The organism is Kitasatospora sp. NPDC001540, assembly GCF_042894345.1.
Classification (GTDB): domain Bacteria; phylum Actinomycetota; class Actinomycetes; order Streptomycetales; family Streptomycetaceae; genus Kitasatospora; species Kitasatospora phosalacinea_C.
This window is the reverse complement of record NZ_JBIAVO010000008.1, coordinates 1-55,537: the sequence shown is the minus strand read 5'-3', so window position 1 is coordinate 55,537 and position 55,537 is coordinate 1. Positions and strand designations below refer to the sequence as shown.

At 74.0% G+C, this 55,537-nt stretch carries 54 protein-coding genes and 3 tRNA genes (1 of these 57 cut by a window edge); 39 read left to right on the top strand and 18 right to left on the bottom strand.

Going from position 1 to position 55,537, the window contains the following annotated elements; all coding sequences use genetic code 11:
* A protein-coding gene (locus ACFY00_RS12625; RefSeq protein ID WP_388030341.1) for an acyl-CoA carboxylase subunit beta crosses the window boundary here: on the bottom strand, window positions 1-553 show its beginning. Its footprint begins 1,040 nt before the window's first position; the window shows 553 of its 1,593 coding nt (coding positions 1-553); the start codon lies at window positions 551-553; its stop codon lies beyond the left edge, outside the window.
* 441 nt (window positions 554-994) lie between these two features.
* Window positions 995-1,414 carry a PLD nuclease N-terminal domain-containing protein gene (locus ACFY00_RS12620; protein WP_388030339.1) on the bottom strand — a complete coding sequence of 140 codons (420 nt, stop codon included), beginning with the start codon at window positions 1,412-1,414 and terminating at the stop codon, window positions 995-997.
* Window positions 1,415-1,491: 77 nt separating this feature from the next.
* Between ACFY00_RS12620 and ACFY00_RS12615 the strand changes: the two genes are divergently transcribed.
* From ACFY00_RS12615 to ACFY00_RS12600, 4 genes are all read left to right on the top strand, one after another.
* Entirely contained in the window at window positions 1,492-2,949 is a 1,458-nt protein-coding gene (locus tag ACFY00_RS12615) for a menaquinone biosynthesis decarboxylase (protein WP_388030337.1), read from the top strand.
* Window positions 2,949-3,851, top strand: a complete 903-nt coding sequence (mqnP, locus tag ACFY00_RS12610; protein WP_388030335.1) for a menaquinone biosynthesis prenyltransferase MqnP — start codon at window positions 2,949-2,951, stop codon at window positions 3,849-3,851. The genes ACFY00_RS12615 and mqnP overlap by 1 nt, the downstream gene beginning before the upstream one ends.
* A 113-nt stretch (window positions 3,852-3,964) precedes the next feature.
* Window positions 3,965-5,659, top strand: coding sequence for an RNA ligase family protein (locus tag ACFY00_RS12605; protein WP_388030332.1), 1,695 nt, complete (start codon window positions 3,965-3,967; stop codon window positions 5,657-5,659).
* A complete protein-coding gene (locus ACFY00_RS12600) occupies window positions 5,659-8,334 on the top strand; it encodes a poly(A) polymerase (RefSeq protein WP_388030330.1) in 2,676 nt (891 codons plus the stop codon). Before ACFY00_RS12605 ends, ACFY00_RS12600 begins: the two co-directional genes overlap by 1 nt.
* Before the next feature lie 193 nt (window positions 8,335-8,527).
* On the opposite strand, the gene ACFY00_RS12595 is transcribed toward ACFY00_RS12600, so the two are convergent.
* From ACFY00_RS12595 to ACFY00_RS12570, 6 genes are read right to left on the bottom strand one after another with little or no spacing between them, the layout of a single operon-like run.
* Window positions 8,528-11,236 carry a fumarate reductase/succinate dehydrogenase flavoprotein subunit gene (locus tag ACFY00_RS12595; RefSeq protein WP_388030327.1) on the bottom strand — a complete coding sequence of 903 codons (2,709 nt, stop codon included), beginning with the start codon at window positions 11,234-11,236 and terminating at the stop codon, window positions 8,528-8,530.
* Window positions 11,237-11,261: 25 nt separating this feature from the next.
* Window positions 11,262-11,978, bottom strand: a complete 717-nt coding sequence (locus ACFY00_RS12590) for an ABC transporter ATP-binding protein (RefSeq protein WP_388030326.1) — start codon at window positions 11,976-11,978, stop codon at window positions 11,262-11,264.
* On the bottom strand, window positions 11,975-12,760 hold the full coding sequence (locus tag ACFY00_RS12585) for an ABC transporter permease (protein WP_388030325.1): 786 nt from the start codon (window positions 12,758-12,760) through the stop codon (window positions 11,975-11,977). Before ACFY00_RS12585 ends, ACFY00_RS12590 begins: the two co-directional genes overlap by 4 nt.
* Complete coding sequence (locus tag ACFY00_RS12580; RefSeq protein ID WP_388030323.1) at window positions 12,757-14,148, bottom strand: ABC transporter substrate-binding protein; 1,392 nt, start codon at window positions 14,146-14,148, stop codon at window positions 12,757-12,759. The genes ACFY00_RS12585 and ACFY00_RS12580 overlap by 4 nt, the downstream gene beginning before the upstream one ends.
* Before the next feature lie 11 nt (window positions 14,149-14,159).
* Window positions 14,160-14,387, bottom strand: a complete 228-nt coding sequence (locus tag ACFY00_RS12575; protein ID WP_033221703.1) for a ferredoxin family protein — start codon at window positions 14,385-14,387, stop codon at window positions 14,160-14,162.
* Between the two features lie 45 nt (window positions 14,388-14,432).
* Window positions 14,433-15,197 (bottom strand): GntR family transcriptional regulator, encoded by a 765-nt coding sequence (locus ACFY00_RS12570; protein ID WP_388030320.1) that lies wholly within the window; start codon window positions 15,195-15,197, stop codon window positions 14,433-14,435.
* 212 nt (window positions 15,198-15,409) lie between these two features.
* On the opposite strand from ACFY00_RS12570, the gene ACFY00_RS12565 reads away from it, so the two are divergent.
* Entirely contained in the window at window positions 15,410-15,787 is a 378-nt protein-coding gene (locus ACFY00_RS12565; RefSeq protein ID WP_388030317.1) for a VOC family protein, read from the top strand.
* A gap of 17 nt (window positions 15,788-15,804) precedes the next feature.
* Here the strand turns inward: ACFY00_RS12565 and ACFY00_RS12560 are convergent, their stop codons facing one another.
* Both ACFY00_RS12560 and ACFY00_RS12555 read right to left on the bottom strand, forming a co-directional pair.
* Entirely contained in the window at window positions 15,805-16,515 is a 711-nt protein-coding gene (locus ACFY00_RS12560) for an MOSC domain-containing protein (RefSeq protein WP_388030314.1), read from the bottom strand.
* 64 nt (window positions 16,516-16,579) lie between these two features.
* Entirely contained in the window at window positions 16,580-17,320 is a 741-nt protein-coding gene (locus tag ACFY00_RS12555) for a cyclase family protein (protein WP_388030312.1), read from the bottom strand.
* A 175-nt stretch (window positions 17,321-17,495) separates the two neighbouring features.
* On the opposite strand from ACFY00_RS12555, the gene ACFY00_RS12550 reads away from it, so the two are divergent.
* From ACFY00_RS12550 to ACFY00_RS12525, 6 genes are all read left to right on the top strand, one after another.
* Entirely contained in the window at window positions 17,496-18,173 is a 678-nt protein-coding gene (locus ACFY00_RS12550) for a UbiX family flavin prenyltransferase (RefSeq protein WP_388030309.1), read from the top strand.
* Window positions 18,174-18,291: 118 nt separating this feature from the next.
* A complete protein-coding gene (locus ACFY00_RS12545; RefSeq protein WP_033250846.1) occupies window positions 18,292-18,753 on the top strand; it encodes an Lrp/AsnC family transcriptional regulator in 462 nt (153 codons plus the stop codon).
* Window positions 18,754-18,788: 35 nt separating this feature from the next.
* Window positions 18,789-19,760: a threonine/serine dehydratase gene (locus tag ACFY00_RS12540; protein WP_388030307.1), complete on the top strand. Its 972-nt coding sequence runs from the start codon at window positions 18,789-18,791 to the stop codon at window positions 19,758-19,760.
* 53 nt (window positions 19,761-19,813) lie between these two features.
* Window positions 19,814-20,977, top strand: coding sequence for an aminofutalosine synthase MqnE (mqnE, locus tag ACFY00_RS12535; protein WP_380238797.1), 1,164 nt, complete (start codon window positions 19,814-19,816; stop codon window positions 20,975-20,977).
* A 200-nt stretch (window positions 20,978-21,177) separates the two neighbouring features.
* A complete protein-coding gene (locus tag ACFY00_RS12530; protein WP_388030304.1) occupies window positions 21,178-22,095 on the top strand; it encodes a L,D-transpeptidase family protein in 918 nt (305 codons plus the stop codon).
* 97 nt (window positions 22,096-22,192) lie between these two features.
* Entirely contained in the window at window positions 22,193-23,137 is a 945-nt protein-coding gene (locus ACFY00_RS12525; RefSeq protein WP_388030302.1) for a beta-ketoacyl-ACP synthase III, read from the top strand.
* A 190-nt stretch (window positions 23,138-23,327) separates the two neighbouring features.
* Here ACFY00_RS12525 and ACFY00_RS12520 read toward each other — a convergent pair whose 3' ends face one another.
* Complete coding sequence (locus tag ACFY00_RS12520; protein WP_285737018.1) at window positions 23,328-23,969, bottom strand: TetR family transcriptional regulator; 642 nt, start codon at window positions 23,967-23,969, stop codon at window positions 23,328-23,330.
* 326 nt (window positions 23,970-24,295) lie between these two features.
* On the opposite strand from ACFY00_RS12520, the gene ACFY00_RS12515 reads away from it, so the two are divergent.
* Complete coding sequence (locus ACFY00_RS12515) at window positions 24,296-26,608, top strand: PQQ-binding-like beta-propeller repeat protein (RefSeq protein WP_388030301.1); 2,313 nt, start codon at window positions 24,296-24,298, stop codon at window positions 26,606-26,608.
* A 53-nt stretch (window positions 26,609-26,661) separates the two neighbouring features.
* On the opposite strand, the gene galE is transcribed toward ACFY00_RS12515, so the two are convergent.
* Window positions 26,662-27,636 (bottom strand): UDP-glucose 4-epimerase GalE, encoded by a 975-nt coding sequence (gene galE / locus ACFY00_RS12510; protein WP_388030298.1) that lies wholly within the window; start codon window positions 27,634-27,636, stop codon window positions 26,662-26,664.
* Window positions 27,637-27,779: 143 nt separating this feature from the next.
* On the opposite strand from galE, the gene ACFY00_RS12505 reads away from it, so the two are divergent.
* The gene (locus ACFY00_RS12505; RefSeq protein WP_388030676.1) at window positions 27,780-28,865 is read left to right on the top strand and encodes a S1C family serine protease; all 1,086 of its coding nucleotides are present in this window, start codon (window positions 27,780-27,782) and stop codon (window positions 28,863-28,865) included.
* A gap of 117 nt (window positions 28,866-28,982) precedes the next feature.
* Here ACFY00_RS12505 and ACFY00_RS12500 read toward each other — a convergent pair whose 3' ends face one another.
* Window positions 28,983-30,137, bottom strand: coding sequence for a sensor histidine kinase (locus ACFY00_RS12500; protein ID WP_388030295.1), 1,155 nt, complete (start codon window positions 30,135-30,137; stop codon window positions 28,983-28,985).
* Between the two features lie 287 nt (window positions 30,138-30,424).
* Between ACFY00_RS12500 and ACFY00_RS12495 the strand changes: the two genes are divergently transcribed.
* From ACFY00_RS12495 to ACFY00_RS12425, 15 genes are all read left to right on the top strand, one after another.
* Entirely contained in the window at window positions 30,425-30,832 is a 408-nt protein-coding gene (locus ACFY00_RS12495) for an NADH-quinone oxidoreductase subunit A (protein WP_033250855.1), read from the top strand.
* Window positions 30,823-31,458, top strand: a complete 636-nt coding sequence (locus tag ACFY00_RS12490) for an NADH-quinone oxidoreductase subunit B (RefSeq protein WP_388030292.1) — start codon at window positions 30,823-30,825, stop codon at window positions 31,456-31,458. Before ACFY00_RS12495 ends, ACFY00_RS12490 begins: the two co-directional genes overlap by 10 nt.
* Entirely contained in the window at window positions 31,455-32,501 is a 1,047-nt protein-coding gene (locus ACFY00_RS12485) for an NADH-quinone oxidoreductase subunit C (protein ID WP_388030289.1), read from the top strand. The genes ACFY00_RS12490 and ACFY00_RS12485 overlap by 4 nt, the downstream gene beginning before the upstream one ends.
* Window positions 32,498-33,457 carry an NADH-quinone oxidoreductase subunit NuoH gene (gene nuoH, locus ACFY00_RS12480; protein ID WP_388030287.1) on the top strand — a complete coding sequence of 320 codons (960 nt, stop codon included), beginning with the start codon at window positions 32,498-32,500 and terminating at the stop codon, window positions 33,455-33,457. Before ACFY00_RS12485 ends, nuoH begins: the two co-directional genes overlap by 4 nt.
* Window positions 33,457-34,041 (top strand): NuoI/complex I 23 kDa subunit family protein, encoded by a 585-nt coding sequence (locus ACFY00_RS12475; RefSeq protein ID WP_388030286.1) that lies wholly within the window; start codon window positions 33,457-33,459, stop codon window positions 34,039-34,041. Before nuoH ends, ACFY00_RS12475 begins: the two co-directional genes overlap by 1 nt.
* Window positions 34,038-34,661 (top strand): NADH-quinone oxidoreductase subunit J, encoded by a 624-nt coding sequence (locus ACFY00_RS12470; protein WP_388030283.1) that lies wholly within the window; start codon window positions 34,038-34,040, stop codon window positions 34,659-34,661. Before ACFY00_RS12475 ends, ACFY00_RS12470 begins: the two co-directional genes overlap by 4 nt.
* 1 nt (window position 34,662) lies before the next feature.
* Entirely contained in the window at window positions 34,663-35,001 is a 339-nt protein-coding gene (nuoK, locus tag ACFY00_RS12465) for an NADH-quinone oxidoreductase subunit NuoK (RefSeq protein WP_388030282.1), read from the top strand.
* Window positions 34,998-36,947, top strand: a complete 1,950-nt coding sequence (locus ACFY00_RS12460) for an NADH-quinone oxidoreductase subunit L (RefSeq protein ID WP_388030280.1) — start codon at window positions 34,998-35,000, stop codon at window positions 36,945-36,947. The genes nuoK and ACFY00_RS12460 overlap by 4 nt, the downstream gene beginning before the upstream one ends.
* Before the next feature lie 43 nt (window positions 36,948-36,990).
* Entirely contained in the window at window positions 36,991-38,517 is a 1,527-nt protein-coding gene (locus tag ACFY00_RS12455) for a NuoM family protein (protein ID WP_388030277.1), read from the top strand.
* A gap of 32 nt (window positions 38,518-38,549) precedes the next feature.
* On the top strand, window positions 38,550-40,103 hold the full coding sequence (locus tag ACFY00_RS12450) for an NADH-quinone oxidoreductase subunit N (RefSeq protein ID WP_388030674.1): 1,554 nt from the start codon (window positions 38,550-38,552) through the stop codon (window positions 40,101-40,103).
* 106 nt (window positions 40,104-40,209) lie between these two features.
* Window positions 40,210-41,067, top strand: coding sequence for a zinc metalloprotease HtpX (gene htpX, locus ACFY00_RS12445; RefSeq protein WP_388030276.1), 858 nt, complete (start codon window positions 40,210-40,212; stop codon window positions 41,065-41,067).
* Between the two features lie 127 nt (window positions 41,068-41,194).
* The gene (ctaD, locus tag ACFY00_RS12440) at window positions 41,195-42,919 is read left to right on the top strand and encodes a cytochrome c oxidase subunit I (protein WP_388030673.1); all 1,725 of its coding nucleotides are present in this window, start codon (window positions 41,195-41,197) and stop codon (window positions 42,917-42,919) included.
* Between the two features lie 147 nt (window positions 42,920-43,066).
* A complete protein-coding gene (locus tag ACFY00_RS12435) occupies window positions 43,067-43,486 on the top strand; it encodes an SHOCT domain-containing protein (protein ID WP_388030273.1) in 420 nt (139 codons plus the stop codon).
* Between the two features lie 154 nt (window positions 43,487-43,640).
* On the top strand, window positions 43,641-44,042 hold the full coding sequence (locus tag ACFY00_RS12430) for a YccF domain-containing protein (RefSeq protein ID WP_388030271.1): 402 nt from the start codon (window positions 43,641-43,643) through the stop codon (window positions 44,040-44,042).
* Window positions 44,043-44,127: 85 nt separating this feature from the next.
* A complete protein-coding gene (locus ACFY00_RS12425) occupies window positions 44,128-44,913 on the top strand; it encodes a phosphotransferase (RefSeq protein ID WP_388030269.1) in 786 nt (261 codons plus the stop codon).
* A 65-nt stretch (window positions 44,914-44,978) separates the two neighbouring features.
* On the opposite strand, the gene mug is transcribed toward ACFY00_RS12425, so the two are convergent.
* A complete protein-coding gene (mug, locus tag ACFY00_RS12420; protein WP_388030267.1) occupies window positions 44,979-45,566 on the bottom strand; it encodes a G/U mismatch-specific DNA glycosylase in 588 nt (195 codons plus the stop codon).
* A gap of 190 nt (window positions 45,567-45,756) precedes the next feature.
* Here mug and ACFY00_RS12415 point away from each other — a divergent pair, with 190 nt between their 5' ends.
* Complete coding sequence (locus ACFY00_RS12415) at window positions 45,757-46,212, top strand: hypothetical protein (RefSeq protein WP_388030264.1); 456 nt, start codon at window positions 45,757-45,759, stop codon at window positions 46,210-46,212.
* A gap of 237 nt (window positions 46,213-46,449) precedes the next feature.
* Here the strand turns inward: ACFY00_RS12415 and ACFY00_RS12410 are convergent, their stop codons facing one another.
* Both ACFY00_RS12410 and ACFY00_RS12405 read right to left on the bottom strand, forming a co-directional pair.
* Window positions 46,450-47,049: a hypothetical protein gene (locus ACFY00_RS12410; protein WP_388030262.1), complete on the bottom strand. Its 600-nt coding sequence runs from the start codon at window positions 47,047-47,049 to the stop codon at window positions 46,450-46,452.
* Window positions 47,050-47,162: 113 nt separating this feature from the next.
* Window positions 47,163-47,651 carry a YajQ family cyclic di-GMP-binding protein gene (locus ACFY00_RS12405; RefSeq protein WP_388030259.1) on the bottom strand — a complete coding sequence of 163 codons (489 nt, stop codon included), beginning with the start codon at window positions 47,649-47,651 and terminating at the stop codon, window positions 47,163-47,165.
* 214 nt (window positions 47,652-47,865) lie between these two features.
* Here ACFY00_RS12405 and ACFY00_RS12400 point away from each other — a divergent pair.
* Window positions 47,866-47,946 (top strand) — tRNA-Tyr (locus tag ACFY00_RS12400).
* A gap of 80 nt (window positions 47,947-48,026) precedes the next feature.
* Here ACFY00_RS12400 and ACFY00_RS12395 read toward each other — a convergent pair.
* Together ACFY00_RS12395 and ACFY00_RS12390 are read right to left on the bottom strand one after the other, a co-directional pair.
* Window positions 48,027-48,428 carry a DUF4234 domain-containing protein gene (locus tag ACFY00_RS12395; RefSeq protein WP_388030257.1) on the bottom strand — a complete coding sequence of 134 codons (402 nt, stop codon included), beginning with the start codon at window positions 48,426-48,428 and terminating at the stop codon, window positions 48,027-48,029.
* Between the two features lie 245 nt (window positions 48,429-48,673).
* On the bottom strand, window positions 48,674-49,924 hold the full coding sequence (locus ACFY00_RS12390) for a hydrolase (protein ID WP_388030254.1): 1,251 nt from the start codon (window positions 49,922-49,924) through the stop codon (window positions 48,674-48,676).
* Window positions 49,925-50,239: 315 nt separating this feature from the next.
* Between ACFY00_RS12390 and ACFY00_RS12385 the strand changes: the two genes are divergently transcribed.
* From ACFY00_RS12385 to ACFY00_RS12345, 9 genes are all read left to right on the top strand, one after another.
* A tRNA-Thr gene (locus ACFY00_RS12385) sits at window positions 50,240-50,312 on the top strand.
* Between the two features lie 42 nt (window positions 50,313-50,354).
* Window positions 50,355-50,427 (top strand) — tRNA-Met (locus tag ACFY00_RS12380).
* An 83-nt stretch (window positions 50,428-50,510) separates the two neighbouring features.
* Window positions 50,511-50,675 (top strand): 50S ribosomal protein L33, encoded by a 165-nt coding sequence (gene rpmG, locus ACFY00_RS12375; RefSeq protein ID WP_006604855.1) that lies wholly within the window; start codon window positions 50,511-50,513, stop codon window positions 50,673-50,675.
* Window positions 50,676-50,769: 94 nt separating this feature from the next.
* Window positions 50,770-51,231: a MaoC family dehydratase N-terminal domain-containing protein gene (locus ACFY00_RS12370; RefSeq protein WP_285737040.1), complete on the top strand. Its 462-nt coding sequence runs from the start codon at window positions 50,770-50,772 to the stop codon at window positions 51,229-51,231.
* Window positions 51,228-51,656: a MaoC family dehydratase gene (locus ACFY00_RS12365; protein ID WP_388030251.1), complete on the top strand. Its 429-nt coding sequence runs from the start codon at window positions 51,228-51,230 to the stop codon at window positions 51,654-51,656. The genes ACFY00_RS12370 and ACFY00_RS12365 overlap by 4 nt, the downstream gene beginning before the upstream one ends.
* 117 nt (window positions 51,657-51,773) lie before the next feature.
* A complete protein-coding gene (locus ACFY00_RS12360) occupies window positions 51,774-52,343 on the top strand; it encodes a TetR/AcrR family transcriptional regulator (RefSeq protein WP_388030671.1) in 570 nt (189 codons plus the stop codon).
* A gap of 81 nt (window positions 52,344-52,424) precedes the next feature.
* Entirely contained in the window at window positions 52,425-53,858 is a 1,434-nt protein-coding gene (locus ACFY00_RS12355) for a DHA2 family efflux MFS transporter permease subunit (protein WP_388030249.1), read from the top strand.
* A 59-nt stretch (window positions 53,859-53,917) separates the two neighbouring features.
* Window positions 53,918-54,304 (top strand): antibiotic biosynthesis monooxygenase family protein, encoded by a 387-nt coding sequence (locus ACFY00_RS12350; protein ID WP_388030670.1) that lies wholly within the window; start codon window positions 53,918-53,920, stop codon window positions 54,302-54,304.
* A gap of 76 nt (window positions 54,305-54,380) precedes the next feature.
* Window positions 54,381-55,418, top strand: a complete 1,038-nt coding sequence (locus tag ACFY00_RS12345; protein ID WP_388030668.1) for a UDP-N-acetylmuramate dehydrogenase — start codon at window positions 54,381-54,383, stop codon at window positions 55,416-55,418.
* The last annotated feature ends 119 nt before the right edge of the window (window positions 55,419-55,537 follow it).

The window sequence follows — 55,537 nt, the reverse complement described above, 5'->3', positions numbered from 1 at the left end:
CCGCGCACGGGCCGAGCATCACCGAGATCTGCGGGATCACGCCGGAGGCCCGGGTGTTGCGCTGGAAGATGCCGCCGTAGCCGGCCAGCGCGGTCACGCCCTCCTGGATCCGGGCGCCCGCGCCGTCGTTCAGCGAGACCAGCGGCGCGCCCGCGGCGATGGCCATGTCCATGATCTTGTGGATCTTCTGCGCGTGGGCCTCGCCCAGCGCGCCGCCGAAGATCCGGAAGTCGTGCGCGTAGGTGAACACCGTCCGCCCGTGCACGGTGCCCCAGCCGACGACGACGCCGTCGGTGTGCGGCTTCTTCGCCTCCAGGCCGAAGCCCTGCGCGCGGTGCCGCCGCAGCGGCTCCACCTCGTGGAAGGAGCCCTCGTCCAGCAGCAGCTCGATCCGCTCCCGCGCGGTCAGCTTGCCCTTGGCGTGCTGCGCCTCGGTGGCCTGCTCGCTCGGTCCGCGGCGGACCTGCTCGCGCAGCTCGTGCAACTCGGCAACCCGGCTACGGGCATCGGCCGGAGCCTCGCCGCCGACCGGCGCATCGTGCAGGACCGTCATCTCGAACCACTCCAAGCTCGCGTGGGGCAGCGAACACCTCTACTGCTACGACAGTACGAGTCGGGGCGCCCCGCTCTCGGCGTCGAATCCGTACAAGGTCGGGAGCCGATCGCTGTACAGGCCCCACATAGGGGGGCGCACACCCCTACCGCCGGGTCGCTTCCGGCGGGGCAGGGGGTGCACCCCTGCCGGGGGGTGGGGGAGCGGCCGAATCGGCAGGTCAGCGGCGAGGTGGCGGGTGCGGGAAGGGGGGGGGGGCCCCCCCCCCCCCCCCCCGGCCCCGCCGGGGGGGGGGGGCCCGGGGGGGGGGGGGGGGGGCCGGGGGGGGGGGGGGGGGCGGGCGCGCGCGCCCCCCCCCGGGGGGGCCCCCCGGCCCCCCCACGGCCGGGTGTTCGAGAGCCGGATCAGGTCCGGATGGTAGGGATGCGCCAAAAGGCGGGATCAGCCCTTCGGGCGGTCGCCGTCCTCCGGGTGCTCGCCGCCGCGGCGCAGCTCCTCCTCGCGGCGGCGCAGGTCCGCCTCCCACTGCTTGAGCATGTCCTCGTGCTGCTCGTTGCCGCGCTTCAGCGAGGCGAGGAACTCCGGGTCGTCGTCCGGGGCCGGCGGACGCCGCGGGCGCTCGTACTCGGGGTACCCGGCGGTCGGGCCGGACGGCCAGGGCGCCCGGCCGCGGCGGGCGCCGGTGCGGTCGCGGCCGGCCACCAGCCAGGCGATCGAGCCGACCAGCGGGAAGAACAGCACGACGATCACCCAGACCACCTTCGGCAGGTGGCGGACCTCGTCCTCGGGGGTGGTCAGGCAGTCGATGAACGCCCACACCCACAGGGCCAGCAGCGCCACCACGGGCACGACTCTCAGCACGGCGCGGATTCTCCCGGGGAAGGTTCGAACAGGACCCTTGGCGGGCCCAGGGTAGCCCGTACCGGATACTGACAGGTATGGCATACGACGATCTCCGTTCCTTCCTCCGGGCACTGGAGCGGGAGGGCGACCTCAAACGGATCAAGGTCGAGGTCGACCCCTACCTGGAGGTCGGCGAGATCGTCGACCGGGTGCAGAAGGCCAAGGGCCCCGCGCTGCTGTTCGAGAACGTCAAGGGCTCGGCGATGCCGCTGGCCATGAACGTCTTCGGCACCGAGCGGCGGCTGTCCAAGGCCCTCGGCCTCAAGTCGCCCGACGACATCGCCGAGAAGATCGGCGGCCTGCTCAAGCCCGAACTGCCGCAGGGCTTCACCGGCTTCCGAGAGGCGTTCGGCAAGCTCGCCTCGATGGCGCACGTGCCGCCGCGGAACGTGAAGTCCGCCGACGCGCCCGTCCACGAGGTGGTGCTCACCGGCGAGGACGTCGACCTGGAGCAGCTGCCCGCGCTGTTCACCTGGCCGCTGGACGGCGGCTCCTTCTTCAACCTCGGGCTCACCCACACCAAGGACCCGGACTCCGGCGTCCGCAACCTCGGCCTGTACCGGCTGCAGCGGCACGACAGGCGCACCATCGGCATGCACTGGCAGATCCACAAGGACAGCCGCAACCACGCCGCGGTGGCCGCCAGGCGCGGCGAGAAGCTGCCCGTCGCGATCGCCTTCGGCTGCCCGCCCGCCGTCACCTACGCCGCCACCGCGCCGCTGCCCGGCGACATCGACGAGTACCTGTTCGCCGGGTTCGTCGCGGGGGAGCGGGTCCGGATGGTCGACTGCAAGACCGTCCCGCTGCAGGTCCCGGCGGACGCCGAGGTGGTGCTGGAGGGCTGGCTGGAGCCCGGCGAGCTGCTGCCCGAGGGGCCGTTCGGCGACCACACCGGCTTCTACACCCCGCAGGAGCCCTTCCCGGCGCTGACCATCGACTGCGTGACGATGCGCCGCCGCCCGCTGCTGCAGTCCATCGTGGTCGGCCGCCCGCCCACCGAGGACGGGCCGCTGGGCAAGTTCACCGAGCGCTTCTTCCTGCCGCTGCTCAAGGTGATCATCCCGGACATCGTCGACTACGACCTGCCCGAGGCCGGCGGCTTCCACAACTGCGTGATCGTCTCGATCGACAAGAAGTACCCCAAGCACGCGCAGAAGGTCATGCACGCCATCTGGGGCGCCCACATGATGTCGCTGACCAAGCTGATCGTCGTGGTGGACGCCGACTGCGACGTCCACGACTACCAGGAGGTCGCCTGGCGGGCCCTGGGCAACGTCGACTACAGCCGGGACCTCTCGGTCGTCGAGGGCCCGGTCGACCACCTCGACCACGCCTCCTACCAGCAGTTCTGGGGCGGCAAGGCGGGCATCGACGCCACCCGCAAGCTCCCCGAGGAGGGCTACACCCGCGACGGCGGCTGGCCCGAGATGGTCGCCTCCGACCCGGAGACCGCGGCCCGGGTCACCCGCCGCTGGAAGGAGTACGGCCTGTGATGACCACCGCCGACGCGTTCGAGGCGCCGCCGAGCCGGACCAGGGCCTTCCTGCGCCTGGTCGTGATCGAGCACTCGGTCTTCGCGCTGCCCTTCGCCTACACCGCCGCGCTGACCGCGATGTTCCTCGCCGACGGGACGGTGCACTGGCGCGAACTGCTGCTGGTCACCGTCTGCATGGTCGGCCTGCGCACCTTCGCGATGGCCGCCAACCGGATCATCGACCGCGAGATCGACGCCCGGAACCCGCGCACCGCGGGCCGCGAGCTCGTCACCGGCGCCGTCTCGCTGCGCACCGCGTACGTCGGCTCGGCGATCGCGCTGGTGGTCTTCCTCGGCTCGGCGGCGCTGCTCAACACGCTCTGCCTGCTGCTCGCGCCGGTGGCCGTCGTCCCGATGGTGGTCTACCCCTACGGCAAGCGGTTCACCGACTTCCCGCAGGCGATCCTGGGCCTGGCCCAGGCGATGGGGCCGATCGGCGCCTGGCTGGCCGTCACCGGCAGCTGGTCCTGGGACGCGGTGGTGCTGGGGCTGGCGGTCGGCATCTGGATCGGCGGCTTCGACCTGATCTACGCCTGCCAGGACGTCGCGGCCGACCGGGGCACGGGCGTGCGCTCCGTCCCGGCCCGGTTCGGGGTGCCCGCCGCGATCACCGGCGCCCGGGTCTGCCACGCGGTCACCACCGCGCTGCTCGCCTGGTACGCGGTGCTGACCGACGCGGGCGCGTTCTTCTGGTGCGGGCTCGCGGTGGTGGCCGGGGCGTTCGTCTACGAGCACACCATCGTCAAGCCGCACGACCTGTCGCGGCTGAACCGGGCGTTCTTCTCCACCAACGGGTTCGTGGGCATCTCGCTGTTCGCCTTCGCCCTGATCGACCTGATCAGCCGCGGCCTGACGGTCTGACGGTCTGGCCACCGGCCCACGACAGGGGCGTGCGGGACACTCCGCACGCCCCTGTCGGGCGTCCGCCCGAATTCGTTGGCCGAACGGACCGGGCCGTCCCTAGGGTGGTCCGCATGCGCGTTCACTACCCCCGGACCCCGCACCTCCCGTGGTCCCCGGGGGCGACGGCCGACGACCTCCGCCGCCGGGACGCCTCCGGACTGGCCGACGCCGAGGTGGTCGTCACCGAGAAGCTCGACGGCGAGAACACCACGCTCTACCCCGACGGCCTGCACGCCCGCTCGCTGGACTCCGCGCACCACCCCTCCCGCGCCTGGGTGAAGGGCCTGCAGGGCCGGATCGGCCCGCACGTCCCGCCCGGCTGGCGGATCTGCGGGGAGAACCTGTACGCCCGGCACTCGCTCGCCTACACCGACCTGGACAGCTGGTTCCACGGCTTCTCGGTCTGGACCGACCGCGACCGCTGCCTGGACTGGGACGCCACCGTCCGCTTCCTGCGCCGCCTCGGCGTGCCCACCCCCCGGGTGCTGTGGCGCGGTCGCTACGACGAGCGGGCGATCCGCGCGATCGAGCTCGACCTGGACCGCCAGGAGGGCTACGTGGTGCGGACGGTCGCGGGCTTCGACCGGGCCGAGTTCGGCCACCGGGTCGCCAAGTGGGTGCGCCCGCAGCACGTGCGGACCGACACCCACTGGATGCACGCCGCCGTGGTCGAGAACGGCCTCGGCCCGAACTCCGCGCTCTGGCACGTCCGTTCCGGCGGCGCGCCCGACCCGGCCGCGCTGGCCGCCGCCCTCGGGCTCGACCTCGACCCCGAACTCGACGGCATCACCGCCCGGTTGGACGCCCACGGCCGCACCGGCGACGCCCGGCTCGACGGCGTCCTCGCCCACGCGCTGCGCGCCGACCGCCGCGAACGGCTGCTGCCCGCCCTGGCCGGGCCGCTCGGCCTGCCGCAGGCCCGCCGGATCGCCGACCTGGTCGGCCTGCACCCGCGGCTCGCCCAGCCGTACCCCGACGAGCAGCGCCGGGCCGGGCTCACCGCCCTCACCGCCGCCGCCGACCTCGGCGTGCTGCACGCCGTCGCCGCCGAGGCCCACCCCGCCGCCGAGCAGGAGGTCGCCTGGTCGGCCCTGCACGCCGAGGAGGCCGGACTGCTCGGCCCCGACCCGCTCGGACCGCTCCGCACCGGCCTGCGCGACGCCCTCGCCGACCTCCCGCCGGAGGTCCGCGACCGGTGCTGGGCACAGGCCCGCGAGGCGTACGGCCTCGGCCGGATCAGCACCGCCGAGGAGGCCGTCGCCGCCACCTGGGCCTGGCGCGAGGGCCGCTTCCCCCGGCTGTTCCACCTCTGCGGCCCCTCCGGCAGCGGCAAGTCCACGTACGCCGCCACCCTGCCCGGCACCCGGGTCAGCCTGGACGAGCTGCGGGCCGCCCGCGGCTCCCGCGCCGAGCAGCGCGACAACCCCGAACTGCTGCGCCAGGGCCTGACGGCGCTGGAGGCCGCGCTGGCGGACGGCGGCACCGCCGTGTGGGACGCCACCTCGCTCAACCGCCACCAGCGCGGCCACGTCCGGGCCGTCGCCGAACGCCGGGACGCGTTGCTGACCCACGTCGTCGCCGTCGTCGACGAGGCCGAACTGCGCCGCCGCAACGCCGTCCGCCCGCACCCCGTCCCCGCCGAGGTGCTGACCGCCCAGCTGCACCGCTGGACCCCGCCCTACCCCGGCCAGGCCCACCGCACCTGGTACCTGGACGCCGACGGCACGGTGGCGGCCACCGCCGGGTGCCTGGACGAGGAGGACTGATGCGCCCCATCGAGCAGGTCTGCCAGCGCGTCCGCTGGGACGACCGCTTCGACCCGGCCCGCTTCACCCTCGGCGTCCGGCAGCGCGACGACCGCACCAAGCGCGTCCCGCTGGAGAGCTTCACCGCCGCCGGGGACGTGCCCTGGCACCGCGTCCGGTACGTCGAGGCCGATGGGCAGGTGGTCTGGGACCGCGACACCGGCACCGACCTGCTCGACACCACCACCGCCGGGCGGCGCACCGAACCGGCCGTGCTGCCCGCGCCGTTCTTCACCCCCAGCACCCCGCACGCCTGGCACCCCGACCGCGGCTGGCGGCCCGCCGAGGCCCGGCCGGCCCACGGCGCCGGGCCGCTGCGGGTCGTCACCTGGAACACCCTGTGGGACCGCTACGACCCCGAGCTGATCCACACCGCCCGCCGCCGCCCGCTGCTGCTCGCCGAACTCGAAGCCGCCGACGCCGACCTGATCGCCCTCCAGGAGGTCGAACCGGCCCTGGTCAAGCTGCTGCTGGCCCAGGAGTGGGTCCGGCGCGGCTACACCCTGGGCGCCGACCCGTTCGGCCGGGAGGTCGACGAGCACGGGCTGCTGCTGCTCAGCCGCCTCCCCGTCCAGGAGGCCGGACGGCACGCCCTGGGCCCGCACAAGGCCGTCACCGCGGTCGCCGTCCGCACCGCCGCCGGGCCGCTCACCGTCGCCGCCGTCCACCTCAGCAGCGACCACTCGCCCGACGGCGCCACCCGCCGCACCGCCGAACTCGCCGACCTCGCCGAGGGGTTCGCCGCCGTCCGGGGCGACCTGCTGGTGCTCGGCGACTTCAACGACAGCACCGACCTGCCCGCCACCGCCCTCGGCCTGCGCGACACCTGGACCGAGGCGCACGGCCCCGCGGACCGCACCCCGACCTTCGACCCCGCCGCCAACCCGCTCGCCGCCGTCTCCTCGCTCACCGGCCGCTCCGGCCGCCTCGACCGCGTCCTGCTCCGCCCCGGCCGGGCCCGCACCACCGCCGCCCGCCTGCTCGGCCACCGCCCCGACCCCGACGGGCTGCACCCCTCCGACCACTACGGCCTCGCCGTCGACCTCGACCCCGAGCCCGCCGACGGCCTGCTCGACGCCCCCACCACCGCCCGCACCGCCGTCGCCTGGCTGCCGCCCGCCCACCTGTGGCCCGCCGTCCAGCGCCTGCGCGCCCGCCACGACCCGCAGCACGGGCACTGGCCGCCGCACGTGAACCTGCTGTTCGGCTTCGTCGCCGAGCACGAGTTCGACCGGGCGCTGCCGCTGCTCGCCGAGGCCGCCGCCGAAGTCCCGCCCTTCAGTACGGAGTTGGCAGGCGTACGGACCTTCGAGCAGCCCGGCGCCACCACTCGCTGGCTCGACCCGGCCGTCGGGGCCGCCGCCTCCTGGGCGGCCCTCCACCAGGCCCTGCAGCGCCGCTTCCCGCAGTGCCGCACCCGCGAGGGCGGCTACCGGCCGCACCTCACCCTGGGCCGCGGCGACTTCCCCGTCCACGAGCTGCCGCCCGCGCAGGCCACCGTCGACGAACTCGTGCTGCTCTCCCGGCGCGGCGACGGACCGATGACCCCGCGCGCCGTCGTCAGCCTCGGCACCGGCGCGGTCCGCGAGCTCCCCGAGCCGTCCGCTCCCGTCGTCCGCGTCGAACCTCCCTGCGACACCGCCGAGTTGACCGCCCGGATCGCCGCCGCCCTCCCCGGCGAGACCCACCTGGCCGGCTCCCGCCGGATGCGCTGCCACCTGGACGGCGCCGACCTCGACCTGGTCACCGTCCTGCCCGGGCCCGTCGAACCCGCCGACCTCACCCGGCAGTTGGCCCGGGCGCTACCCGAGGTCCGGCACGTCCGGGAGGTCCGCGGTGCCCGGGTCCCCGGCCTGCGACTGGACTGCGCCGGCCTCACCGTCGACCTGGTGCTGGCTCCCGCCGACGACTCCGCCGAAGCCGCCGCCGCCCGCAGCGCCGTCACCGACGCCGAGGCGGTCCTGGCCGCCGTCGGCCCCCGGCACCCGGCCTTCGCCGTCCTCGCCCGCCGGGTCAAGGCCTGGACGGCGGCCCGCGGCCTCGCCTCCGCCCCCTTCGGCCACCTCCCGTCCCTGGCCTGGACGGTCCTCGCCGCCCGCACCGTCACCGAGACGGCCACCGACGACCCGGACGCGCTCTTCCGCCACTTCACCGAGGTCTGGGCCGCCTGGGACTGGCGCCGCCCCGTCACCCTCCTCGGCGACCCGGCCGCCCCCACCTCCGACCCCGTCACCGTCCTCACCCCCACCGCCCCCGTCCGCAGCTGCACCACCCAGGTCGGCCCCGGCGCCCGCGACCTGCTCACCGAAGAGCTCTACCGGGCCTGGGAACTCGGCCCCGACCACCCCGAACTCCTCGCGCCGCCCCCGCTCCACCGCCGCCACGCCGCCTGGCTCCTCCTCACCCCCGCCCCCGACCGCCTCGGCCCCACCCGCGGCCGCCTCCGCACCCTCCTCACCGCCCTCGAACCCCTCGCCCCCACCCTCCACGCCTGGCCCCACCCCCTCCCCGGCCCCACCCTCGCCCTCGGCCTCGGCCCCACCCCGCCCGCCCCCGCCACCCTCGCCCCCCTGCTCCGCGACATCCTCCCGGAGGTGCCGTACGAGGTCCGCCCCGGCGGGGAGTTCACCTTCTAGGCAGACACCGGGGATGGCAGAGCCCCGCCAGGGACTCGGGGAACGGCGAGTCCGTGCCGCTGGCGGCCGGAGCCCACCGGAGGTCCGTGCTGCTTCGGGCCGTAGGGACAGAACCCGAAGCCACCGCACGCAACGGCAGTGCACCGTCAGCAGACTCGTGCCCGCCGTTCCCCGGGCCCCTGACGGCGCACCCCTACGCCCCCTTCAACGCCAGCCGCGCGTACGCCCGCACGTCCGCGTCCCCGTCCGCCAGCCGTTCCCGCAGCGCCGCGTCGACGCCCGCCTCGGCGGCCCCCGCCGCCATCGCGCGGACCGCGGCCTTGCGGACGTCCGCGTTCCCGTCCGCCGCGAGCCCGGCCAGCGCGTCCCAGCGCCCGGCCGCGCCCAGCACGCCCGCCGCCGCCTTCCGCACCTGCCAGGCCGCGTCCCGGCGTGCGGCGCGTTCCGCCGGCTCCGCGAGGGCCCCGCCCAGCCCCGCCGCCCCGGTGAACGCCCCCGCCCGCACCAGCGGGTCCGGGTCCTCGGCCAGCGCCGCCAGCACCCCCAGCACCTCCGCCGAGGCGGCGGCGGAGCCGATCGCCCCCAGCCCCTCGCCGACGGCGACCCGCACCTCCCGGGCGACGTCCGCCGCCCCGGCGGCCAGCGCGTCCGCCGCGTCCAGCGAGACCAGCCCGCGGACGGCCTGCAGGCGCACCGCCGTCTCCGCGTCGCGCAGCCCGGCCGCGAACAGCGCGACCGACCCGGTGCGCAGCACCCGCGCGAGTTCCTGGACGCCCGCCCGCACCACCGGGTCGGCGGACCCGGCCGCGGCGGCCAGGCCGTCCCCGAGCGAGGCGTCCAGCACCTCGACCAGCTCCCGCAGGCCCGCGACGGCCGCGCCGCGGACCCGCCCGTCCGGGTCGCCGAGCGCGGCGACCAGCGCCGGGCCGGTGCCCTCCGGCGTGTGCTCGGTGAGCGCGGCGACGGCGGCCAGCCGGACGTCCGGGTCGTGGTCGGCCAGGTACCGCACGACCGCGGCGCCCTCCGCCCGCAGCACCTCCAGCACCCGTCCCTGCTCGCGCTCCTCCTCGCGTTCCCGCGGCTTCGCGCCCCCGACCGCGCCCCCGCCCGCGCTGCCCGCCGCGCCCGCGCCCGCGGCCGTCCCGGTACGGCCGACGACCATCGCCTCGACGGTGCCGAGCAGCTCGACCTCCCCGGCGGGGGGCTCCAGGCCGTCGACCGGGACGAGGTAGGGGGCGACCGGCCGGGTCAGGAACTCCATCGCGCCGTCGGCCCGCTTGCGCAGGTTGAGGTGCCGGAACCAGCGCGCGTCGTCCTGCGCGGGCCGGTCCAGGCGCTGGTGGTAGAGGCCCCAGCGGGATTCCTCCCGGGCGAGCGAGGCGCGCGCCGCCATCTCCGCGCAGTCCCGGATGAAGTCGACCTCGACCGCGCGCATGAGTTCGTGCGGGGTGCGGGCGCCGATCCCGGCGACCTCGCTGCGCATCCGCTCGAAGTGGTCGAGCGCGACGGAGAGCCGGGCGCCGGTCTTCGGCGGGGCGATGTAGTCGTTGACGAAGCGCCGCAGCTTGTACTCGACCTGCTGCTGCGGCGGCCCGTCGGGGTGCTCCAGCGCCCGGTAGACCAGCCGGTGCGCCTCGGCGACCTGGTCCGCGGGCAACTGGGCCCGGACGTCCGGCAGGTGGGCGGCCGCGTGCGTCCCGGCCAGCTCGCCGAAGACGAACGCCCCGATCATGTAGTTGTGCGGCACGCAGGCCAGGTCCCCGGCCGCGTACAGCCCGGGCACCGTGGTCGCGGCGTTCTCGTCGACCCAGACGCCGCTGGCGCTGTGGCCGCCGCACAGGCCGATCTCGGAGATGTGCATCTCGACGTCGTGGGTGCGGTAGTCGTGGCCGCGCCCGGCGTGGAAGGTGCCGCGGCTGGGGCGTTCGGTGGTGTGCAGGATCGACTCCAGCGCCTGCACGGTCTCCTCCGGCAGGTGGGTGGTCCGCAGGTACACCGGGCCGCGCTCGGAGGCGAGTTCGACCGCGAACTCGGCCATCATCTGCCCGGACCAGTAGTCGGAGTCGACGAAGCGCTCGCCGTGCCGGTTGACCTGGTAGCCGCCGAACGGGTTGGCGACGTACGCGCAGGCGGGGCCGTTGTAGTCCTTGATCAGCGGGTTGATCTGGAAGCACTCGATGCCGGAGAGCTCCGCGCCCGCGTGGTACGCCATCGCGTAGCCGTCCCCGGCGTTGGTCGGGTTCTCGTAGGTGCCGTACAGGTAGCCGCTGGCGGGCAGCCCGAGCCGTCCGCACGGCCCGGTGGCCAGCACCACCGCCCCGGCCGAGACCAGCACGAACTCCCCGCTGCGGGTGTCGAACCCGGCCGCGCCGACCGCCCGCCCGCCCTCGGTGAGCACCCGCACCGGCATCACCCGGTTCTCGATGGTGACCCTCTCGCGCATCCGGCGCTCGCGCAGGACGCGGTACAGCACCTTCTTGACGTCCTTGCCCTCGGGCATCGGCAGCACGTACGAGCCGGAGCGGTGCACCTGCCGCACCGCGTACTCGCCGTGCTCGTCCTTCTCGAACTTGACGCCGTAGCGCTCCAGCCGCTGCACCATGGCGAAGCCGCGCCGGGCGGTCTGCCGGACGGTGGCCTGGTTGACGACGCCGTCGTTGGCGCGGGTGATCTCGGCGACGTACGCGTCCGGGTCGGCCCGGCCGGGGACGATCGCGTTGTTGACGCCGTCCATGCCCATCGCGAGCGCCCCGGAGTGGCGCACGTGCGCCTTCTCCAGCAGCAGGACGCGCGCTCCGGCCTCGGCGGCGGCGATCGCGGCCATCGACCCGGCGGTGCCGCCGCCGACGACCAGGACGTCGCACTCCAGGCGGCGCGCCTCGCTGATCTCGGGTGTGCGCATCTGCCGTGCCTCTCAGGTGGGTTGGTCAGGTGTACTGGGTGAGGAGCAGCGCGCGCAGCGCGCTCCGGTCGGCGGCGGGGTCGCGCGGCGCGGGCACCTCGTGCAGGGCGGCCAGGGTGCCGCCGGACAGCACGGCGACCCGGTCGCCGAGCAGCAGCGCCTCGTCCACGTCGTGGGTGACGAAGACGACCGTGCAGCGCTCCTTCTCCCAGACGGCGAGCAGGAGTTGCTGCATCGCGGCGCGGGTCTGCGGGTCGAGCGCGCCGAACGGCTCGTCCATCAGCACGGCCTGCGGCGCACCGGCCAACGCCCGTGCTAGCTGGACGCGTTGGCGCTGTCCGCCGGACAACTCCCTTGGAAGCCGCTCGCCGTGGCCGTCCAGGCCGACCCGGCCCAGCCAGTCGGCGACCGGCGCGCGCCGCTCGGCGCGCTTCAACCCGGCGATGGCCAGCGGCAGTTCGACGTTGCGGCGGACGGTGCGCCAGGGCAGCAGCCCGTCCTCCTGGAAGACCAGCGCCCGGTCGGCGCCGGGCCCGGTCAACGGCCGCCCGTCGGCCAGCAGTTCGCCGCCGGTGGGCCGCAGCAGCCCGGCCAGCGCCCGCAGCAGGGTCGACTTGCCGCAACCGGACGGGCCGAGCACGGTCAGCACCTCGCCCGGAGCGACGTCCAACTCGACGTCCCGCAGCACCGGTCGTCCGGGGTGACCGACGCTCAGACCGCGCGCGGTCAGTCGCAGGCTCATGCCCCCACCCCCGCCGGGACCGGAGCGGGCAGCCAGCGGGTCAGCCGCCGCCCGAGCAGCTCGACCGCCCCGGAGGTGGCCCAGCCGAGCAGACCGATGGTGACCATCCCGACGAACACCCCCGGGTAGTCGAGCACGGTGTACGCCGACCAGGTGCGGTAGCCGACGCCGTACTGGCCGGAGACCATCTCGGCGGAGATCACGCAGATCCAGGAGACGCCCAGCCCGACCGACAGCCCGCCGACCACCCCGGGCAGCGCGCCCGGCAGCACCACGCCGAACAGCACCCGGCCCGTCCCGCCGCCCATCGTGCGCACCGCCTCCTCCCAGCGCGGCGGCACCGCCCGCACCGCGTGCCGGGTGGCCACGGTGACCGGGAAGAACGCGGCGGCGCAGGTGATGAACACGATGCCCTGCTCGTTCTCCGGGAACAGCATGATCGCGACCGGGACGAGCGCGATCGCCGGGATCGGCCGGACCAGCTCCAGCACCGGGCCGATCAGGTCGGCGGCGGTGCGCGAGCGGGCGGTCAGCACCCCGGCGGTGACGCCGAGCACGGCGGCCAGCGCGAAGCCGGTGGAGATCCGCCGCAGGCTGTCGGCCAGGTCCTGCCAGTACACGGCAGTGCCGAGCTGCGCCTTCAGCGCGTCGGCGACCTGCAGCACGGTCGGCAGGTGGTCGAAGCGCACCCAGGCCCGCACCTTCCAGGCGGTGAGCGCCTGCCACAGGCCCAGGAAGCCGAGCAGCGCCACCGCCCGCAGCAGCCTGCGCCGCGCGGTCACGAGGCGTCCAGCGCTTGCTGGTAGGTCAGCGCGGCGGCGGAGGGGTGGGCGGCCAGGTAGGCCCTGGCGCCGTCCTCGGTGGTGAAGGGCTTGAACGCGCCGCCGTCCCGGACCCACCAGTCCTGGTCGGCGAACCAGCGGGTGCCGGTGGCCGCGTCGGGCACGTACGCGGCCCGCAGCTTCCCGGCGCCCGCAGCGGCACCGGCCTTCACGGCCTTGAGCAGGCAGTTCGGGTCGGCGGTCGGACGGGTGGACCGCTCGCCCTCGTACCAGAGCTCCCCGGCCAGCGCCGGGTCGGTGACGGGCCGGTCGCAGACGGCGTCGGTGCCGGTGATCCGGGCGGGTTCGCCGTCGGTGACGCCGGAGTCCTTCAGGTAGGACGGGTCGGTGAAGCGGTCCAGGTCGAGCGCCTTGAGCACGCCGACCGAGGTCAGGAACGGGACGTCCGCGCGCATCGCGTCCAGCAGCCGCGGGTCGAGGGCGGTGGCGAAGGTGGCGATGCCGTTGGGGCCGTTGTACAGGTACACCACCTCGGGCGGCAGGCCGGTGGCCTCGGCGACGGTCTGCGCGGCGGCCAGCGGGTGCTGGTTGAGGTCGCGGGTGGCGGCGTCCTGGGCGCGCAGGAAGGCCCGGACGACGTCGGGGTGCGCGGTGCCGAACTTCTGCCGGACCACCACGCCGTGCAGGGTGGGCCGGCCGAGCGCCGCGCCGTCGTACAGCAGCCGCCCGTCCCCGGCGAACACCACCGCGGCCGGCCAGGCCACGAACTGGGCCAGCGCGTCCACGCTGTGCGCCTTCAACGCGGAGGCGCCGACGGCCGGTTGCTGGTTCTGCTTCTGGATGTCGCCCTCGGCGACCCCGGCCTTGGCGAGGGCCTGCACCAGGGTGCCGTCGGAGGCCGAGCCGACCGAGCTGGAGACCCGCTTGCCCTTCAGGTCGGCCAGCGTGTGCGCGGGCGAGTCCTTCGGCACCACCACGGAGTTGAGCGCGCCGAGCAGGTTGTAGCCGGTCACCGAGACCAGCCGGGTGCCGGGTCCGCCGGCCGCCTGGGCCCGGGAGCCGTTGATCAGCAGCGGGTAGTCGCCCATCGAGCCGATGTCGATCTTGTCGGCGAGCATCTGCGCGGTGATCGGCGCGCCCGCGTCGTAGTCCTGCCAGACCACCTTGTAGTGCCGGCCGTCCTGCCTGCCCAGCTCGGCGAGCTGCTGCTCGAAGTAGCCGCGGGCCCGCAGCAGCGTCCCGGCGGTGACGGTGTTGATGGTCTTCGACTGGTAGCCGACCACCACCTCGACGTTCTTCGAGTCGCCCCCCGAGGAGCACCCGGCCGCCCCGGCGACCAGTGTCGCGGCCGCCGCCACGACGCCCAACTTCCTTGCTGCACCAGACATGTGACGCTTCCTCAACGAATCAGGTAGGGCATGTTGACGGTGACCGCCCCGGTGGGACAGCGGGCGGCGCACGGGCCGCAGTACCAGCACTCGTCCACGTGCATGTACGCGGTGCCGCTCTGTTCGTCGATCGCCAGCGAGTCCAGCGGGCACATGTCGACGCACAGGGTGCAGCCGGCGATGCACAGCGAGGCGTCGATGGTCACGGGCACGTCGGTGCGGTGCTCGGCGAGCGCCATCGGTCCAACTCCAAGGTGAGGAAGGTCAGTTCGGGGGTCGAGAGGTCAGGGCAGGTCGCGCAGCAGCCGTCCGCGCATGGCCAGCCGGTCGCCGCGGAAGCGCACGTACTCCAGGTCCACCGGCCGTCCGTCGGCCAGCGTGGTGAGCCGCTCCAGCATCAACAGGGCCGCTCCGCGCGGGACTTCGAGCACCGCGGCGGAGTGCGCGTCGGCGTTGACGGCCTCCAGGGTGATGTCGGCGGCGCCCAGCGGCTGTCCGGCGGCCTCCTCGATCAGCCGGAACACGTCCCGGTGGGCGAGGTCGGCGGGCTCCAGCAGCGCGCCGATGTCCGGCGCCAGGTAGGTCAGGTCCAGCGACAGCGGCAGCCCGTTCAGACGGCGCAGCCGCTCCACGTACACCACGTCCGCCCCGTCCGGCAGGCCGAACCGGCGGGCCACCGCCCCCGGCGCCCGGACCGGGCCGAACGAGCGGACCTCGTTGACCACGTCGCCGTGCTCGTGCAGGGTCTCGGCCAGGCCCTCCAGCCGGTTCAGCCCGTGCGGCACCTTCTCGGCCGCCACCAGCGTCCCCGACCCGGGCACCCGCCGCACCAGGCCCTCCCCGCGCAGCAGGTCCAGCGCCTGCCGCACGGTGTTCCGGGAGGCCCCGAACTCCTGCGCCAGCGCGTCCTCGTGCGGCAGCGGCCCGGTCCCGAACGCCTCGCTCAGCACCTGCTGCCGCAGCACGTCCGCGACCTGCCGGGCCCGGTCGGCCCGCGGTCGCCTGGCCGTGGCACTGCTCCGGCTGCGAACGGTGTTCTCGCTGGTCATCGGGTCTGCTCCGGCCCTCGGCTGCGCTGTCGGCGGCAACCCTAGGGCCGGGGTGCCCCGGTTTTCGTTGCCGCACCATTACGCCACCTGACGGGCCGTCGGAACCGCCGCCCACCTGCGCGGACGCCCTTCCCGCCGGATGAACCGCCACCCGCCGCGCCGATGCGCCATGCTGGGAGGGAGCAGCCACCGCGAGCGGAACGGGGAGCACGATGATCGGCACACTGCAGTGCGTGGTGCTGGACTGCCACTACCCGGCGGGCCTGGCCCAGTTCTACGCCGCCCTGCTCGGCGGCGAGGTGGACCGCCCCGACCCGCGCTGGACGCTGCACGACAGCTGGTCCACCGTCCACCTGCCCGACGGCCGGGTGCTCGCCTTCCAGCGGGTCGAGGACTACCGCCCGCCGATCTGGCCCGACCCGGCCCACCCGCAGCAGTTCCACCTGGACGTGGACGTCCCCGACCTGGCCGCCGCCGAGGCCGCGGCGGTCGCCCTCGGCGCCGAGATCAAGGCGCGCCACGAGCGCTGGACGGTGCTCGTCGACCCGGCCGGCCACCCGTTCTGCCTGGTCCCGCACCGGCAGGGCTGAGGTTCAAGGGCTGGGGTTCACGCCAGCGACAGCGCGTCCCCGACCCGCAGCAGGCCCGGCCGGGCCACCGTCGCCAGCGCCGCCAGCTCGCCGTCCCGCTCGTGCACGACGGTCTTCAGGATCTCCGGCGCGTGCGGCAGCCCGGGCTGCGCCGTCCCCACCATCGCGCACCGCGCGCTGGCCCGGACGAACGCCAGCCGCACCCCGCCCCTGACCCGGCCCTCCCGGCCGCGCCAGGCGTCCTCGGTGAACGGCGGCGTGCCCGGCGGGGTGCGCAGCAGCACGTTCGGCCGGAACCGGCGTTCGTCCACCACCGCCGAGGGCACCGCCCGCGCCACCCAGTCCAGCGTCGCCGTGGTCAGCACGCTGACCGGCAGCTCGTCGAAGTGCGAGACCGCGTCCTCCCGGGCCAGGGCGACGTCCGCCTGCTCCAGGTAGGCGCGCAGGAAGGAGTCCGGGTCCGGCACCGGCATGCCCAGCGGGTCGAACAGGTCGGGGCCGTCGATCCGGGTGCCCAGCCGGGCGCTCAGCCGCAGCAGGCCGTCCATCCGGCGGAAGCGCCGGGTGCTCTTCCCCGACCCCAGCTTCCCGGCCCCGTCGCGCACCGCGTACAGGCGGTCGCCGGCCAGGCCGCGCTCCTCGACCTCGACGGAGTCGAGCAGCTCGCCGCCCGTGGACTTCACGGGGTAGCGCCACAAGCGCTCGACCACACCGACGATCTCAGGCATGGCGGGAGCCTAGCGGTGCGCTCCCGGGATGGTCTAGACCAAGTTGCGGGCGCCGGTCCCGGGTTCAGCCGATCCGCGCCACCGCCCGCACCGGCGCCCCGTCCGCCGCCGTCAACCGCAGCGGGAACAGCGACACCTCCACCGGCACCCCCGCCGCCTGCGCCGCCAGCAGCGCCGACAGGTCCGTCAGGTTCTCCGCGATCACCCCGCCGCCCTCCGGCCCCAGCAGCACCCGGTGCGCGGCCAGCGTCGCCTGTTCCGGCTCGGGATCGTGCTCGTCCGCCAACTCGGCCAGCAGGCTGGCCACTTCGGGGTCGGACGGCCCCGGGTCCGGGGTCGGGTCCACCGAGAGCGCGTCGATGCCCACCGTCCGGACCCCGGCCGCGACGACGGCCTCCGCCGCCTCCTCGGTCAGGTACGGGTGCGCGAAGTACCGGTCCGTCCCCCAGTACCGCGGCCACCCCGTCGCCAGCAGCAGCACCGTCCCGGGCCCGGAGGCCGCCAGCGCGTCCGCGAGGTGCGCCGCCGTGATCTCCCCGCGGGCCGACAGCCCCCGCAGGTCCACCACCACCGCGGGCCCGGTGAACAGCTCCAGCGGCAGTCCGTCCAGCGTCGGCCACCGCACGTCCAGGTGGTAGGGCGCGTCCACGTGCGTCCCGGTCTGCGACCCCAGGTGCACCGCCAGCACGTTCACCCCCTCGCCCTCCACCGTCAGCGCCGCCCGCAACTCCACGCCCGGATCCCCCGGATACACCGGCATCCCGGACACCACCGGATGCGTCAGGTCCACCAACTCCGCTGCCATACCCCCATTGTGACCCCGCCGGAGACCCCCGCCAGAGGGCCCCGTCGGAGGGCCCCGCCAGTGGCCCCGTCAGGGGCCCGGGGAACGGCGGGTCCGAGCTGCTGCCGGTCGGATCCCACCGGAGGTCCGTGCTGCTTCGGGTCGTAGTAACAGAACCCGAAGTCACAATGAACCCATGAGTCCCACCCGCGAGCCCTGGGTCGTCGGCGTCTCCGGCGCCAGCGGCACCCCCTACGCCGCCTCCGTGATCCGCGCGCTGCTGGACGCCGGGGAGCCCGTCGACCTGATCGTCAGCCGGGCGGCGCGGCTGACCATCCTGGACGAGACCGGCATCTCCTTCCGCGACGCGCACTGGCGCACCGACCTGGCCGCCTGGCTCGGCACCGACGAGGCCACGCTGCACGACGTCCGGCACTGGTCCGCGGGCGACTTCGCCGCGGGCCCGTCCTCCGGCTCGTACCCCGCCAAGGGCATGCTGGTCGTCCCGGCGACCACCGGCGCCGCGGCCGGCATCGCGCTGGGCCTGTCCAAGGACCTGCTGCAGCGCGCCGCCTCGGTGACCCTCAAGGAGCGCCGCCCGCTGGTCCTGTGCCTGCGCGAGACCCCGCTGACCGGCACCACGCTGCGCCACCTGGTGGCCCTCGACGAGCAGGGTGCGGTGGTCCTCCCGGCGTCCCCGGGCTTCTACGCGGGGGGATCGACCGCCCGCGAGCTGGTCGACTTCGTGGCGGGCCGGGTGCTCGACGCCGTCGGCGTCCCGCACGGGCTGTACCGCCGCTGGTCGGGCACCCTCGGCGGGGCCGCGAGCACCCCGGCGGGAAGTCCGGAAACCGCCCCGCGCCGGGGCGAGTGAGCGGGGACGCTACGGGAGAGTATGTTCTCTGGGATACCCGGGTTGATCGGCGTACGACGCCTTGGAATCCGGATAATGATCTGTGGTTCCGGTGAGGTTCGGAAGGACGCGGCAGGCAATGGACTCTGTGGACAGACAGCTCATCCAGGCACTCCGGGAGAACGGCCGCGCCTCGTACGCCGAGCTGGGCCGCCTGGTGGGCCTGTCCGGGCCGAGCGTGACGGACCGGATCAACCGCCTGGAGCAGGCGGGCGTGATCACCGGCTACCGGGCGACGGTCAACCCCGCGACGCTCGGCTACGGCGTGACGGCGCTGATCGGCCTGCAGCTCACCGACGCGGCCGACCACGACGACGTCTCGCACCGGCTGAAGGACCTCCCGGAGGTGGAGGACTGCTGGTTCATCGCGGGCGACGACTCGTACATGCTGAAGGTCCGGGTGCCGGACGTGGAGGGCCTGGAGTCGGTGGTCAAGCGGCTGTCCGGCACCAAGGGGGTGGCCCGCACCCGCACCACGGTGGTGCTGTCCACCAAGTGGGAGAACCGGGTCAGCGAACTCCCGCTCCACCCCGCCGAGTAGCCCCCGCGCCCCGCCCCACCGGAGGAAGCCCCGTCATGTCCCTGGTCGACCTGGAAGACCTGCGCGCCGCCCAGCGCCGGATCGCCGGCACGGCGGTGCGCACCCCGCTGCTGCCCTGCCCGTGGGCGGACGGGGCGGCCGGGGGCGGGCGGCGGCTCTGGCTGAAGCCGGAGAACCTGCAGCCGACCGGGGCGTTCAAGATCCGCGGGGCGATGAACCGGCTGGCGGCGCTCACCGACGAGGAGCGGGCCAGGGGAGTGGTGGCCCAGTCCAGCGGCAACCACGCCCAGGCGGTGGCGTACGCGGCGCAGCGGCTCGGCGTCAAGGCGGTGATCGTGATGCCCGACACCTCGCCCGCCGTGAAGATCGAGAACACCCGCTCGTTCGGCGCCGAGGTGGTGATCGTGACCGCCGAGGAGCGCGACACCGTCCCGGCCGAGCTGGCCGCCGCGCACGGCTACGTCTGGGTGCCGCCCTACGACGACCCGTACATCGTGGCGGGCCAGGGCACCGTCGGCCTGGAGATCGCCGAGGACGCCCCGGACGAGCTGGACACCGTGCTGGTGCCGGTCTCCGGCGGCGGCCTGATCTCCGGGACGGCCGCGGCGCTCAAGCTGGCCTGCCCGGGCGTCCGGGTGGTCGGCGTGGAGCCGGAGCTCGCGGCGGACGCGCAGCAGAGCCTGCGCTCGGGCGTGCGCACCGCCTGGCCGGTCGCCGACACCTACCGGACGATCGCGGACGGCCTGCGCACCCCGTCGGTCGGCGTGCTGCCGTTCGAGCACATCACCGCCTACGTGGACGACATCGTCACCGTCTCCGAGGACGAGATCCGCGCCACCGTCGCCCTGCTGGCCCGCCGCGGCCGCCTGGTCGCCGAGCCCTCCGGCGCGGTCGCCCCGGCCGCCTACTTCCACCGGGCCGGGGAGCTCGGCGGGAGGGTGTTCGCGGCGGTCGTCAGCGGCGGCAACCTCGACCCCGCCCTGCTGGCCGGTCTGCTGGCCGCCTAGGCGTAGTCTCGGTCCCGGCAACGAATCGAAGTCGCAAGGAGGCGGAGCGCCGCATGGACGCAGGGCTCAAGCGCGAGCTGGAGGCGAAGGTCTACGCCGGTGAGCGGCTGACCCGCGAGGACGGGATCGCGCTCTACGCGAGCGACGACCTGGCCTGGCTGGGCGGCCTGGCGCACCACGTGCGGACGCGGAAGAACGGCGACGTCGTCCACTTCAACGTCAACCGCCACCTGAACATGACCAACGTCTGCAGCGCCTCCTGCGCGTACTGCTCGTTCCAGCGCAAGCCGGGCGAGAAGGACGCGTACACGATGCGGATCGAGGAGGCCGTCCGGCTCGCCAAGGCGATGGAGTCGGAGTCGCTGACCGAGCTGCACATCGTCAACGGCCTGCACCCGACCCTGCCGTGGCGCTACTACCCGCGCTCGCTGCGGGAGCTGAAGGCCGCGCTGCCGAACGTCTCGCTGAAGGCCTTCACCGCCACCGAGATCCACTGGTTCGAGCGGATCAGCGGCCTGAGCGCGAGCGAGATCCTGGACGAGCTGATCGACGCGGGCCTGGAGTCGCTGACCGGCGGCGGCGCGGAGATCTTCGACTGGGAGGTCCGCCAGCACATCGTCGACCACGACACCCACTGGGAGGACTGGTCGCGGATCCACCGCCTGGCGCACGAGAAGGGCCTCAAGACCCCGGCCACCATGCTGTACGGCCACATCGAGGAGCCCCGCCACCGGGTCGACCACGTGCTGCGGCTGCGCGAGCTGCAGGACGAGACCGGCGGCTTCCAGGTCTTCATCCCGCTGCGCTACCAGCACGACTTCCACGACTCCAAGGACGGCAAGGTCCGCAACCGCCTGATGGAGCGCACCGAGATGGCCACCGGCGCCGAGGCGCTGAAGACCTTCGCGGTGTCCCGCCTGCTGTTCGACAACGTCCCCCACGTCAAGGTGTTCTGGGTGATGCACGGCGTCACCACCGCCCAACTGGCGCTCAGCCACGGCGCGGACGACATGGACGGCTCGGTGGTCGAGTACAAGATCACCCACGACGCGGACAACTTCGGCACCCCCAACAAGCTGGGCCGCGACGACCTGCTCGGCCTGATCCGGGACGCCGGCTTCCGCCCGGTCGAGCGCAACACCCGCTACGAGGTCATCCGCGAGTACGACGGTCCGGACCTCGCCCGCCGGGAGACCCCGCAGGCGATGCGCCTCTGAGCGTCCGCCACTTCGCGACCCGCGCCCGGTGACCGGTTTCGGCCACCGGGCGCGGCCCGTTGTCCGGGGGCGCGCGGGATGAAGGCGCACCACCGGGGCAAGCGGGAGCGCGGAGAAACGTTTCCCGAGCGCGTATGCTCACAGGCTCATCACACGGCCCGGGTTCCGTCGCGTCCCCGAGGTCTGGGAGGATCGTTCGCATGTCCGGTTCCCATCGCGCCGCCCCGCACCGCCGTCCGGCTCCCGCGCCGGTCGACCGGAGCGAGGCCGAGCAGTTGCAGGGCCGAGCCGCCACCCGCCGCAGCCGCCGCAAGGCGAAGCCGCGCCGCGCCCGCAAGCTGACCGTCGGCACCGCCACCCTGCTGGCGCTCGCGGCCGGCTGGTTCACCGTCGGCCCGGGCCGGGACTTCCAGGCGAGCACCGCCAGCGCGGCCCCCGACCACGAGCCCGAGGTCGTCCCGATGCAGGCCGCCGACGCCGGGCAGCACACCGAGGCCCCCGCCGCGGACCGCTCCGACCGGGAGCGGATCACCAGCATCCCGGGCATCGGCGCCGACTGGATGGCGAAGGTCCCCGCGGAGACCGGTCAACTGCTGGTCGCCAGCGGCCAGGGCAAGGACTCCTCGGACAACACCGTCACGCTGTGGACCCGCGGCGCCGACGGCAGCTGGCAGGCCGGCCAGGCCTGGCCCGCCCACAACGCCTTCAAGGGCTGGACCACCGACCACCGCTCCGGCGACCTGCGCAGCCCGATCGGCCTGTACTCGCTCACCGACGCGGGCGGCCGCAAGGCCGACCCCGGCTCCAAGCTGCCGTACGACGAGAACAAGAACTTCGTGATGTCCGGGCGCGGCTTCAACAACGAACCGCTGGCCGGGTCCTTCGACTACGTGATCGCGATCAACTACAACCGGGTCGAGGGCACCTCCCCGCTCGACACCACCTACCCGCAGGGCGCGGCCAAGGGCGGCGGCATCTGGCTGCACCTCGACCACGGCGGCCCCACCCACGGCTGCATCTCGCTGACCGAGGACCACATGGTCGAGCTGATCAAGACCCTGGACCCGGCGCTGCACCCGATGATCATGATGGGCGACGCCCAGTCGCTGGCCTCCTGATCAGGCCCCGGTTGTGAGGGACCTACAGCATCCGGCACCCGATCCTGTGTCGGGCCGTCACCTCCTGACTCACCGGTAACCCGGTTGAGTGGGCGGTATGACCGCCTCCCGCATCGTGGCGCTGGGCCACCACCAGCCGCCGAAGGTCCTGACCAACGACGACCTCTCGGCGTTGGTCGACACCGACGACGAGTGGATCCGCTCCCGGGTCGGCATCCGCACCCGCCACATCGCGGAGGACGAGACCCTGGTCGACCTCGCGGTGGGCGCCGCCGAGAAGGCCCTCGCCCGCGCGGGCGTGACGCCCGACCAGGTCGACCTGGTCGCCGTCGCGACCTGCACCGCCGTCGAGCGCAGCCCCAGCACCGCCGCCGCCGTCGCCGCCCGCCTGGGCATCCCCGCCCCCGCCGCGTACGAGCTGAACACCGCCTGCTCGGGCTTCTCGTACGCGCTGGCCACCGCCGACCACGCGATCCGGGCCGGGGCCGCGACCCGGGCGCTGGTGATCGGCGTGGAGCGGATGTCCGACCTCATCGACTGGACCGACCGCACCACCTGCGTGATCTTCGGCGACGGCGCGGGCGCCGCCGTCCTGGAGGCGGTCCCCGACGAGCGGGCCGGGATCGGACCGGTGGTGTGGGGCTCCGAGCCGGAGAAGGGCGAGGCGGTCGCGATCAGCGGCTGGAAGCCGGTGATCAGCCAGCAGGGCCAGACCGTGTTCCGCTGGGCCACCACCCAGGTCGCCCCGCTGGCCCGCAAGGCCTGCGAGAAGGCCGGGATCGACCCGTCCGAGCTGCGCGGCTTCGTCGCCCACCAGGCCAACCTGCGGATCATCGACGCCATCGCGGGCAAGCTCGGCCTGGCCGAGGACGCGGTGGTCGCCCGCGACGTGGTCGACTCCGGCAACACCTCCGCCGCCTCCATCCCGCTCGCCCTGTCCAAGCTGGTCGAGCGCGGCGAGCTGCACAGCGGCGACCCGGTGCTGCTGTTCGGCTTCGGCGGCGGCCTGGCCTACGCCGGACAGGTCGTGCACTGCCCCTGAGCGGCGTTGCGGCACCCGGACGGCGTTCCGGCAGCACGAAGGGGCGGCCGGGAGGATAGGACCTCCCGGCCGCCCCTTGCGTCCGTTGAAGGACGGCGCTCCGCGGTACGTCGGCGAACCTCCCCCGAGGCACGGCCGCATCCGACACACCCGGACAGGAACCGGGGCCGAGCGCCGATGGGCTGCTGTCTTACTTCGGCGGCTTCTTTCCGGTGACTCCCAGGTACACCTGGAGCGCCAGGTTGGGCTTGAGGTCCTTGACCTTCACGCCCCACGAGGTGAACGCCTTGCCGTGCTCGGCCGCGGCGGCGAGCAACGAGACCAGGGCACCGGCGACCGCCGGCGCTTCGACCGTCTTGTCGGTCTTGCCCTGGTTGTTGCGGACCGCTTCGGTGAGCGGGGCCGCCACCGAGTTGAGGACCTTCATGCGGATCTTGAAGAACCGCTTGTCCCCTTCGGCGGCGCCGAGTGTGACCACTCGGAGAATGGCGTCATTCTTGCGCCAGAAGGCGAGGAATCCGTCCACCAGTTCTTCGGAAGTGGTGAAGCCGGTCTTTCCCGCCCAGGACTTTCCATCGACGAGCTCTTTGAGCCCGCCGCTGTCCTCGGCCATTTCCTCGGCGATCTCAAGGACTGCGCCCTCGACATCCGGGAAGTACTGGTAGAAGGTCGCGGGGGAGGTTCCCGCCATACGGGCGACGTCGATGACCTTGACGTCCCGGTACGGCGACGTGCTGAGCATCTCGCGGAGGCAGTCGAGCAGCTTCTGCCGCGTCTCCTGTCCGCGCCGCCCGGCGACGCGACCGTCGACGGTGCGAACTTGTCCTGTCATGTCGTCAGCTTACAGCGGCACGATCTTGGCGCTAATCGGTAGTGCGACTATTAGTCCGGGCGAGGGGGGAAACCGTGCCATTTCCGCTTGAGTTGTTGCCCCCCCGTGTGCTGATGACCCCACAGCGTGACGACAAGTCAGCTGAGGGGGGCCGGAGCCCCGCCGCGGGCCGGGGGGAGGGGCCGCGCGGAGGGTGCCGGAGGGGGCGGCTCCGGTACCCGGGAGCGTGTCACGGGCGGGGGAGATTGGCTCCCGGGCGGCGGGCATTGGAGAATCGGGGGGCGCCACCGCCGGGGGGCGCTGGCGGAAGGGGAGGTGGCTGCGGAGTGGACCAGCTGACGGCGCACGATCCGAGGCGGATCGGGCCCTTCGAAGTGCTGGCCCGGCTCGGCGCGGGCGGCATGGGCCTGGTGTACCTGGCCCGGTCGGCCTCGGGACGCCGGGTGGCCATCAAGACCGTCCGCAGCGAGCTGGCCGAGGACAACCTGTTCCGGGTCCGCTTCGCCCGCGAGATCGCCGCGGCCAAGACGGTCGGCGGCTTCTACACCGCCGCCGTGGTCGACGCCGACGCCGACGCGGCCGTCCCGTGGCTGGCCACCGCCTACGTGCCCGCGCCCTCGCTGGAGGACCTGGTCAACGACTGCGGCCCGCTGCCCGCCGACGCGGTGCGCTGGCTCACCGCGGGCATCGCCGAGGCGCTGCAGTCCATCCACGCGGCCGGGCTGGTGCACCGCGACCTCAAGCCGTCCAACGTGCTGGTGGTCGAGGACGGCCCGCGGGTGATCGACTTCGGCATCGCCGCCGGGGTCTCCAGCACCCGGCTCACCATGACCAACGTCGCGGTCGGCACGCCCGCCTACATGTCGCCCGAGCAGGCCCGCGACAGCCGCAGCGTCACCGGCGCCAGCGACGTGTTCTCGCTCGGCTCGCTGGTGGTGTTCTGCGCCACCGGGCACCCGCCGTACCGCGGCTCCAACCCGGTCGAGACGGTGTTCCAGCTGCTGCGCGACCAGCCCGACCTGTCCGGGCTGCCGGCCGAGCTGGTCGACCTGGTCCGGGCCTGCATGCGGCCCACCCCCGAGCACCGGCCCACGCCCGCCCAGATCCAGGCCGAGCTGGCCCCGCACCTGTTCTCCCGGGCGGACGCCTCCGGCGAGGCGGGGGACTGGCTGCCGCCCGCCGCGCTCGACCTGATCGAGGCCAAGCGCAGCAGCAGACGCCCCGTCACCGCCCAGCAGCAGCCCCCGGCCCGCCCGCAGCAGCAGGTGGCGCTGCCCGCCCAACCGGTCGGCCCGCCGCCGGGGCCGCCCGCCCTGGCCCCCGCCCCGGCCGGGCCGGTCTCCGAGTCCGAGGTGGCCACCGAGCGGGTGCGCCCGTCCCTGCGTCCGGCGGTCGGCGGCCCCGGTGAGGCCGAGATCCGGCTGCCCGGCGCGCACGTGCCGATAGGGCCCGGTCCGCGGGCGGAACCGGCCGCGCCCGCCTCCGCCCCGGCCGGCACCGACTGGGTCCGCCGCAGCTCCGCGCCGTCCGCGGCCCCGCCGCTGCCCCCGGCGCGCTGGCGGCCCTGGCGGTTCCGGATGTCCAACGACGTGTGGGGCACCCCGGTGGTCGCCGACGGCACGCTGTTCGCCTCCAGCTTCGAGGTGCACGCGCTGGACATCGGCTCCGGCGAGCGCCGCTGGAAGACCCGGGACGTGGCCTGGGCGCTGGCCGTGGACGGCGGCCGGGTGCACGCCGCCGACGGCCCGCACCTGTACACGGTGGACGCCGCCGACGGCACCGAGCGCTGGCGGCACTCGCTGGACGGCTGGGTCTACTCGCTGGACGCCGCCGACGGCGTGCTGTGCTGCGGCGTCCGCGGCGGCGGCGTGCAGTTGCGCGCCGCGGCCACCGGCGCCGAGCTGTGGCGGGCCGACGACGCCCAGCAGGAGTACGAGAACCCGCAGTCCGGCCCGGCGCTGATCGCCGGCGCGGCCTACTACCAGGGCGGCGGCCGCCTGCACTGCGTGGACCCGCTGGGCGCCGGGGTGCGCTGGACGGTCCCCCTGGGCGGCGAGGTGCCGTCCCGCCCGGTCGAGCGCGGCGGGGTGCTGTACGTGACCTCCGGCCAGCGGGTGCACGCGCTGGACGCCGCCACCGGCGCCGAGCGCTGGCGCTTCGACGCGCCCGTGGTGCTGTTCACCCCGCCCGCGGTGGACGCCCGCGCGGTGTACGTCGCCGACTACCTCGGCACCCTGTACGCCCTGGACGCCGCCACCGGCCACGGCCGGTGGCGGGCCGCCACCGCCGCCCGGCAGAGCGCCGAACCGGCGGTGGTCGCCGACGGAACGGTCCTGCTGGGCTCCGGCGACACCCTGTTCGCCTTCGAGGCGGCCGACGGCCGCGAACGCTGGCGCTACCCCACCCGGGGCGACCTGGTGGGCTCCCCGGCGGTCTCCGAGGGCCTGGTGCACCTGGGCAGCCGCGACCACTCCCTGCACACCCTGGAGCTGGCCAGCGGCCGACTGCGCTGGGAGCTGGGCACCAAGGGCGAGCTGACCGGCTCCCCGGTGGCGGTCGGCGGCCGGGTCTTCGTCGGCTCCAAGGACCGCTGCGTGTACGCGCTGGACTCCTTCTACGGCACGGCCGTCCCGCAGTAGCCGCCGCGCGGGACGCGGGAGCGGGACGGCCCCGGGGCGCGGGGCCGGGCGGCCTACGGGTGGCGGTGCCGCCAGCCCGCCCAGGCCGAGGTGATCATCGAGCGGAGGTCGTGCTCCGCGCTCCAGCCGAGCTCGCGGCGGATCAGCTCGGCGGAGGCCACCACCCGGGCCGGGTCGCCGGGGCGGCGGGCGGTCACCTCGGGGGCGGTCCGGAGGCCGGTGACCTCGGCGATCTCGGCGATCATCTCGCGCACCGAGGCGCCGCGCCCGGTGCCGATGTTGAGGGTCAGTCGGACCTGCTCGCCGGGCCCGGCCGCCTCCAGGCGGCGGACGGCGGCGACGTGCGCGGCGGCGACGTCCGAGACGTGGATGTAGTCGCGGACGCAGGTGCCGTCCGGGGTCGGGTAGTCGTCGCCGAAGACCAGCGGCGGCAGCCCGGCGGTCAGCCGCCGGAACACCAGCGGCACCAGGTTGGCCGCGCCCGGGTCGGACAGCTCGGGGGCGGCGGCGCCCGCCACGTTGAAGTACCGCAGGGCGACCGCGGAGAGGCCGTGCGCGGCGGCGCAGGCGTTCAGCAGCCACTCGTCGGCCAGCTTGGTCTCGCCGTACGGGTTGATCGGCAGGCAGGGCGTGGACTCGTCGACCAGGTCGACGTCCGGCATGCCGTAGACGGCGGCGGAGGAGGAGAGCACCACCCGGCGCACGCCCGCGTCGACCGCGGCGGCCAGCACGGTGCGCAGGCCCTCCACGTTCTCGTGGTAGTAGAACAGCGGCCGCTCGACCGACTCGCCGACCTGCTTGCGGGCGGCCAGGTGCAGCACGCCGGTGACGCCGTGCTCGGCGAGGGCGCGGTCCAGCAGCGGGCGGTCCAGCGTGGAGCCGGTGACCAGCGGGACGCCGGGCGGCAGGTGGGCGGCCGTCCCGCTGCTCAGGTCGTCCAGGACGACGGTGGGGACGCCGGCCGCGGCCAGCTCCCGGACGACGTGGCCGCCGATGTAGCCGGCCCCGCCCGTGATCAACCAGGTCATGGCCCGATCCTAGAGGGCGCCTTTCGGCGGGCCCCCCGGGTGTGTTGCCCGAGCATTCGGACAAAACGGTGGAATGCTGACAAAGCTCAGTCCAGCGACCGGAGGTGGCCGCCGTGCGCCCGAAGAAGGAACCGACCCGTCCGATCCCGGCCGGCCCCCGTCCCACCGGGCCCAAGCTCTGGGCGGGGCCCGCGGCGCTGCTCGCCGCGGCGGCGCTGCTGGTCAGCGGCTGCTCCAGTTCCGGCTCCGGGTCCAGCTCCACCGCGGCGGCCAGCAGCTCCTCCTCCGCCCCCGCCCCGGCCGGCGACAACCAGCTGGAGCAGGACTACCAGCAGGTGATCGCCCAGGTGCTGCCCTCGGTGGTGCAGATCACCGCGGGGGACGGCCTCGGCTCCGGGATCGTCTTCGACGACAAGGGCGACATCGTCACCAACGCGCACGTGGTCGGCAGCGCCACCACCTTCACCGTGACGCTGGCGAACAGCACCAAGCCGCTGGACGCCACCCTGGTCGGCAGCTACCCGGAGTCCGACCTCGCGGTGATCAGGCTGAGCAGCGTGCCCGGCGGCCTCAAGCCCGCCACCTTCGCGGACAGCTCCAAGGTCGCGGTCGGGCAGATCACGCTGGCGATGGGCAGCCCGCTCGGCCTGTCCAGCAGCGTCACCCAGGGCATCGTCTCGGCGGTCGGGCGGACGGTCAGCGAGCCGCAGTCGGCCGGATCGCCCGGCGCCACCATCGGCAACATGGTGCAGACCTCGGCCGCGATCAACCCCGGCAACAGCGGCGGCGCGCTGGTCAACCTCTCCAGCCAGGTGATCGGGATCAACACGCTGACCGCCGTCGACCCCGAGCTGAACGGCTCGGCCGCGCCCGGCATCGGCTTCGCGATCCCCGCGGCCACCGTGACCAGCATCGCCAACCAGCTGATCAAGGACGGCAAGGTCACCAACTCCGGCCGGGCCGGGCTCGGGGTGACCGTCCGCCCGTACTTCGACTCGAACTTCCAGCCGGCCGGCGCGGCGGTGGTCTCGGTGGTCGGGGGCGGTCCGGCCGCCTCCGCCGGGCTGCAGGCCGGCGACGTGATCACCAAGGTCAACGACACCGCGATCACCAGCCCCTCGGCGCTGACCACCGCGCTGGCCGCGCTCAGCCCCGGCGACAAGGTCACCGTCGGCTACCAGCGGGACGGGCAGGCCAAGACCGCGGAGGTCACCCTCGGGACGCTGTAGCGCCCCACCGGCCCGGGCCCGGAGTGCCGTACCGCGCAAGGGAGGCGGCACTCCGGGCCCGTCCACGTCCGTGGGCGGGCCCGGGGCGGGGCCGGTCAGCTCTTGTGGCCGACCCGGTCAGCTCTTGTGGCCGGCCCGGGTGTGCCAGGGCAGCTCGACCGTCACCGAGGTCGGGCCGTGCTCCGGGCTGTCGACCACGAACACGCCGTCCACCGCCTCGGCCCGCTCGGCCAGGCCGGCCAGCCCGCCGCCCGGGTGCACCCGGGCCCCGCCGCGGCCGTCGTCCCGCACCGTCAGCATCAGTCGGCTGTCCTGGCGCCAGACGTCCACCGAGGCGGTGCGGGCGCCGGAGTGCTTGGAGGCGTTGGTCAGCAGTTCGCTGACGGTGAAGTAGGCGATGCCCTCGACCGCGGAGTCCGGCCGCTCGCCACCCAGCTCGACGTGCACCCGGACGCCGCCGGGCAGCGTGCAGCGGGCCGCGACCGAGGAGAGCGCCGCGTCCAGCCCGCGGTCGGTGAGCACCGCGGGGTGGATGCCGCGGGCCAGGTCGCGCAGCTCCTGCAGGGCGAGCTTGACCTCGCCGTGCGCCGCGTCGACCATCTTCTGCGCGGCCACCGGGTCCTCCGTCAGCTTCTCCTTGGCCAGGCCCAGGTCCATCGCCAGGGCCACCAGCCGGGCCTGCGCGCCGTCGTGCAGGTCGCGCTCGATGCGGCGCAGGTCGGCCGCGGCGGTGTCGACCACCACGCCCCGGTCGTCCTCCAGCTCGCGGACCCGCTCGGCCAGCGCGCCCGGCCACAGCAGCGACTCCACCAGCAGCCGGGAGACCCAGCTGATCACCCGCATCGCCCAGGGCAGCACCGGCCAGCCGACCACCAGCAGCGCCAGCGTCAGCACGAAGCTGAGGATGCCCCAGACCAACAGCGCCACGCAGTACAGCGCGGAGCGCCAGTTCAGCCCGTCGCCCAGCGCGGCCACCACCCGGCCCGCCAGCCCGGCCCGGACCGGGCGCAGCGGCTCCGGCTCGGTGACCCTGCTGCCCAGCTCGGCCCGGGCCCGGGCCCGGGCCACCCGGCCGAACCAGCGGCAGCAGCCCAGCCCGAAGGCCAGCAGCGGCAGGCCGACCAGCGTCACCGCCAGGCCGAGTCCCGTCGTCAGCAGCACGGCCGTCACGACGAACCCGGCCACCCCGATCGGGAGGTTCAGCAGCGCGTTGCTCACCTGCCGCCACAGCTGTGTCCCGTACAACGACGGGCGCTTCGCCTCGTGCTCCATGGTCGGCGCCCTCTCCTGGTGGTCTCGCCGTGCTCTGTCGATCACCAGCATCCCGGTCGGCGACCGCCCCTCGCCATGGTGCTGCACTCCCTCTTCTTCCGGGGGTTATCCCCACCCCCGGCGGTGTGCTCCGGGCCCGGACCGTCCGCAAGCGGAATTCCCGCGGTGTCCGGCGGGGGTCCACCGGCCGTCTTGCAGGACGGGCAGGTGGAGGAGTAAACGAGCGGTGCACATAGACTCCCGCGATAGCGATGGTTATGGACGGGCAAAGAAGAAGGGCGTGACCCATGGAGTGGCAGCCGCTCGCTGCCGACCCCGCCGCCGGCAGCGGCTACTTCGACGCCTACGCGGCGGTCGGACTGCTGGCGGTCATCGGTGTCCTCTTCGTCGTGGTGTCGTTCACCGCGAACCGCCTGCTGCGACCGGTGGTCGACACCCCCGAGAAGCTGCTCGCCTACGAGTGCGGGGTCGACCCGGTCGGTGAGGGCTGGGCGCACACCCAGATCCGGTACTACGTCTACGCCTTCCTGTACGTGATCTTCGCGGTCGACGCGATCTACCTGTTCCCGTGGGCCACGGTGTTCGCCGCGGCCGGTTTCGGGGCGGCCACGCTGGTGGAGATGTTCGTCTTCATCGGCTTCCTCGCGGTCGGACTGCTCTACGCCTGGAAGAAGGGCGTCCTGGAATGGACGTGACGCACTCGCACGGGACGCCCGGCAACGGCCCCGTCCCGCTCGGCATCCCCGACCCGGCCCGCCCCGGCGCCGCCGTCGAGCGGCGCCGCCTCGGCCCGCTGGCCCGGCTGGCGCCGGACCCGGTCAAGGTGGTGCTCAACTGGGGCCGCCGCTACAGCCTCTGGTGCTTCAACTTCGGCCTGGCCTGCTGCGCGATCGAGTTCATCGCCGCGTCGATGGCCAAGCACGACTTCATCCGGATGGGTGTCATCCCGTTCGCGCCCGGCCCCCGGCAGGCCGACCTGATGATCGTCTCGGGCACCGTCACCGACAAGATGGCCCCCGCGGTCAAGCGCCTGTACGAGCAGATGCCCGAGCCGAAGTACGTCATCTCCTTCGGCGCCTGCGCCAACTCCGGCGGCCCGTACTGGGACTCGTACTCCGTCACCAAGGGCGTCGACCAGATCATCCCGGTCGACGTCTACGTGCCCGGCTGCCCGCCCCGGCCCGAGGCGCTGCTCCAGGGCATCCTGAAGCTGCAGGAGAAGATCGCCGCCGAGGACGTCCCGCAGCGCTACGCCGCGCCCGCCGACGCGCTGCGCCGCCCGCTGCGGCCCGCGCCGGACGCCGGGGAGGGGAAGCAGTGACCGACACCCCCGAGACGCCCGAGACGCCCGGAGCCCCGGAGACCCCGGTCACCGCGCCCGAGCCGACCCCCGGGCCGACGCCCGCCGAGCGCACCGCCGCGGCCGTCGGCCCCTGGGCGACCGCCACCGAGGCGTACGACCTGCTGACCGTCGACGTGCCCGCCGAGCACTGGATCGAGGCGCTCACCGCCGCCCGCGACACCCTCGGCCTGGCCTTCCTGGACTGGCTGAGCGCCGTCGACGACCTCGACCGGGGCTTCGCCGTCTGCGCCCACCTGGCCGCCGTCGGCCGTCCCGGCGAGGTGCGCAGGCTGCTGCTGCGCACCCGGGTGCCGCGCGAGAAGGCCGCGCTGCCGAGCGCCGTCGGGGTGTACGCCGGTGCCGCCTGGCACGAGCGGGAGACCCTGGAGATGTTCGGCATCGAGTTCCCGGGCCACCCGCACCCCGTCACCCTGCTGCTGCCGGACGGCTTCGAGGGCCACCCGCTGCGCAAGGACTTCGTGCTGGCCGCCCGGGTGGCCAAGGACTGGCCCGGCGCCAAGGAGCCCGGCGAGGCCGCCGACCACGGCGGCCCGGCCCGGCGTAAGATGCAGCCCGCCGGGGTCCCCGACCCGAACGAGTGGGGCCCGCTCAAGGGCACCCTGCCGCCGGTCGCCGAACGCCCCGCCCGCGGCGCCGCCCGGGCCGGGGCGGCCGCCGGGGTCGACCGCCCGCGCCGCGCCCGCAGCGTGGAGGCGGGCTCCGCCGGCCAGGCCGGGGCCGCGCCCGACGCCCCGCCGGTGCGCGCCGACCGCCCGCGCCGCACCCGCAGCGTCGGCGAGGGGTCGGTCAGCCAGGCCGCGGAACCGGCCGAGCAGCCCGGGGCCCCGCGCCGCACCCCCCGCACCCGGTCCTCCGACGCTCCCTGGCACGCGCCCGTCCCGGCGCACGACGAGCAACCGGAACCCGAACGACCCACCGAGCAACAGCCCGAGCCGCCCGAGCAGCAGGACGGGCAGCAGCCCGGGCAGCCCACCGAGCAGCAGGACGGAGACGGCGCGTGAACCTCCTCGACACGCTCCTGCGCTGCGTCGGCACGCTGGTGGCGTTCCTGGTGCTGCCGCTGGTGGTCGGCCAGGCCGAGCACAAGGTGATGGCGCACATGCAGGGCCGGCTCGGCCCGATGTACGCGGGCGGGTTCCACGGCTGGGCGCAACTGGTCGCCGACGGCGTGAAGTTCGTCCAGAAGGAGAACGTCGTCCCGGCCGGCGCGGACCGCAAGGTCTTCCAACTGGCCCCGGCCGTCGCGCTGCTGCCGTACCTGCTGGTGCTGCTGGTGATCCCGGTCGGGCCGGACGGGATGGTCGGCCAGGTGGTCGACGCGGGCATCTTCTTCGTGCTGGCCGTGATGGGCATCGGCGTGCTGGGCTCGCTGATGGCGGGCTGGGCCTCGGCCAACAAGTTCTCGCTGCTGGGCGCGCTGCGCACGGCCGCGCAGTTGATGTCGTACGAGCTGCCGATGCTGCTGGCCGCCGCCTCGGTGGCGATGGCCGCGGGCACCGTCTCGCTGCCGGGCATCGTGGACGCCTTCCACTGGTGGTGGGTGCCGTGGCAGCTGATCGGCGCGTTCGTGTTCTTCACGGCGGGGCTGGCCGAGCTGCAGCGCCCGCCGTTCGACATGCCGGTGGCCGACTCGGAGATCATCTTCGGCGCGTACACCGAGTACACCGGCCTGCGCTTCGCGCTGTTCCTGCTCGCCGAGTACGCGGGCATCGTGGTGCTCTGCGGCCTGACCACGGTGCTGTTCCTGGGCGGCTGGCACGGTCCGCTCGAAGGCGACCTCGGCTGGCTGTGGACGCTGGTGAAGACCTTCGCGCTGGCCTTCGTGGTGCTCTGGCTGCGGGTCACCTACCCGCGCCTGCGCGAGGACCAGCTGATGCGCTTCGCGTGGACGGTGCTGATCCCGCTGGCGCTGGCCCAGCTCGCCCTGACCGGCATCATCAAGGTGGCGATCTCGTAATGGGAATTCCCGGCTCCGGCCTGGCCAAGGGCCTGGCCGTCACCCTGCGCACGATGACGCGCAGGACCGTCACCGCGCAGTACCCCGACGTGCAGCCCGACCTGCCGCCGCGCACCCGCGGGGTGATCGCGCTGCTGGAGGAGAACTGCACGGTCTGCATGCTGTGCGCCCGCGAGTGCCCGGACTGGTGCATCTACATCGACTCCCACAAGGAGACGCTGCCCGCCGCCGACCCGAACGCCCGCGCCCGCACCCGCAACGTGCTGGACCGCTTCGCGATCGACTTCTCGCTCTGCATGTACTGCGGGATCTGCGTCGAGGTGTGCCCGTTCGACGCGCTGTTCTGGTCCCCGGAGTTCGAGTACGCCGAGACCGACATCCGCGAACTCACCCACGAGCGCGAGCGGCTGCGCGAGTGGATGTGGACCGTCCCGCCGCCGCCCGCGCTCGACGCCGCGGCGGAGGAGCCCAAGGAGATCGCCATGGCCCGCAAGGCCGCCGACAAGCTGGCCGCAGCCGCGGCCGCCGCGGCCGCCGCGGCCGCCGAGGCCGCTGCCGCCGCCGAGGAGGGTGGGGAGAGTTGAGCACCCTGCTGGCCGCGGCGGGCTCGCTGGAGCCCGCCGCGCGCTCGTACCTCTCGCCGACCGGGCAGGAGATCGTCTTCCTGCTGGTCGGTGTGCTCGTGCTCGGGGCGGCCGTCGTCTCGGTGACGACCCGGCAGCTGGTGCACGCCGCGCTGTGGCTGGTGGTCGCGCTGGGCGGGCTCGCGGTCGAGTTCCTGCTGCTGACGGCCGAGTTCGTGGCCTGGGTGCAGGTGCTGGTGTACCTGGGCTCGGTGGTCGTGCTGGTGCTGTTCGGCCTGATGCTGACCCGCGCCCCGATCGGCCGCTCCCCGGAGGCCGACTCCGGCAACCGCCCGGCCGCGCTCGCGGTCGGCGCCGCCTCCGCCGCGACCCTGGTCACCCTGGTCGTCGACGCGTTCCGCTCGTCCTGGATCGACCTGTCCGGCGCGGCCGGCACCACCCGGCTGACCGGCGAGTACCTGTTCTCGCACTGGGTGCTGCCGTTCGAGGCGCTGTCGGTGCTGCTGCTGGCCGCGCTGGTCGGCGCGATCGTGCTCTCCCGCACCAAGGGCGGCAGCGCGGACGCCGGGCCGCGGGCCGGGAAGCTGCGCACCGGCCTGACGAAGCAGAAGGAGCGCTGAGGTGCACCTCGCCTACCCCGCCGTCCTCGCCGTGCTGCTGTTCAGCGTCGGCGTGTACGGCGTGCTCGCCCGGCGCAACGTCATCCTGGTGCTGATGTCGGTCGAGCTGATGCTCAACGCCGTCAACCTCAACCTGGTCGCCTTCGACGTCTGGCTGCGCGACACCCTGCACGCCGGACAGGCGCTCACCCTGTTCACCATCACCATCGCCGCCGCCGAGATCGGTCTCGGCCTGGCCATCGTGCTGCTGGTCCACCGCACCCGCCGCACCGCCGCCGTCGACGAGGTCACCGCGCTCGGCGACCGCCACGAGGCGGACACCGAGGAGGTCGCCCGATGAACCTCGCGCTGCCGATCCTCGTCCCCGCGCTGCCCGCGCTCGGCGCGGCCGCCGGCCTCGCCACCGGCCGCCGGTACCCCGGCCTGGCCCGCCCGCTGGCGGTGCTGCCGGTCGCGGTCTCCGCCGTGCTGGCCGTGGTCACCGCCCTCCAACTGGGCACCGGCGCCACCCTGGACGCCGCCACCCGGCTCGCCCCCACCGGCGGCCCCGAGATCTCGCTCGCCCTGCACCTGGACGGCTTCTCCTCGCTGATCTCGGTGCTGGTCGGCCTGGTCGCCACCTGCGTGCAGGTCTACTCCACCGCGTACCTGAAGGACGACCCGCGCTACCCCTCGTACGCGGCCCTGGTCTCGCTGTTCACCGCCGCGATGTTCCTGGTCGTCTACTCCGGCGACCTGATCGTGCTGCTGGTCGGCTGGGAGGTGATGGGCATCTGCTCGTACTTCCTGATCGGCCACCACTGGGAGGGCGCCGACGCCCGCAGCGCCTCGCTGAAGGCCTTCCTGGTCACCAAGCTCGGCGACGTGCCGTTCCTGTTCGGCCTGTTCCTGCTCGGCGCGGACGCGGGTACCTTCCGGATCACCGAGGTGCTGCACACCGCCGCCACCGGCGGCCTGCACCACCCCACGCTGATCGCCCTGCTGCTGCTCGCGGGCGTCGCGGGCAAGAGCGCCCAGTTCCCGCTGCACACCTGGCTCCCGGACGCGATGGCCGGCCCGACCCCGGTCTCCGCGCTGATCCACGCCGCCACCATGGTCGCCGCGGGCATCTACCTGGTCGCCCGGCTGCTGCCGGTCTTCCTGCTGTCCTCCGCCGCGCTGCTGGTGCTGGCCGTCATGGCCGCCGTCACCATGGTCGGCTCCGCACTGTGCGCCCTGGCCCAGGACGACCTCAAGCGCGTCCTCGCCTACTCCACCGTCGGCCAGCTCGGCTACATGGCCGGGGCGCTGGCCTCCGGCGACCGGCAGGCCGCGGTGTTCCACCTGGTCGCGCACGGCGCGTTCAAGGCGCTGCTGTTCCTCACCGCGGGCGTGGTCATCCACGCCGCGCACACCAACTCGATCAGCGCCATGTCCCGGATCGACGGCCTGCGCCGCCGCGTCCCCGACGCCTACTGGACGATGGGCCTCGGCCTGGCCGCCCTGGTCGGCCTGCCGCCGTTCGCGGGCTTCTTCTCCAAGGAGGCCGTGCTCACCGCCGCCGAGCACGCCGCCCACGGCGAGGCCCTCACCGGCCACCTCGGCCCCGCCTCGGCCGTCCCCGCCGCGGCGGGCTGGACGGTCCTGGTCGCCGGGCTGCTCACCGCGCTGCTCACCGCCGCGTACGCCACCCGGCTCTGGCTGGTCGCCTTCCACTCCCGGCCGGTGGCCGCCGACGCCGACGCCCCGTACTCCCCGGAGATCGACGAGGCCGACCCGGCGCACGCCGAACCCGCCGCGATGCGCTGGCCGCTGTGGGTGCTGGCCGTACCCACCATGGGCTTCGGCCTGCTCGGCCTGCGCACCGAGTGGCTGCCCCGGCTGCTCGACGGCGAACCGCTGCGCCCCGGCTTCGAGACCGCGGTCCTGGGCCTCGGCGCCGCCGCGATCGGCATCCTGATCGGGTACGCCGCCTGGCGCACCGCCGCCGCCCGCGCCACCGCCGGGCAGCCCGCCACCGACCCCGGCCGCCTGCTGCTGGGCCCGCTGCACGGGCCCGCCCAGCACGGCTTCGGCGTCGACCGGCTCTACAGCGCCCTGTTCGTCCGGCCCACCGCGGCCGCCGCGAAGCTGGTCCGCTTCCTGGACCGCGCCGTGGTCGAGACGTACGTCCGCGGCGCCGGGGCCGCGCCCGGCTGGCTCGGCCGCGCCGTGCGCCTCGCCCAGACCGGCAACGCCCAGGGCTACCTGAGCGCACTGCTGGCCGGGGCCGTCCTGCTCGCCGTCCTGGTGGCGGTCGGCTCATGACCCGTCCTCACCTCCCCGTCCCGGCACGCCCTTGGAGCCCCCGATGAACGCGGTCCTCATCGCCCTCCTGGCCCTGCCGCTGCTCGGCTCCGCCCTGACCCTCGCCCCGATCGGCGACCGGCGGGCGCTGCGCCTCGGCACCGCCGTCACCGGCGCCACCCTGCTGCTGGCGGTCGTCCTCGCCGCGGGCTTCGACCACGACGACCCGAGCCGGATGCAGGCCGTCACCGACGTCTCCTGGATCCCCGCGCTGGACGTCCGGCTGCACCTCGGGGTCGACGGCATCTCGCTGCCGCTGCTGGTCCTCACCGCGCTGCTCACCTTCCTGTGCGCGCTCTACTCGCTGCGGAGGCTCCCCGCGGGCCCCGGCGGCCGGGCCTTCACCGGCCTGCTGCTCCTGCTGCAGACCGGCATGCTGGCCACCTTCGCGGTGCTCGACCTGGTGCTGTTCTTCCTGGCCTTCGAGATCGTGCTGGTCCCGATGTACTTCCTGATCGCGCGCTGGGGCAGCGGGCAGAAGGTCGCGGCCGCGAACCGGTTCATCCTGTACACCCTGCTCGGCTCCGCCGTGATGCTGCTCGGCTTCCTGCTGATCGGCGTCAAGGCCGGGACGTTCGACATGGTGAAGCTCGCCGACGCGCACGGCTCCGGCCTGTCCCACACCACCCAGCTGGTCGCCGCGCTGGCGATCCTGGTCGGCCTCGCCGTGAAGGCCCCCGCCTGGCCGCTGCACTCCTGGCTGCCCGACGCGCACACCGCCGCCCCCACCGCCGGGTCGGTGCTGCTGGCCGGCGTGATGCTCAAGATGGGCACCTACGGCCTGGTCCGCGTCCTGCTGCCGATCGTCCCCGACGGCACCGCGACCTTCGCCCCCTACCTGGGCGCGTTCGCCGCCGTCGGCATCGTCTACGGCTCGCTCGCCTGCCTGGCGCTGGCCCGACCGGGGGCCAAGGGCGACCTGAAGCGGCTGATCGCGTACTCCTCGGTCGGCCACATGGGCTTCGTGCTGCTCGGCATCGCCTCGCTCACCCCGGCCGGCCTGAACGGCGCGCTGTTCGCCAACGTCGCGCACGGCCTGATCACCGGCCTGCTGTTCTTCGTGGTCGGCGCCGTCAAGGACCGCTACGGCACCGCCGACCTCGACACCCTCGCCGGGGCCACCGGCGCCGCCCTCTACGGCCGCGCCCCGCGGATCGGCGCCCTGCTCGCCTTCGCCGCCGTCGCCAGCCTCGGCCTGCCCGGGCTGGCCGGGTTCTGGGGCGAGCTGCTCGCCATGTACGGCGCGTTCGACCCGGCCGCCGGACTCTCCCGGCCCGCGTTCGTCACCTACATGGCGCTGGCCGGCCTCGGCACCCTGCTCACCGCCGCCTACCTGCTGGTCGTGGTCAAGCGGGTCTGCATGGGCGACCCCGGGCAGCCCGCCCCGGTCGCCGACCTGCCCGACCTCAAGGGCTACGAGGCCGCCAGCTGGACGCCGCTCGCCGCGCTCACCCTGCTCGCGGGCCTGTGGCCGGCCCTGCTCCTCGGCCTCTCCGACCCGGCCGTCAAGCACCTCCTCGGAGGCGGCTGATGGCCACCGCTCACGACCTGGGGCAGCCCCTCATGACTCCGCTGACGCCGCTCGCCGTCGCCGACCCGGGCGGCCTGATCCAGTCCGTCGACTGGGTGGCCGTCGCCCCGCCGCTGATCGCCGCGCTCGCCGCCCTCGCCGTCCTGGTCACCGACCTGTTCCTGCCCGAGGCCCGCAAGCGCCTGCTCGGCTGGCTGAGCGCCGCCGGGCTGCTCGCCGCGCTGGCCGCGCTGCTCCCGCTCGCCCTGGGCGACACCCGCTCCACCTTCTGCTTCCGGAGCCCCGGCGGCGGCTGCTCCTACACCGCCGACCACTTCGCGCTGGCCTTCCAACTGCTGGCCCTCGGCGGCGCGCTGCTGACCGTGCTGCTCTCGCTGCACACCGTCGAGGCGGAGAAGTTGCCCGGCGGCGAGTACTGGTTCCTGCTGCTCTCCTCCGCCTGCGGCGCCGCCCTGCTGCCCGCCTCCCGCGACCTCGCCACCCTGGTGATCGCCCTGGAGGTCGCCACTCTGCCCGCGTTCGCCCTGGTCGGCCTGCGCCGGGACGGCCGCGGCGCGGAGAGCGCGCTCAAGTTCTTCCTCTCCTCGGTCACCGCGACCGCCGTGATGCTGCTCGGCGTCAGCTTCGTCTACGCCGCCGCCGGAACGATCCAGTTGCAGGGCGTCGCCGACGGACTGGCCCACGCCCCCGGCCAGTTGAAGCCGCTGGCCGAGGCGGGCGCGGTGCTCACCCTGGTCGGCTTCGCGTTCAAGACCGCCGCCGTCCCGTTCCACTTCTGGGTCCCCGACACGTACGTCGGCGCCCCGTTGCCGGTGGCCGGCTACCTCTCGGTGGTCGGCAAGGCGGCCGGCCTGTCCGGCCTCGCGCTGGTCACCACGCTCGCCCTCCGCCCGTACGGCCACACCTGGGGCCTGGTGCTGGCGGTGCTCGCCGCGCTCACCATGACGTTCGGCAACGCGGCCGCGCTGCGCCAGCGCACCGACACCCCGCACGGGGCGGTCCGGCTGCTGGCCTGGTCCTCGGTCGGCCAGGCGGGCTACCTGCTGGTGCCGCTGGCCGCCGCCGGGTACGCGGGCTCGACCGAGCCGCTGGGCGCGACCGTGGCGTACGCGCTGATCTACGGCCTGGTGAACCTGGGCGCGTTCGGCGTGGTCGCCCTGGTCGGCGGCTCCGGGCGGCTGGACGGCTTCCGCGGGCTGGCCGGGCGCAACCGCTGGGCGGCGTTCGGGCTGGCGTTCTTCCTGCTCTGCCTGGCGGGCCTGCCGCCGGGCGTGGTCGGCCTGTTCGGCAAGGTCGTGGTGTTCCGCTCGGCCGTGGACGCGGGCCTGGGCTGGCTGGCCGTGGTGATGGCGGTGAACGTGGTGGTCGCGCTCGCCTACTACCTGAAGTGGACCGCCCTGCTGTTCGCCCCGCCCGCCGAGGAGGGCGCCGGGAAGGCCGTCGGGAAGGCCGCCGGGGAGGCCGTCGCCCCGCGCCGGACCCCGGCCCCGCTGGGCGCCGCGCTGGGCCTGGCCGCGGTCGGCGCGGTGGTGCTCTCGGTGGCCCCGCAACTGGTGCTGCAGGTGGTGTCGGGCAGCCTGTTCTGAACCGTGGTCGAATGCCGGAGGGAACGAACCGCCTGGTGCGGCGCGTTGATCCCGGCAGAGGGAAGCAGCTCCACGGCTTCCACCGGCACCACAGGAGGGTCCCGCAGTGCACAGCCACCACAACGGGTTGCGGACGGCCGTCCTGCTGGGCGGTCTCTCCGCGCTGATCCTGGTGATCGGCAGCTTCTTCGGGCGCACCGGCCTGCTGGTGGCCCTGCTGATCGCGGTCGGCACCAACGCGTACGCGTACTGGAACAGCGACAAGCTGGCGCTGCGCGCGATGCGGGCCCGCCCGGTCAGCGAGATCGAGGCCCCGCAGCTGTACCGGATCGTCCGCGAGCTCTCCACCTCGGCCCGTCAGCCGATGCCCCGGCTCTACATCTCGCCCACCCCCGCGCCGAACGCCTTCGCCACCGGCCGCAACCCGCGCAACGCGGCGGTCTGCTGCACCGACGGCATCCTGCAACTGCTGGACGAGCGCGAGCTGCGCGGCGTCCTCGGCCACGAGCTCAGCCACGTCTACAACCGGGACATCCTGATCTCCTCGGTGGCCGGGGCGCTCGCCTCGGTGGTGATGTTCCTGGTGAACTTCGCCTGGCTGATCCCGGTCGGGCGCTCGGACGACGACGACGGCCCGGGCCTGGTCGGCATGCTGGCGATCATGATCCTGGGGCCGGTCGCCGCCAGCCTGGTCCAACTGGCCGTCAGCCGCTCCCGCGAGTACCAGGCCGACGCCGACGGGGCCCGGATCACCGGCGACCCGCTCGCCCTGGCCAGCGCCCTGCGCAAGCTCGACGCGGGCACCCAGCGGCTGCCGCTGCCGCCCGAGCCGCAGCTGCAGACCGCCAGCCACATGATGATCGCCAACCCGTTCCGTCCCGGCGAGCGCGGCGCGAAGCTGTTCTCCACCCACCCGCCGATGCGCGAGCGGATCGCCCGCCTGGAGCGGATGGCCGGGCACTGACCGCCCCGGGGCCCGCCCGCTGCCCCCTTCGGGCGACCGCCCGGCGAGCGTCCGCCGTCCGCCCCCGCTCCGCTGGTAGGGCTGAACGCACTGACCAGTCCGAGGCCGGAGGTGCGGTGCGGTGACCATGCTGCCCAGCGATGCCGAACTGGGTCCCACCGGCCCGCCCGTCCCGCAACCGCCGCCGCGCCGTCGCTTCGGCCGCGCCTCCCGCCCGCGCCGGGGCCGGGCGCTGGTGGTGTGGCTGACCACCACCGACCACAAGCAGATCGGCACCCTCTACCTGGTCACCTCGTTCGCCTTCTTCCTGCTGGGCGGGGTGCTGGCGCTGGCGATGCGGGCCGAACTGGCCCGTCCGGGGACGCAGATCCTGTCGAACGAGCAGTTCAACCAGGCGTTCACCATGCACGGCACGATCATGCTGCTGATGTTCGCCACCCCGCTGTTCGCGGGCTTCGCCAACTGGTTCATGCCGCTGCAGATCGGCGCCCCCGACGTGGCCTTCCCCCGGCTGAACGCCTTCGCGTACTGGATGTACCTGTTCGGTTCGCTGATCGCGGTGGGGGGCTTCCTGACCCCGAACGGGGCGGCCGACTTCGGCTGGTTCGCCTACGCGCCGCTGAACGACGCGATCCACTCGCCGGGCGTCGGCGCCGACATGTGGATCATGGGCCTGGCCTTCTCCGGCTTCGGGACGATCCTCGGCTCGGTCAACTTCATCACCACGATCGTCTGCATGCGGGCGCCCGGCATGACGCTGTTCCGGATGTCGATCTTCACCTGGAACGTGCTGCTGACCTCGATCCTGGTGCTGATGGCCTTCCCGGTGCTGGCCGGGGCGCTGCTCTGCCTGGAGGCGGACCGGAAGTTCGGGGCGCACGTCTTCGATCCGGCCAACGGCGGGCCGATCCTGTGGCAGCACCTGTTCTGGTTCTTCGGCCATCCGGAGGTGTACATCATCGCGCTGCCGTTCTTCGGCATCGTCACCGAGGTCCTGCCGGTGTTCTCCCGCAAGCCGGTCTTCGGCTACTCCGGCCTGATCGCCGCGACCATCGCCATCGCCGGCCTGTCGGTCACCGTCTGGGCGCACCACATGTTCGTCACCGGGCAGGTGCTGCTGCCGTTCTTCTCGTTCATGACCTTCCTGATCGCGGTGCCGACGGGCGTGAAGTTCTTCAACTGGGTCGGCACCATGTGGCGCGGCTCGCTCTCCTTCGAGACGCCGATGCTCTGGTCGATCGGCTTCCTGGTCACCTTCCTGTTCGGCGGCCTGACCGGCGTCCTGCTGGCCTCGCCGCCGATCGACTTCCACGTCTCGGACTCGTACTTCGTCGTCGCGCACTTCCACTACGTGGTGTTCGGGACGGTGGTCTTCGCGATGTTCGCGGGCTTCTACTTCTGGTGGCCGAAGATGACCGGACGGATGCTGGACGAGCGCCTCGGCCGGATCCACTTCTGGACGCTGTTCGTCGGCTTCCACACCACCTTCCTGGTCCAGCACTGGCTGGGCGCCGAGGGCATGCCGCGCCGCTACGCCGACTACCTGGCCTCGGACGGCTTCACCACCCTGAACACCGTCTCGACCATCGGGTCCTTCCTGCTCGGCCTGTCCACCCTGCCGTTCCTGTACAACCTCTGGAGGACCGCCAGGTACGCGCCCAAGGTCGGCGTCGACGACCCGTGGGGCTACGGCCGCTCGCTGGAGTGGGCGACCTCCTGCCCGCCGCCGCGGCACAACTTCACCACCCTGCCGCGGGTCCGCTCCGAGTCCCCGGCCTTCGACCTGCACCACCCCGACATCGCCGAGTTCGACCGGCTGCAGAACGACCGGCCGCTGCCCGACCCGCGCTGACGCCCGGGCCGGCGCCGCGGTGGCGCCGTCATACCGGTGCCGCGCTCGACGTGCGGTGTCCGTTTCGCGGTGATAGGAATCGTTTCGTCCCTACGCCGTTAGAGGCGTGGGGACGTTCCGTCTGACTGCGTGCGGGATCGGAGCGTCATGGACAACTATCCGCTGCTCAACATCTTCTGGACGATGCTGGAGCTGTTCCTCTGGATCCTCTGGTTCTTCCTGCTGTTCAAGATCATCACGGACATCTTCCGCAGCGACGACATGGGCGGCTGGGGCAAGGCCGGTTGGACGATCTTCGTGATCCTGCTGCCGTTCCTGGGCGTGCTGGTCTACCTGATCGCCCGCGGCGGCTCGATGCACCAGCGGGACGTCGACCAGGCCAGGAAGGCCGACGCGGCGTTCCAGGACTACGTCCGCAGGGCGGCGGGAACCGGTGGCTCCGGCGCGGCCCCCGGCGGCGGCTCCGGCGGGCACGTGGAGGACCTGGCGAAGCTGGCCGAGCTCAGGAACAGCGGCGCGCTGTCCGAGGAGGAGTACCAGCGGGCCAAGGACAAGCTGCTCGTCTGACGCCCGCCCGGCGCGACGACGACGGGAGGCCCGCCGGGAACGGCGGGCCTCCGGCCGTTCCCGACGGCCCCTTCCGCCCCGCCCCGTCACACCCCTGCCACAAGGACGCGCCGCCACCTGACCGTCCGGCCGCCGGTGTGCGAGCCTGGGAGGCATGAAGCTGGTCAACTTCCTGCTCAACGTCATCTGGCTGCTGTTCTGCGGCCTGTGGATGGCGATCGGCTACGCGGTCGCCGGGATCATCTGCTTCGTCCTGATCGTCACCATCCCGTTCGGCATCGCGTCCTTCCGCCTCGCGGGCTTCATGCTCTGGCCCTTCGGCCGCACCACCGTGGTGCGGGCCGACGCGGGCGCCCCGTCCTGCGTGGGCAACGTGATCTGGCTGGTGCTCGCGGGCTGGTGGCTGGCGATCGCCCACATCGTCACCAGCATCCCGCTGTTCCTGTCGATCATCGGCATCCCGTTCGGCTGGGCCAACCTCAAGATGGTCCCGATCTCGCTGACCCCGCTCGGCCGCGAGGTCGTCACCACCGACCAGGGCTTCGGCAGCCGCTGACGCCGGGCCGCTCGAAAACCGCTCGCGGAGCGGCCCGCTGCCGGGTACAACTGCCGGGTCGTGCACGGACGGTGAGGAGCGGCGCGTGGCGGACGGCGAGATCACGGCGGGCGAGATCATGGCGGGCGGGGTCAACCGGGTGGAGCGGCGCGGCGACCGGGTGCTGCGGCCCACCGGGCCGTGGTCGCCCGCCGTGCACGGGCTGCTGGCGCACGTGCGGGCGGCCGGGTTCACGGCGGGGCCGCGGTTCCACGGGCTGGCCGAGGACGGGCGGGAGGTGCTGGACTTCCTGCCCGGCGAGGTGTCCGACTACCCGCCCACCCCCGCGGCCGCCTCCCGCACCGCCCTGCTCGACGCGGCCCGCCTGCTGCGCGCCTACCACGACGCCACGGCGGGCTACACCGCGGAGGGCTGGATGCTGCCCGTCCGGGAGCCCGCCGAGGTGGTCTGCCACGGCGACTACGCCCCGCACAACTGCGTGCTGGACGGCGAACGCGTGGTCGGCGTCATCGACTTCGACACCGCCCACCCCGGCCCCCGGCTGTGGGACGTCGCCCACGCCGTCTACCGCTGGGCGCCCACCACCGCCCCCGGCAACGCCGACGGCTTCGGCACCCCTGACGAACAGGCCGCCCGCGTACGGGAGTTCTGCGACGCGTACGGCCTCGGCCGGGCCGACCGGGAAGGCCTGGTGGACGCGATCGAGGCCCGGCTGCACGCCCTGGTCGCGCACATGCGGGCCGAAGCCGCCGCCGGGAGCGCAGCGTTCGCCTCGCACCTGGCCGACGGGCACCACCTGATGTACCTGTCCGACGCTGCGTACGTGGTGCGCGAGCGCGCCCGGTTCGAGGCCCGGCTCCTGGCGGAGTGACGGGGCCGGCTCCCGGTGCCGGTGGTGGGGCCCGGTGGCGCTCGCGGTCCGACCGGGCGCCCGCGCTACTCGCCCTCGCGCTCCAGGTGCTCGCGCAGGGCCCGGAACTCGGCCGCGAGCCCGTCCAGCGTGTAGTGCGCGTTCAGCCCGCTCGGGTTCGGCAGCAGCCACACCTCGGCGTCGCCGATCGGCTCCGGCTGCGGCCCGACCGTCGCCCGCGGCCGGCCGAACGCCGCCCGGTACGCCCCGATCCCGAGCACCGCCAGCACCCGCGGCCGCAGCCGCCGCACCCGCGCGGCCAGCGCCAGCCCGCCCTCCCGGTACTCCTCGGCGGTCAGCTCGGCCGCCTTCGCGGTGGTCCGCGCCACCACGTTGGTGATGCCCAGCCCGAAGTCGAGCAGCTCCCGCTGCTCGGCCGGCCGCAACTGCCGCGGGGTGAATCCCGAGCGGTGCAGGGCGGGCCAGAACCGGTTGCCCGGGCGGGCGAAGTGCTGGCCGGTGGCGCCCGACCACAGGCCCGGGTTGATCCCGCAGAACAGCACCCGGAGGCCGGGCGCGGCCACGTCCTCGATGGTGCTGTCCTGGGCGGCGGCGAGCTGTTCGGGTGTGGGCCTGGCGCCGGTGGCCGGGCGCTGCGGCGGAGTACGGGTCACCCTGTCCACTCTGCCGTACCGGACGGGCGCGCGAACGGCGCCGGGCGCCTGCGAACCGTTTTCGAGTCACCGGTTCCGGAAGGTCGTTCCGGCAGCTCGGGGACGGTGCGGCCGATGTCCGGCATATCGGATGGATAGTCAGTTCGATTGTTTTCCTGACCTGATGACTTCCCGGGCGGAGAATGGGGCGGTGCCATACGAACTGAACGCGCTGATCGCCGCCGAGGAGCTGATCGCCGTGGTGACGGCCGAGGTCCCGCTCGCGCGCTCCGCGCTCCTGCCGCACGGCCTGGCGCTCGTCCCGATGACCGACGAGCTGCACGACGCGTTCCAACACCCGTCCAACGCGCCGGACTTCGGCTTCAAGCGGTTCCCCTCCGGATTCGCCCTCCGGATCGCGGGCTGGTCCAAGGCCGCCCCCATCGCCTACGCCGAGTCCGACGACGCGCACCCCGCCGGACGGCGCGCCGCCCTCTGGTACGACGGCCGGATCACCCTCGGCCCACTCGCCCCCGCCGACGGCGCCCCGCTCGACCGCGTCCTGCGCGCCCTCGGCGCCACCGACGCCACCGCCCCGGAGATCGCCGCCGCCGTCGACACGCACCGCCGCCGACCGACCGGGGCCGCCGGAGCGGCCGAGGGCTGACCCGGCGCCGGGCCGCGCACTCTCGGGCGGCTCAACGCGCGGGTGCAGGCGAAGCGTCCGAACCCCCGGAAGGAACGGCTTCACCCCTGCGGGCCCACCGGCCAGCCGCCGCGCCGACCGCTGCCCCCGCCGCCGCTGCCGACCCCGCCGACGCCTTCCGCGCCCGGTCCCGCCCTCGCGGCCCCGCCACACCCGCCGTGCCGCCGTGCCGTCGCGTCGATCGAGCCGGGGGGTTCGTCACGCCCCGGTGGCGCAGGCCGTGATCCGGTCCGCGAGCCGCTCGTAGCCGACGGGATCGCCGCACAGCCGACGTACCGCGGCCAGGCCCACGCTGGACTGGCCGGTCGCCTCCACGAGGGCGCGGGGGGCGACGTGGAAGCTCCACCGGCCGATGTCGAGCGGGTCGTAGTCGGCGTGGGTGACCGCGGTGTGGAGGGCGAAGACGTAGACGTCCGCGTTGTAGGACTGCGTCGCGGCACTGCCGTCCTCGGCGGTCCAGGTGCGTCCGCGCAGCCGGGAGAAGCGGATCTCCGACAGCCGGCGCTGGCCCCAGACCTGCAGGTAGGCGCTGGTCTTGACCTCGACCCTGAGCCCTTCCGGGGTCAGGACGTCGAAGCTCTCCCACTCCGGGTTGCGCGCCACGGCGCCGACCGCCCGGTGGACCAGGAACTCCGCGAGCAGCCCCCGGACGATGTTGCTCCGGAGGTCGGGCATCGCGTACCGCCAGAAGTCCAGCACCGTCCCGGCGTCGGCGCCCCGGAAGGGTTCACCGCCGTCGAGCGGGGCCAGCTCGGCCGGGGTGTACCGACTGTCGGGGGCGGCGGGTTCCGAGGACACGCCCTCCAGGGTGGCACGGCGCGGGGACGGGAAGGGCGGTGGTGCGGGGGAGGCGCCCAGGGGCTCGGCGCCGCGCCCGCACCACCGCCCTCCCCGGCGGGGCCGCCTGCGGATCAGCGGTAGTTGACGAACTGGATCGCGAAGTCCAGGTCCTTGCCCTTGAGCAGGGCCTGCACGGTCTGCAGGTCGTCGCGCGACTTCGAGCTGACCCGCAGCTCGTCGCCCTGGACCTGCGCCTTGACGCCCTTCGGACCCTCGTCCCGGATGATCTTCGCGACCTTCTTGGCATCCTCGGTGGTGATGCCTTCCTTGATGTCGGCGAAGATCTTGTACTCCTTGCCGGACAGCTGCGGCTCCGCCGCGTCCAGCGCCTTCAGCGACAGCCCGCGCTTCACGAACTTGGTCTGCAGCACGTCCAGGATCGCCCGGACCCGCTCCTCGCCGTTGGCCTTCATCTCGATCTTCTCGCCGGACCGCTTGATCTCGGCACCCACGTTCTTGAAGTCGAACCGGGTGGCGATCTCGCGGGAGGTCTGGTTGATCGCGTTGTCGACCTCCTGCCACTCGACCTTCGAGACGATGTCGAAACTGGAGTCGGCCATGGGTGTTGGTCTCCTTGCACTACAGGCTGCACGGTCGCGCCACCCGCCACCGGCGGGCGACGCCCCAGCCTATCCAGCGCTCCGGGCCCCCGCCCGCAACGGCCGCGCGCCGACCTTGATCGCGACGTGACGTAACCGGGTGGCGAACCACCCCCCACCATCGGGTATCGTTTACGACGTCGAACGGGGCAGCGCCCCGCGAGACACCATCCCTGGCTGGTTGCCCGAGCGGCCAAAGGGAGCAGACTGTAAATCTGTCGCGCAAGCTACGCAGGTTCGAACCCTGCACCAGCCACCGGATAGTGGAGAAGCCCCCGGACTGCGGAAACGCAGCCCGGGGGCTTCTTCGTCGTGCGGTGCGACTGTCTGCCCGTGTCACCCGGCAGTGACGGCCGGGAGCGGGACCTCGTCGCCGGGAGCGGCGCCCGGGTAGGCCTCGACGATCAGGTTGAGCTGCTTCTGCATGTACCAGCTGTTCAACCCGAAGAGGAAGTAGAGCAGCATGCTCGCCACCGGGCTGCAGGTCACCGGGACGCCGGCGGAGCGCTGGGCCTTCGCGATCGCCTCGCCGGTGTTGTAGTACGAGATCAGCGGGGCGACGATCGTCCAGCCGAGGAGCAGCAGGACCAGCGTGCTGCCCACGGGGCTGAGGCCGCGCAGGTCCGGGTCGTACTCCCGCAGTTCCTTGTGGACCTTGTAGTACCAGACCAGGTGGTAGATCCCGAAGGTGATCAGCGGGAGGCCCAGCCAGACGGCGACCGGGCCTCGGTGCTTCATGGCCAGGCCCTGTGCTCCCGCAGGGCTCTTGACCAGCGGTGGTGGAGCCGGTGGCACCGGGGTGGGCGGCGCGACGGCGGGGGCAGGGGCGGCGGGGGCGGGAGGAGGCGCGGGCCGGGGGCCCGGGGTCGTCGGCCCGCCGTTCTCGGCATCCATGGAGGACTCCCTCGAACGATCGGATCTCGTCCCACGCTATTCCCGGCCCGGTGCGGCCGCGAGCGGCCCCGTCCGCCGCCCGGGCGGGCTCAGCCCGGGTGGTTCTGGCGGGGGAGGGCCAGGGTGACGGTGTCGGCGAACTCGCGGACGGCGCTGGTGCGGGAGACGATGCGGCCGCAGTGGACGACCAGGCGGGAGTGGCCGCCGGAGAGGGCGCCGGGCAGGCTGTCGCCGCGGACGGCGAGGAGTTCGGCGGGGAATCCGGCGTCGACCCGGACGGGGGGCAGCCCGAGGGTGGTGCGGGCCTGGGCGGAGACCGCGTCGTAGGCGGCCTCGGGGGAGAGCGCGCCGCCCGCGGCGAGCAGGCGGGCGGTGTCCAGCGGGTCGGCCCGGCCGACCGGGTTGGAGGCGTCGCGCAGCGCCCCGGCACCGGCCGTGAGGGCGACCCGGGCCTGGGCGAACTCCCGTACCAGGGAAGGACTCAGACCGATCGGCCGGTCTTCGAGGCCGGTGCAGCCGCCGTTCTGCGGCAGGCAGACCACCCGGACGCCCGCGCCGGCCAGCACGCCCGCGCCGCCGGGCGGCAGGGCGCTGCACGGGCCGAGCGCGACCCGGGGCCGGTGCGGGGCGAGGGCGGTGACCAGGCGGGCGAGCTGGGTTCGGTCGGCGGCGTTGGTGTGCAGGTCGACCGGGCAGTCGGCCTCGGCCGCGGCCTCCAGCACGGCCTGGACGTAGCCGACCGGGTCCGGGTCCAGGTCGGGGCAGCCCCCGGCCGCGTCCGCGCCGAGCTTGAGCGCGTCCCGGAGCAGCGCCCGCCCGTCCGCCCCGGCCCGGCCGGTGAGCAGCCGGGGCATCGCGACCGCCTGCAGCTCGGCCAGCCCGCGCAGCGACTGGCGGGCGGTGAGGACGGCCTCCAGCCGGTCCAGCCCGTGCACGTCGCCGATCCGGACGTGGGTGCGCTGGGCGGTGGCCCCGTAGCCCAGCGAGGTCAGCGCGGCCTCGGTGGCCCGGCGGACCAGTTCTGCCGCGCCCTCCTCCCCGGGGGCGGGCGGCGCCGCGGCGAACGCGCTGTCGTAGTGACCGTGCGGTTCGGCGGGGGCGGGCAGCAGCAGGTAGCCGGACAGGTCGATCCGGGCGCCGGTGGTGACCGTCGGCTGCCCGGGCATCGCGGGCAGCGGACCGAGGCCGCCGACCGCGCCGACGGCCTGGATCCGGTCCCCGCTGATCCGGACGTCCACCACCCGGCCGTCCAGCAGCCGGGCTCCGGTGAGCAGCAGCACCGGCCCGTGTCCGAGCGGGTTGGCGGGCGGTGGCTGGGCGCCCTCGCTGCGTTCGCTCATCGGCCCGCTCCTCCAGTCCCGTCGACCGCCCGGCGACCGCCCCGGGGCCGGGCGCGGGGCGGCCGGCCTGCGGCGCGCCCGCGGGAGGTCGTCCGGGGGGTCGCGTGGGAGATCACTGACGGTCGAGCCTAGGTGGCGGGGGCCCGGGACGGTCGGAGGCGGGGTGCCAGGACGTGTCGGGCGCGTTCCGGTTGCGGCGGGGGTCGAACGGGTGTCGGGTGACGGGCCGTCAGTGCGGGCCCGCCGACCTGCGGAGATCCACGGCGGATACGGATTTCACCTCTGGCCCGGAACCGTGTAATCTCTTCCTCGTTCGCCCCTATAGCTCAGTCGGTAGAGCGTCTCCATGGTAAGGAGAAGGTCTGCGGTTCGATTCCGCATGGGGGCTCTGGTGAAAGGCCCCTCGCCTCGGCGGGATTCCGATCATCAAAGCGGTGTAGCTCAGTTGGTAGAGCAAGCGGCTCATAATCGCTGTGTCACCGGTTCAAGTCCGGTCACCGCTACCCCGCGTAGTCGATCGGGGGGATGACTCCCGATCGGCTACTCTTGTCTGTGTTCTTATTCATTGTCCAAGGAAGGCACTCCCGTGGCTGCCACCGATGTCCGCCCGAAGATCACGCTGGCCTGCGTGGAGTGCAAGGAGCGGAACTACATCACCAAGAAGAACCGGCGTAACGACCCGGACCGTCTTGAGATGAAGAAGCACTGCCCGCGTTGCAACTCTCACACGGCGCACCGCGAAACCCGCTGACTTTGCCTCGTACTCCAGGCCGCACCCCGTTCGGGGCGCGGCCTGGAGTCGTTTCTGCATGACGGACCGGACGCACCACCAGAGGAGTTGCCCCATGCCACTCGACCCCTCGTTCATCGGGCGGACCTACCCGCCCACTGAGCCGTACGAGGTGGGCCGGGAGAAGATCCGCGAGTTCGCCGCCGCGATCGGTGACGCGAACCCGGCGTACACGGACGCGGAGGCCGCCAAGGCGCTGGGCCACCCGGACGTCATCGCCCCGCCGACCTTCCCGTTCATGCTGAGCTTCCGGGCCGCCGCGCAGGTGGTCAACGACCCCGAGCTGGGGCTCGACTACAGCCGGGTCGTGCACGGCGACCAGAAGTTCGCCTACACCCGCCCGGTGCGGGCGGGCGACCGGCTCTCCGTCACGGTCTCGATCGACGCGATCAAGTCGTTGGCGGGCAACGACGTGCTGACCGTCCGCGGCGAGGTCGAGGACGCCAGCGGCGAGCACGTGGTGACGTCGATCATGACGCTGGTGGCGCGCGCCGCCGACGAAGCCGGGGAGGAGTGACCGTGGCGGTCCGCTTTGACGAGGTCCAGGTCGGCACCGAGCTGCCGGCGCGGTCCTTCCCGGTGACCCGGGCGACGCTGGTGCAGTACGCCGGTGCGTCGGGGGACTTCAACCCGATCCACTGGAACGAGAAGTTCGCCCTGGAGGTCGGCCTCCCGGACGTGATCGCGCACGGCATGTTCACCATGGCCGAGGCCGCCCGGGTGGTGACCGACTGGGTCGGCGACCCGGCCGCGGTGGTCGAGTACGGCGTCCGCTTCACCAAGCCGGTGGTGGTGCCCAACGACGGCGTCGGCGCGACGATCGAGGTCACCGCGAAGGTGGCCGCGCTGCTGGAGGACAACCGGGTCCGGGTGGACCTGGTCGCGACCAGCGAGGGGCAGAAGGTCCTGGGCATGGCCCGGGCCGTCGTCCGGCTGGGCTGAGTCCGGTCGGCGGGCCGGCCCCGTCCGAGTTGGTGGGGCCCCGGGAGCGGGGCCCGCACCAGGGGGCTTGCGAAGTTATTGGCCAATCACTAATCTTTGGGTGTGGCCAGGAACAGCATGCGGATGTCCGCCGAGGAGCGGCGCGAGAGCGTCGTCCGGGCGGCCATGGTGGAGTTCGCCCGGGGCGGTTACCGGGGCACCTCCACCGAGGCGATCGCCCGCCGGGTGGGCGTCTCGCAGCCGTACCTGTTCCGGCTGTTCCCCAACAAGCAGGCGATCTTCGAGGCCGCGGCCGAGCACTGCATGGAGGAGACCTGGAAGGTCTTCGACCGGGCCTCGGAGGGGCTGTCGGGGGACGCGGCCTGCGACGCGATGGGCGAGGCGTACCTGAACCTGGTCGAGGACCGGGAGCAGGTGATGATGCAGATGCAGATCTACGTCTCGGTGTTCGCGGCGGAGTCGGCCGGGGACGGCGACATCGGCGAGACGGCGCGGGCGGGCTGGTCGCGGCTGTTCGAGCGGATCGAGGAGCGGATCGGGGACCGGACCCTGGCGACCGAGTTCATGGCGCACGGGATGCTGATCAACACCCTGGTGGCCCTGGGGTACCCGTTCGAGCACGGCCTCTGGTCGGCGTTCGTGAAGCTCAGCGAGAAGCAGAGGCAGGCGCGGGCCGGGGAAGGCTGAGGCGCTCCGCCGACGGTGGCGGGCGCCCTTTTTTCGGCCCATGAAAGTTATTGATCAATCACAACCTATGGGGGAAGCGAGATGAACAGGCAAGCCGTCTGGACCCTGGTGGTCGTCAGCGTGGCCAGCTTCATGGCCGGGCTCGACAACCTGGTGGTCACCACCGCACTGCCCGCGATCCGCGCCGACCTGGGCGGCGCGCTCGCCGACCTGGAGTGGACGGTCAGCGCGTACACCCTGACCTTCGCGGTCCTGCTGATGTTCGGCGCCGCCCTCGGCGACCGCTTCGGCCGCCGCCGGATGTTCCTCGGCGGGCTCGCGGTCTTCACCCTCGGCTCGGCCTCCGCCGCGCTGGCCCCGAGCATGGGCACGCTGATCGCCGCCCGCGCCGTCCAGGGCGTCGGCGCGGCCGTGATGATGCCGCTCACCCTCACCCTGCTGACCGTCGCGGTGCCCGCCGCCAAGCGGGGCACGGCGTTCGGCATCTGGTCCGGCGTCAGCGGGTTGGCCGTCGCCACCGGGCCGCTGATCGGCGGCAGCCTCACCGAGCACTTCTCCTGGCAGTGGATCTTCTGGGTGAACGTCCCGGTCGGGCTGCTCCTGCTGCCGCTGGCCCGCGCCGTGCTCGGCGAGAGCCGCGGCGAGAACCCCCGCCTCGACCTCCCCGGCACCCTGCTGGTCAGCGGCGGCCTCTTCGGCCTCGTCCTCGGCCTGGTCCGCGGCAACCCCGACGGCTGGACCGCCCCGCTGGTGCTGGTCTCGCTGATCGGCGGCGCCCTGCTGCTGGCCGCCTTCGTCGGGTACGAGGTCCGCTTCGCGAAGCGGCCGATGCTGCCGATGCGGCTGTTCCGCAGCCGGGCGTTCAGCGCCGTCAACGCGGCCAGCCTGCTGATGTTCCTCGGCATGTTCGGCTCGATCTTCCTGATCAGCCAGTACTTCCAGGGCGTCAACGGCTACACCGCCGAACAGGCCGGCGTCCGGATGCTCCCGTGGACCGCCATGCCGCTGCTGGTCGCCCCGGTCGCCGGGCTCCTCACCGACCGGATCGGCGGCCGCCCGATCGTCGTCACCGGGCTCGTCCTGCAGGCCCTCGGCCTGCTCGGGCTGGCGCTGCTGGCCGACCACTCCGCCGGGTACGGGCAGCAGGTCCCGGTCCTGATGGTCTGCGGCATCGGGATGTCCCTCTACTTCGCCCCCACCGCCAACCTGGTGATGGCCAGCGTCCGCCCCGCCGAACAGGGCATCGCCTCCGGGGCGAACAACGCCATGCGGGAGGTCGGCGGCGCCCTCGGCGTGGCCGTGCTCTCCGCGGTCTTCTCCGCCCGGGGCGGCTACGGCAGCACCGGGGCCTTCACCGACGGGCTCGTCCCCGCGATGGTCGTCGGCGCCCTCGCGGTCGGGGCCGGGGCGGTCGCCGCGGCGCTCGTCCCGCGGCGGTACGGCATGCGGACGGCCGAGGCGGCCGGCCCGGGATCCGCCCCCGCCCCCGCGCCCGTCCCGGCCGGCCGGGCCTGAGCGGCCACGACCACCCGCCGACGGACGAAACGAACGAGGAGGAACCGCCCGTGCTCGCGATGACGCTCCCGTGGGCCCCCGGCCCCGCCGCCCAGCAGCCCCCCGCCCGGCCCGTCGTGATGGCCGCCGAACTCAAGGTCCGCGGCCTGCGGCACGTCCCCGGCTTCCTGCGGCAGTCCCTGCGGGTCCGCGGCCGGGCCCGCCGCGCCCCCGGCGCCCTCGGCGTCACCCTGCGGGCCGCACCGCTGGAGCGCACCTTCTGGGTGCTCTCCAGCTGGAGCGACCGCGAGGCGCTCGACGCCTTCGTCCGCTCCGGGACCCACCGGCGGGCGATGACCGCCCTCCGCCCCGCGATGGAGCACTCCGCGTTCGCCACCTGGGAGGCGGAGGGCGCGGCCGAGCCGGGGTGGGACGAGGCGCGACGGCGCCTGGCGGCGAGCCGGTAGGGAGCGCAAGGGCCCCTGAGCGCGCGCCGCCGGCGCATCCGCCGTCCGTCCCGGGCTGCTTTAGGCTGGGGCGGTGATCGAGGAGATGGACGCGCCGCTGGCCCCGTTGACGACGCTGCGGTTGGGCGGCCCGGCCCGGCGGCTGGTGACGGCGCAGACGGACGCCGAGGTGGTGGCCGCGGTGCGGGCGGCGGACGCGGCGGGGGAGCCGCTGCTGGTGCTGGGCGGCGGGTCGAACCTGGTGATCGCGGACGCCGGCTTCCCCGGGACGGTGCTGCGGATCGCCACCGAGGGCTACGCGCTGGACGGCACGCTGCTGGAGCTCGCGGCCGGCGAGGTCTGGTCGGACGCGGTGGCCCGCACCGTCGCCGCCGGGCTGGCCGGGATCGAGTTCCTGGCCGGGATCCCCGGCTCGGCCGGCGCGACGCCGGTGCAGAACGTGGGCGCGTACGGGCAGGAGGTCGCCGAGACCGTCACCGAGGTGGTCGCGTACGACCGCCTGCTCGGCGAGACCGTCACGCTGGCCAACGAGGACTGCGCCTTCTCCTACCGGCACAGCCGCTTCAAGGCCGACCCGGACCGGTACGTGGTGCTGCGGGTGCGGTTCCGGCTCGCGGACGAGGGCGGGCTGTCCTCGCCGGTGAAGTACGCCGAGGTGGCCCGCTCGATGGGCGTCGAGGCGGGGCAGCGGGTGAAGCTGGGGGACGCCCACGCCGAGGTGCTGCGGCTGCGCGCGGGCAAGGGCATGGTGCTGGACGCGGCCGACCACGACACCTGGTCGGCGGGCTCGTTCTTCACCAACCCGGTCCTGACCGACGAGCAGTTCGCCGCCTTCACCGCCCGGCTGGGCGACCTGCGGGCGCCCGCCTACCCGGCGGGGGAGGGCCGCACCAAGACCTCCGCGGCCTGGCTGATCGACCACGCGGGCTTCCGCAAGGGCCACGGCAGCGGCCCGGCCACGCTCTCCACCAAGCACACCCTCGCCCTGACCAACCGCGGCTCGGCCACCACCGAGGACCTGCTCGCGCTGGCCCGCGAGGTGCGCGACGGGGTGCGCGCGGCGTTCGGGGTGGAGCTGGTGAACGAGCCGGTGATGGTGGGCGTCAGCCTCTAGAAGTCTGATGAAGATCTTCTTGCTGGGGGGGCTGTCCCGGTTGGGACAGCCCTCCTGCGCTATGCGGTTGTGGGAGTGATGGTCCAGGTGTCGCCCGCGCGGGTAAGCCCGAGGCTGAT

Coding starts and splice junctions, on each gene's coding strand:
- ACFY00_RS12615 (WP_388030337.1), top strand. CDS start 1,492: ATGGCATACGACGATCTCCGTTCCTTCCTCCGGGCACTGGAGCGGGAG.
- mqnP (WP_388030335.1), top strand. CDS start 2,949: ATGACCACCGCCGACGCGTTCGAGGCGCCGCCGAGCCGGACCAGGGCC.
- ACFY00_RS12605 (WP_388030332.1), top strand. CDS start 3,965: ATGCGCGTTCACTACCCCCGGACCCCGCACCTCCCGTGGTCCCCGGGG.
- ACFY00_RS12600 (WP_388030330.1), top strand. CDS start 5,659: ATGCGCCCCATCGAGCAGGTCTGCCAGCGCGTCCGCTGGGACGACCGC.
- ACFY00_RS12595 (WP_388030327.1), bottom strand. CDS start 11,236: ATGCGCACACCCGAGATCAGCGAGGCGCGCCGCCTGGAGTGCGACGTC.
- ACFY00_RS12590 (WP_388030326.1), bottom strand. CDS start 11,978: ATGAGCCTGCGACTGACCGCGCGCGGTCTGAGCGTCGGTCACCCCGGA.
- ACFY00_RS12580 (WP_388030323.1), bottom strand. CDS start 14,148: ATGTCTGGTGCAGCAAGGAAGTTGGGCGTCGTGGCGGCGGCCGCGACA.
- ACFY00_RS12575 (WP_033221703.1), bottom strand. CDS start 14,387: ATGGCGCTCGCCGAGCACCGCACCGACGTGCCCGTGACCATCGACGCC.
- ACFY00_RS12570 (WP_388030320.1), bottom strand. CDS start 15,197: ATGACCAGCGAGAACACCGTTCGCAGCCGGAGCAGTGCCACGGCCAGG.
- ACFY00_RS12565 (WP_388030317.1), top strand. CDS start 15,410: ATGATCGGCACACTGCAGTGCGTGGTGCTGGACTGCCACTACCCGGCG.
- ACFY00_RS12560 (WP_388030314.1), bottom strand. CDS start 16,515: ATGCCTGAGATCGTCGGTGTGGTCGAGCGCTTGTGGCGCTACCCCGTG.
- ACFY00_RS12555 (WP_388030312.1), bottom strand. CDS start 17,320: ATGGCAGCGGAGTTGGTGGACCTGACGCATCCGGTGGTGTCCGGGATG.
- ACFY00_RS12550 (WP_388030309.1), top strand. CDS start 17,496: ATGAGTCCCACCCGCGAGCCCTGGGTCGTCGGCGTCTCCGGCGCCAGC.
- ACFY00_RS12545 (WP_033250846.1), top strand. CDS start 18,292: ATGGACTCTGTGGACAGACAGCTCATCCAGGCACTCCGGGAGAACGGC.
- ACFY00_RS12540 (WP_388030307.1), top strand. CDS start 18,789: ATGTCCCTGGTCGACCTGGAAGACCTGCGCGCCGCCCAGCGCCGGATC.
- mqnE (WP_380238797.1), top strand. CDS start 19,814: ATGGACGCAGGGCTCAAGCGCGAGCTGGAGGCGAAGGTCTACGCCGGT.
- ACFY00_RS12530 (WP_388030304.1), top strand. CDS start 21,178: ATGTCCGGTTCCCATCGCGCCGCCCCGCACCGCCGTCCGGCTCCCGCG.
- ACFY00_RS12525 (WP_388030302.1), top strand. CDS start 22,193: ATGACCGCCTCCCGCATCGTGGCGCTGGGCCACCACCAGCCGCCGAAG.
- ACFY00_RS12520 (WP_285737018.1), bottom strand. CDS start 23,969: ATGACAGGACAAGTTCGCACCGTCGACGGTCGCGTCGCCGGGCGGCGC.
- galE (WP_388030298.1), bottom strand. CDS start 27,636: ATGACCTGGTTGATCACGGGCGGGGCCGGCTACATCGGCGGCCACGTC.
- ACFY00_RS12500 (WP_388030295.1), bottom strand. CDS start 30,137: ATGGAGCACGAGGCGAAGCGCCCGTCGTTGTACGGGACACAGCTGTGG.
- ACFY00_RS12495 (WP_033250855.1), top strand. CDS start 30,425: ATGGAGTGGCAGCCGCTCGCTGCCGACCCCGCCGCCGGCAGCGGCTAC.
- ACFY00_RS12490 (WP_388030292.1), top strand. CDS start 30,823: ATGGACGTGACGCACTCGCACGGGACGCCCGGCAACGGCCCCGTCCCG.
- ACFY00_RS12475 (WP_388030286.1), top strand. CDS start 33,457: ATGGGAATTCCCGGCTCCGGCCTGGCCAAGGGCCTGGCCGTCACCCTG.
- ACFY00_RS12460 (WP_388030280.1), top strand. CDS start 34,998: ATGAACCTCGCGCTGCCGATCCTCGTCCCCGCGCTGCCCGCGCTCGGC.
- ACFY00_RS12455 (WP_388030277.1), top strand. CDS start 36,991: ATGAACGCGGTCCTCATCGCCCTCCTGGCCCTGCCGCTGCTCGGCTCC.
- ACFY00_RS12450 (WP_388030674.1), top strand. CDS start 38,550: ATGACTCCGCTGACGCCGCTCGCCGTCGCCGACCCGGGCGGCCTGATC.
- ctaD (WP_388030673.1), top strand. CDS start 41,195: ATGCTGCCCAGCGATGCCGAACTGGGTCCCACCGGCCCGCCCGTCCCG.
- ACFY00_RS12435 (WP_388030273.1), top strand. CDS start 43,067: ATGGACAACTATCCGCTGCTCAACATCTTCTGGACGATGCTGGAGCTG.
- ACFY00_RS12430 (WP_388030271.1), top strand. CDS start 43,641: ATGAAGCTGGTCAACTTCCTGCTCAACGTCATCTGGCTGCTGTTCTGC.
- ACFY00_RS12405 (WP_388030259.1), bottom strand. CDS start 47,651: ATGGCCGACTCCAGTTTCGACATCGTCTCGAAGGTCGAGTGGCAGGAG.
- ACFY00_RS12395 (WP_388030257.1), bottom strand. CDS start 48,428: ATGAAGCACCGAGGCCCGGTCGCCGTCTGGCTGGGCCTCCCGCTGATC.
- ACFY00_RS12390 (WP_388030254.1), bottom strand. CDS start 49,924: ATGAGCGAACGCAGCGAGGGCGCCCAGCCACCGCCCGCCAACCCGCTC.
- ACFY00_RS12370 (WP_285737040.1), top strand. CDS start 50,770: ATGCCACTCGACCCCTCGTTCATCGGGCGGACCTACCCGCCCACTGAG.
- ACFY00_RS12360 (WP_388030671.1), top strand. CDS start 51,774: ATGCGGATGTCCGCCGAGGAGCGGCGCGAGAGCGTCGTCCGGGCGGCC.
- ACFY00_RS12355 (WP_388030249.1), top strand. CDS start 52,425: ATGAACAGGCAAGCCGTCTGGACCCTGGTGGTCGTCAGCGTGGCCAGC.
- ACFY00_RS12350 (WP_388030670.1), top strand. CDS start 53,918: ATGACGCTCCCGTGGGCCCCCGGCCCCGCCGCCCAGCAGCCCCCCGCC.